Source organism: Reichenbachiella sp. (assembly GCF_965223055.1).
Lineage (GTDB): Bacteria > Bacteroidota > Bacteroidia > Cytophagales > Cyclobacteriaceae > Reichenbachiella.
The window spans coordinates 1-57,671 of the sequence record NZ_CBDCVM010000003.1; the positions used below are offsets into that span (position 1 = coordinate 1).

39 protein-coding genes and 1 tRNA gene (1 of these 40 running past the window's edge) are annotated in these 57,671 nt (G+C 39.7%); 13 read left to right on the forward strand and 27 right to left on the reverse strand.

Annotation, left to right across the window (positions count from 1 at the left end):
- Window positions 1–552: DUF1573 domain-containing protein (locus ACOQO5_RS00545; RefSeq protein WP_420579721.1), on the reverse strand; the 552-nt coding region annotated here is incomplete at its 3' end.
- Between the two features lie 90 nt (window positions 553–642).
- Here ACOQO5_RS00545 and trpS point away from each other — a divergent pair.
- The 6 genes from trpS (at window position 643) to ACOQO5_RS00575 (ending at window position 6,176) form a co-directional block, all read left to right on the forward strand.
- Window positions 643–1,611, forward strand: coding sequence for a tryptophan--tRNA ligase (gene trpS / locus ACOQO5_RS00550; RefSeq protein WP_420579722.1), 969 nt, complete (start codon window positions 643–645; stop codon window positions 1,609–1,611).
- Between the two features lie 5 nt (window positions 1,612–1,616).
- Complete coding sequence (locus ACOQO5_RS00555; RefSeq protein ID WP_420579723.1) at window positions 1,617–3,344, forward strand: phospho-sugar mutase; 1,728 nt, start codon at window positions 1,617–1,619, stop codon at window positions 3,342–3,344.
- A 243-nt stretch (window positions 3,345–3,587) separates the two neighbouring features.
- Complete coding sequence (locus tag ACOQO5_RS00560; RefSeq protein WP_420579724.1) at window positions 3,588–3,953, forward strand: sodium:calcium antiporter; 366 nt, start codon at window positions 3,588–3,590, stop codon at window positions 3,951–3,953.
- Window positions 3,886–4,563 (forward strand): sodium:calcium antiporter, encoded by a 678-nt coding sequence (locus tag ACOQO5_RS00565; protein WP_420579725.1) that lies wholly within the window; start codon window positions 3,886–3,888, stop codon window positions 4,561–4,563. Before ACOQO5_RS00560 ends, ACOQO5_RS00565 begins: the two co-directional genes overlap by 68 nt.
- Window positions 4,564–4,701: 138 nt before the next feature.
- Window positions 4,702–5,274 carry an RNA polymerase sigma factor gene (locus ACOQO5_RS00570; RefSeq protein WP_420579726.1) on the forward strand — a complete coding sequence of 191 codons (573 nt, stop codon included), beginning with the start codon at window positions 4,702–4,704 and terminating at the stop codon, window positions 5,272–5,274.
- Window positions 5,271–6,176, forward strand: a complete 906-nt coding sequence (locus ACOQO5_RS00575; RefSeq protein ID WP_420579727.1) for a hypothetical protein — start codon at window positions 5,271–5,273, stop codon at window positions 6,174–6,176. Before ACOQO5_RS00570 ends, ACOQO5_RS00575 begins: the two co-directional genes overlap by 4 nt.
- On the opposite strand, the gene trmB is transcribed toward ACOQO5_RS00575, so the two are convergent.
- From trmB to ACOQO5_RS00605, 6 genes are all read right to left on the reverse strand, one after another.
- Window positions 6,177–6,839, reverse strand: coding sequence for a tRNA (guanosine(46)-N7)-methyltransferase TrmB (gene trmB, locus ACOQO5_RS00580; protein ID WP_420579728.1), 663 nt, complete (start codon window positions 6,837–6,839; stop codon window positions 6,177–6,179).
- Window positions 6,840–6,842: 3 nt separating this feature from the next.
- Window positions 6,843–8,072 (reverse strand): bifunctional folylpolyglutamate synthase/dihydrofolate synthase, encoded by a 1,230-nt coding sequence (locus tag ACOQO5_RS00585; RefSeq protein WP_420579729.1) that lies wholly within the window; start codon window positions 8,070–8,072, stop codon window positions 6,843–6,845.
- Between the two features lies 1 nt (window position 8,073).
- Entirely contained in the window at window positions 8,074–8,910 is an 837-nt protein-coding gene (locus tag ACOQO5_RS00590) for a hypothetical protein (RefSeq protein ID WP_420579730.1), read from the reverse strand.
- A 2-nt stretch (window positions 8,911–8,912) separates the two neighbouring features.
- Window positions 8,913–9,302, reverse strand: coding sequence for an ExbD/TolR family protein (locus ACOQO5_RS00595; protein WP_420579731.1), 390 nt, complete (start codon window positions 9,300–9,302; stop codon window positions 8,913–8,915).
- Window positions 9,299–9,988: a MotA/TolQ/ExbB proton channel family protein gene (locus ACOQO5_RS00600; RefSeq protein WP_420579732.1), complete on the reverse strand. Its 690-nt coding sequence runs from the start codon at window positions 9,986–9,988 to the stop codon at window positions 9,299–9,301. Before ACOQO5_RS00600 ends, ACOQO5_RS00595 begins: the two co-directional genes overlap by 4 nt.
- Before the next feature lie 80 nt (window positions 9,989–10,068).
- Window positions 10,069–11,400 (reverse strand): SPOR domain-containing protein, encoded by a 1,332-nt coding sequence (locus tag ACOQO5_RS00605; protein ID WP_420579733.1) that lies wholly within the window; start codon window positions 11,398–11,400, stop codon window positions 10,069–10,071.
- A gap of 157 nt (window positions 11,401–11,557) precedes the next feature.
- Between ACOQO5_RS00605 and ACOQO5_RS00610 the strand changes: the two genes are divergently transcribed.
- Window positions 11,558–11,998, forward strand: a complete 441-nt coding sequence (locus tag ACOQO5_RS00610) for a hypothetical protein (RefSeq protein WP_420579734.1) — start codon at window positions 11,558–11,560, stop codon at window positions 11,996–11,998.
- 1 nt (window position 11,999) lies between these two features.
- Here ACOQO5_RS00610 and ACOQO5_RS00615 read toward each other — a convergent pair whose 3' ends face one another.
- From ACOQO5_RS00615 to rpsA, 10 genes are all read right to left on the reverse strand, one after another.
- Window positions 12,000–12,848 carry a DUF4249 domain-containing protein gene (locus ACOQO5_RS00615; RefSeq protein WP_420579735.1) on the reverse strand — a complete coding sequence of 283 codons (849 nt, stop codon included), beginning with the start codon at window positions 12,846–12,848 and terminating at the stop codon, window positions 12,000–12,002.
- Complete coding sequence (locus ACOQO5_RS00620) at window positions 12,845–15,544, reverse strand: TonB-dependent receptor (protein ID WP_420579736.1); 2,700 nt, start codon at window positions 15,542–15,544, stop codon at window positions 12,845–12,847. The genes ACOQO5_RS00615 and ACOQO5_RS00620 overlap by 4 nt, the downstream gene beginning before the upstream one ends.
- Before the next feature lie 85 nt (window positions 15,545–15,629).
- On the reverse strand, window positions 15,630–16,574 hold the full coding sequence (locus ACOQO5_RS00625; protein WP_420579737.1) for a FecR family protein: 945 nt from the start codon (window positions 16,572–16,574) through the stop codon (window positions 15,630–15,632).
- Between the two features lie 64 nt (window positions 16,575–16,638).
- Complete coding sequence (locus ACOQO5_RS00630) at window positions 16,639–17,220, reverse strand: RNA polymerase sigma-70 factor (protein ID WP_420579738.1); 582 nt, start codon at window positions 17,218–17,220, stop codon at window positions 16,639–16,641.
- A gap of 62 nt (window positions 17,221–17,282) precedes the next feature.
- Entirely contained in the window at window positions 17,283–18,374 is a 1,092-nt protein-coding gene (locus ACOQO5_RS00635) for a serine hydrolase domain-containing protein (protein WP_420579739.1), read from the reverse strand.
- Window positions 18,371–18,976, reverse strand: coding sequence for a hypothetical protein (locus ACOQO5_RS00640; protein ID WP_420579740.1), 606 nt, complete (start codon window positions 18,974–18,976; stop codon window positions 18,371–18,373). The genes ACOQO5_RS00635 and ACOQO5_RS00640 overlap by 4 nt, the downstream gene beginning before the upstream one ends.
- A gap of 133 nt (window positions 18,977–19,109) precedes the next feature.
- Window positions 19,110–20,933 (reverse strand): DUF885 domain-containing protein, encoded by a 1,824-nt coding sequence (locus ACOQO5_RS00645; protein WP_420579741.1) that lies wholly within the window; start codon window positions 20,931–20,933, stop codon window positions 19,110–19,112.
- Window positions 20,934–21,238: 305 nt separating this feature from the next.
- On the reverse strand, window positions 21,239–21,775 hold the full coding sequence (locus tag ACOQO5_RS00650) for a hypothetical protein (protein ID WP_420579742.1): 537 nt from the start codon (window positions 21,773–21,775) through the stop codon (window positions 21,239–21,241).
- Between the two features lie 367 nt (window positions 21,776–22,142).
- Window positions 22,143–22,213, reverse strand: a tRNA-Cys gene (locus ACOQO5_RS00655).
- A gap of 146 nt (window positions 22,214–22,359) precedes the next feature.
- Window positions 22,360–24,381, reverse strand: a complete 2,022-nt coding sequence (gene rpsA / locus ACOQO5_RS00660; protein ID WP_420579743.1) for a 30S ribosomal protein S1 — start codon at window positions 24,379–24,381, stop codon at window positions 22,360–22,362.
- A gap of 230 nt (window positions 24,382–24,611) precedes the next feature.
- Here rpsA and ACOQO5_RS00665 point away from each other — a divergent pair, with 230 nt between their 5' ends.
- Window positions 24,612–25,463, forward strand: coding sequence for a hydroxymethylglutaryl-CoA lyase (locus ACOQO5_RS00665; protein WP_420579744.1), 852 nt, complete (start codon window positions 24,612–24,614; stop codon window positions 25,461–25,463).
- A 54-nt stretch (window positions 25,464–25,517) separates the two neighbouring features.
- On the opposite strand, the gene dprA is transcribed toward ACOQO5_RS00665, so the two are convergent.
- The 4 genes from dprA to ACOQO5_RS00685 all read right to left on the reverse strand — a co-directional run bounded on the left by dprA (window position 25,518) and on the right by ACOQO5_RS00685 (window position 29,312).
- On the reverse strand, window positions 25,518–26,624 hold the full coding sequence (gene dprA / locus ACOQO5_RS00670; protein WP_420579745.1) for a DNA-processing protein DprA: 1,107 nt from the start codon (window positions 26,622–26,624) through the stop codon (window positions 25,518–25,520).
- 38 nt (window positions 26,625–26,662) lie between these two features.
- A complete protein-coding gene (locus tag ACOQO5_RS00675) occupies window positions 26,663–27,007 on the reverse strand; it encodes a MerR family transcriptional regulator (protein WP_420579746.1) in 345 nt (114 codons plus the stop codon).
- Between the two features lie 4 nt (window positions 27,008–27,011).
- Window positions 27,012–28,199, reverse strand: a complete 1,188-nt coding sequence (locus ACOQO5_RS00680; RefSeq protein ID WP_420579747.1) for a CapA family protein — start codon at window positions 28,197–28,199, stop codon at window positions 27,012–27,014.
- 129 nt (window positions 28,200–28,328) lie between these two features.
- Window positions 28,329–29,312 carry a M23 family metallopeptidase gene (locus tag ACOQO5_RS00685; protein ID WP_420579748.1) on the reverse strand — a complete coding sequence of 328 codons (984 nt, stop codon included), beginning with the start codon at window positions 29,310–29,312 and terminating at the stop codon, window positions 28,329–28,331.
- A 160-nt stretch (window positions 29,313–29,472) separates the two neighbouring features.
- On the opposite strand from ACOQO5_RS00685, the gene alaS reads away from it, so the two are divergent.
- The 3 genes from alaS to ACOQO5_RS00700 are packed head-to-tail and all read left to right on the forward strand — an operon-like array spanning window position 29,473 to window position 34,724.
- Complete coding sequence (alaS, locus tag ACOQO5_RS00690) at window positions 29,473–32,109, forward strand: alanine--tRNA ligase (RefSeq protein WP_420579749.1); 2,637 nt, start codon at window positions 29,473–29,475, stop codon at window positions 32,107–32,109.
- Window positions 32,110–32,116: 7 nt separating this feature from the next.
- Entirely contained in the window at window positions 32,117–33,568 is a 1,452-nt protein-coding gene (gatB, locus tag ACOQO5_RS00695; RefSeq protein WP_420579750.1) for an Asp-tRNA(Asn)/Glu-tRNA(Gln) amidotransferase subunit GatB, read from the forward strand.
- A 52-nt stretch (window positions 33,569–33,620) separates the two neighbouring features.
- Window positions 33,621–34,724, forward strand: coding sequence for a peroxiredoxin family protein (locus ACOQO5_RS00700; RefSeq protein WP_420579751.1), 1,104 nt, complete (start codon window positions 33,621–33,623; stop codon window positions 34,722–34,724).
- 197 nt (window positions 34,725–34,921) lie between these two features.
- Here the strand turns inward: ACOQO5_RS00700 and ACOQO5_RS00705 are convergent, their stop codons facing one another.
- The 3 genes from ACOQO5_RS00705 to ACOQO5_RS00715 are packed head-to-tail and all read right to left on the reverse strand — an operon-like array spanning window position 34,922 to window position 36,586.
- Window positions 34,922–35,440 carry a hypothetical protein gene (locus tag ACOQO5_RS00705; protein WP_420579752.1) on the reverse strand — a complete coding sequence of 173 codons (519 nt, stop codon included), beginning with the start codon at window positions 35,438–35,440 and terminating at the stop codon, window positions 34,922–34,924.
- Window positions 35,433–35,957, reverse strand: a complete 525-nt coding sequence (locus ACOQO5_RS00710; RefSeq protein WP_420579753.1) for an acyl-CoA thioesterase — start codon at window positions 35,955–35,957, stop codon at window positions 35,433–35,435. The genes ACOQO5_RS00705 and ACOQO5_RS00710 overlap by 8 nt, the downstream gene beginning before the upstream one ends.
- A gap of 5 nt (window positions 35,958–35,962) precedes the next feature.
- Window positions 35,963–36,586, reverse strand: a complete 624-nt coding sequence (locus ACOQO5_RS00715) for a protein-L-isoaspartate(D-aspartate) O-methyltransferase (protein WP_420579754.1) — start codon at window positions 36,584–36,586, stop codon at window positions 35,963–35,965.
- Window positions 36,587–36,718: 132 nt separating this feature from the next.
- On the opposite strand from ACOQO5_RS00715, the gene ACOQO5_RS00720 reads away from it, so the two are divergent.
- Together ACOQO5_RS00720 and ACOQO5_RS00725 are read left to right on the forward strand one after the other, a co-directional pair.
- Window positions 36,719–37,306 carry a riboflavin synthase gene (locus ACOQO5_RS00720; RefSeq protein ID WP_420579755.1) on the forward strand — a complete coding sequence of 196 codons (588 nt, stop codon included), beginning with the start codon at window positions 36,719–36,721 and terminating at the stop codon, window positions 37,304–37,306.
- A gap of 35 nt (window positions 37,307–37,341) precedes the next feature.
- Entirely contained in the window at window positions 37,342–38,043 is a 702-nt protein-coding gene (locus tag ACOQO5_RS00725; protein ID WP_420579756.1) for a LytR/AlgR family response regulator transcription factor, read from the forward strand.
- Window positions 38,044–38,121: 78 nt separating this feature from the next.
- On the opposite strand, the gene ACOQO5_RS00730 is transcribed toward ACOQO5_RS00725, so the two are convergent.
- The 3 genes from ACOQO5_RS00730 to ACOQO5_RS00740 form a co-directional block, all read right to left on the reverse strand.
- Window positions 38,122–39,501 carry a T9SS type A sorting domain-containing protein gene (locus ACOQO5_RS00730; protein ID WP_420579757.1) on the reverse strand — a complete coding sequence of 460 codons (1,380 nt, stop codon included), beginning with the start codon at window positions 39,499–39,501 and terminating at the stop codon, window positions 38,122–38,124.
- On the reverse strand, window positions 39,485–50,875 hold the full coding sequence (locus tag ACOQO5_RS00735; protein ID WP_420579758.1) for a beta strand repeat-containing protein: 11,391 nt from the start codon (window positions 50,873–50,875) through the stop codon (window positions 39,485–39,487). The genes ACOQO5_RS00730 and ACOQO5_RS00735 overlap by 17 nt, the downstream gene beginning before the upstream one ends.
- Window positions 50,876–51,033: 158 nt before the next feature.
- On the reverse strand, window positions 51,034–57,671 hold the end of the coding sequence (locus ACOQO5_RS00740; RefSeq protein ID WP_420579759.1) for a LamG-like jellyroll fold domain-containing protein. It continues 8,968 nt past the right edge of the window; the window shows 6,638 of its 15,606 coding nt (coding positions 8,969–15,606); its start codon lies beyond the right edge, outside the window; its stop codon occupies window positions 51,034–51,036.

A 57,671-nucleotide genomic window follows, 5' to 3' on the forward strand; every position in this document is an offset into this window, starting at 1 on the left:
TCCGTCATACTTCTCTAGTAAAGTAAGTGTATCCGCACTATCATTATAGATATCAAAAGATTTTTGTACAGTTTTTTCTGTAGTCAGGCTCCCCATATTCACAGACCGTCCTTTGAATCTTGTTTTACCTATCTTCAAACTCATCTGTTCTTCGAGAGACTTTACTTTCGGCAGCACTTTCCCTTTGATGTAAGCATGTACAACCGCAGGATCCCCATTAGTCGTAATTGTCAATGACTTTCTAAAACTCCCAGGACGATTTCTAGGGTTGTATTGTGCTTTTACATAACCTGTTTCTCCTGGCAGGACAGGTTCTTTAGACCAACCTGGTGTAGTACAACCACAAGATGCTCGAACATGGCTTATAATTAGAGGAGCAGTTCCCGTATTTTTGAATTCAAATTCATAAATCGCAGGCCCTCCATCTTCCTTAATCTCACCAAAATCATGATCATTGTTAATGAATTCGAGTTTACCCTTTTCTTGAGAAAAAAGCTGAGTCGACATAAAAACAAATACTAGAAGAAAAGCTGATTTACTAATTTTTGACATGATTTATAATGAAATATTCAATGCAAATAAACAATAATGTCTTAACGTAACAAAGGGAAATAATTTTATTAATTTGCGCAAAAATTAACTATGGCAAGAGTATTAACAGGAATTCAGAGTTCGGGAAGGCCACATTTAGGCAACCTACTTGGCGCTATTATGCCAGCCATCGGACTGACTGAAAAGGAGGGACAGGAATCACTACTTTTCATTGCAGATTTGCATTCTTTCACTACGATTAAAGACCCTGAAATAAGACAAGAAAATGTAAAATCTATTGCAGCTGCCTGGCTGGCCTGCGGATTGGACACTTCAAAATCAATATTTTACAGACAATCTAAAATTCCAGAGGTTTGTGAGTTAACCTGGTTTCTCAATTGCGTGACTCCCTACCCTATGCTGGCTAATGCGCATTCATTCAAAGATAAAGCAGGACGCCTCTCGGATGTGAATGCCGGTTTATTCGACTACCCAGTTCTCATGGCTGCTGATATCATTATGTATGATGCGGAAGTCGTGCCTGTTGGTAAAGACCAAAGACAGCACATCGAAATGACCCGTGATATCGCAAAAGCTTTTAACCATCAATTTGGAGAAGTTTTTGTAATTCCAGAAGCCAAAATTGACGATGAAGTTATGACAATCCCTGGCACGGATGGCCAGAAAATGAGCAAGTCATATGGAAACATCATCGATATATTTTTGCCAGAGAAAAAACTAAAAAAGAATGTGATGTCTATCCTCACTGACAGCACGCCCATGGAAGAACCTAAAAACCCAGACACTTGCAATGTTTATAACATTTTTAAAACCATTGCTTCTGAGGAGCAAAAAGCAGAGATGCGAAGCAATTATGAAGGAGGCAACTATGGGTATGGACATGCTAAAACTGCATTGTTTGAGTTGATGCTTGAAAAATTCTCTGAAGAGAGAAAACAATTCGATGAGTTCATGAACAATGAGCAAGCCATCGAACAACATTTACAAGAAGGAGAAGAAAAAGCAAGAGCCATTGCACATGACGTACTTGGCCGAGTGAAAAACACGATTGGATTTTAAATATCATGGAAGAGAATATCAAAACCACCATTGATTCCTGGCTAAATAGCAATATTGATGAAGCAGACAAGACCGCGCTAAAAAAACTAGTTGCGAGTGGCGATGAAACAGAATTGGTTGACTCCTTTTATAAAGATCTAGAGTTCGGTACTGGAGGCCTAAGGGGCATCATGGGCCTTGGAAGCAACCGAATGAATAAATACACAGTTGGCAGTGCAACGCAAGGGCTAGCCAATTATATAAACATTCAGTTTCCAAACGAGGTGGCTTCTGTAGCTATTGCACATGACAGCAGAAACAATAGCGACTATTTTGCTCGAATTGTTGCGGACATTTTATCTGCCAATGGCATCAAGGTGTACTTATTTGATGAACTCAGACCTACTCCTGAGCTATCATTTGCAATAAGGGAGCTGGGTTGTAAAAGTGGTATTGTAGTAACAGCTTCTCATAACCCAAAGGAATACAATGGCTATAAGGTATATTGGGAAGACGGTGCTCAAATCATAGCACCGCATGACACTAAAATCATTGAGGAAGTCAGAAAAATTACAGATTTTGACCAAATCAAATTTGAGGCAAATAGTGAGTTAATTGAGTCAATAGGTCATGATATAGACGAGCGATACCTGACCGAGATGGCCAAACTAAGCTTATCTCCTGAGGCCATTAAAAATCAATCCGATTTATCTATTGTATTCTCACCCATTCATGGCACAGGAATTACGTTGGTCCCAAAAGCTCTTGAGCAATTTGGATTTAGTAATGTAACTATCATAGAGGAGCAAGCTACACCAGATGGCAATTTTCCGACAGTGGTCTATCCAAACCCAGAAGAAAAAGAGGCATTGACTTTAGCTTTGGAGAAAGCCAAACAAATTGGTGCTGAGTTGGTAATGGCTACCGATCCTGATGCTGATCGTGTGGGTATTGCTATAAGAACTGAAACTGGTGATTTTGAATTATTGAATGGAAATCAAACTGGCGCACTATTGATCTACTATCTCTGTCTAAAATGGAAAGAGAATGGCAAACTGGATGGCAATCAGTATGTAGTAAAAACTGTAGTCACTACAGAACTAATCAAAGACATAGCAACACACTTCAATATTGATTGTTATGACACGCTGACGGGTTTCAAGCACATTGCCGGGCTTATCAAAGAACTAGAAGGAAAGAAAACCTTTATCGGAGGAGGTGAAGAAAGCTATGGTTATCTAATTGGTGATTTTGTTCGAGACAAAGATGCCATCGCCTCATGTGCGATGATAGCAGAGATGGCTGCCTGGGCCAAAGACAACGGAAAGTCTTTGGGCGATCTACTAGAAGAAGTATATTCTCAATTTGGTATGTACCAGGAAGATTTAGTTTCTCTTACCAAAAAAGGAAAATCAGGAGCCGAAGAAATTCAAGAGATGATGCATAAATTCAGAAACAATCCCCCTGGTACATTAGCGGGCTCTGAAATTGAATGGCTCATTGATTATCAAAATTCAACATCAAAGAATTTAATTTCCGGTCAAGTAGATGACATCAATTTTCCATCCTCCAATGTACTGCAATTTATTACTCGGGATGGCTCAAAAATTTCGATGCGTCCATCAGGGACAGAACCAAAAATCAAGTTCTATATGAGTGTGAGATCAGAATCTGATTCTGACAGGAGTTTTGACAATGAAAAAAGTGGACTAAAAGATAAAATATCAAAAATTAAAGAAGAGCTTGATTTATAATGATCAACCAGCTCATTTTCTGATATTTATGATAAATATTCATTTTACTACCTGCTATTATTCATGAAAAAAATGTTTTCAATATATTGCAGAGAAATAATGAGTTTTTGACTTGAAATACGGATATAAATAAGAATGTCAATTCAGCCCTGTTTATTCATCGAAAAATTGAAGAAAATATTCTGAATATATTTATATTTCATTTCTAAACAATTTACCACCTGAACATAAATTACTTCAAATATGGTAGTGCCCTTTTTGCTCATCATTGTCGGTTTCGTTATGCTTATCAAAGGAGCCGATTTTTTAGTGAATGGAGCTTCCTCTCTTGCCAAAAGATATAATGTATCTGACATTGCCATTGGACTTACTGTAGTGGCTATGGGTACTTCTGCTCCTGAGTTGGTAGTGAATATTATTTCAGGGTCTTCAGGAGAAAACGATGATATCGTGTTCGGGAATATCATCGGATCGAACATATTCAATATGTTTTTGATACTCGGTATAGCCGCAGTAATATATCCGCTTACTGTTCAAAAAAATGCACTCTGGAAAGAGGTTCCATATTCTCTATTGGCAACCCATTGTTCTTTTCGTATTAGTAAATGATGAATTATTATTTGGTGCTGAAGAGAATGCCATGAGCTTAGTTGATGGAATCATTTTATTAGTGATGTTCATAGCTTTCTTAGTTTACGTATTCCAAAACATGAAACGTACAGGAGACCTAGGCGGAGATATAGATGAGATAGAAATGTATGGTAGTTTAAAAACCACACTCATGATCATCTTCGGTATTGCAGGATTAGCGCTTGGAGGTCAGGTGATCGTAGACAATGCTATTATCGTGGCGGAACACTTCCAGATCAGCCAGAAAGTAATTGGTCTAACCATCTTAGCAGCTGGAACTTCACTTCCAGAATTAGCAACTACTGCAGTTGCTGCTTTCCATAAAAAATCAGACTTGGCAGTAGGCAATATTGTCGGCTCAAATATCTTCAACTTATTGTTAGTATTAGGAGCTACTGCTACCCTTAATGCTCCAATCGCATTTGACACGGATCTTAACCTGGATCTTTACATTGTAATGATTGGAACATTCATGCTTTTCATTTTCATGTTTACACTTCAGAAGTACAAATTAGACAGAGCCGAAGGTGCACTTTACCTGGTAGGATTTGTAGCATACTGTGTCTTCTTATACATGAACCGTCTTTAAAAAGACACTCCCCTTTCTTTCATTTGAGTGTTAACAGATCTTAACACCTTTTAACTCTTTATTAACGGCGCGATGTTTGTATAAAGCATAGTTTGCAGTTGCATTCGTGCAAAAGCAACCTTTATTAAAATACAAGCATTGAATAACAAAGAGTACATCTCAAACCACAATCAAATTTTGGACGACAGTCAATTAACAGACTTGTGTAAAGCCAAAGACGAATTGGCTCAGAAGGCATTGTATGACAAGTATGCCAATAAAATGATGCGTACATGTCTAAGATATTTGATAGATGAGATGGAAGCTGAAGACGCCATGATTGACGGGTTTATGAAAGTTTTTTCTAAAATAGACACATTTGAATACCGTGGAAAAGGAAGCCTGGAAGGATGGATAAAAAGGATCATGGTGAATGAATCTCTTATGCTTCTGAGAAAAAGAAAAATGGATCAGGTAGAAATAGAAAAAGTCCATAATCTCTCTACAGGCAATGAAACAGCGGAGTCTCAATTGATGGAAGAGACTATAGTAAATGTCATTCAGCAATTACCAAATGGATACAGAACTGTATTCAATATGTATGTGATAGAAGGTTACTCTCATAGGGAAATTGGTGAAAAGCTCAATATCAGTGAGAATACATCCAAATCTCAATTGAGCAAAGCCAGAGCCTCACTATCCAAATCACTAACACAAATAGGTGCGCTATGAAAGTCAATGGAAATCACAAAAACGGCAAATCAATTGATTCACAAGAATCAAAAACAGATCAAATCAGCAAAAAAGCGGTCGCCGTTGTAGATGAAGTCCCCTTACGATTCTTTGATCCTACGAGAACATGGGAAAAGCTTTCTGAAAAATTGGGCAGAATGGACAAAGGGTTGGTGACTTGGGGAATCGCTATGGCAGCTTCATTCTCTCTCCTAGTGGCTGCCAATATTGAGGTCTTCGATTTGAATCCACTGGATATTAACATTGAAGATCACATCATTTCCAAGGCTCCTAAAAAGCAGCATCGCGCTACAGAAATAATTCCTAAACCTGCGATTCATATCACCCAGCTTAAAACAACAAAACCCCTTGAACAAACTCTAGAAATAAAGAAACCAGTTATTACTCCCAAAGTCAATCAAGAACAGTCGAAAACAATACTCTTTCTTGATAAGAATGATCAAGAGTCCATCGAAGTTTCTCGCTTATCGAATCCATTTATATCTGTGTTTGGGAAGGCTAATTTTCAATCAGGAAGTGTAGTTCCTGAAATTGGAATTGATTTGAAAATCGCCGAAAAATATACAGCCAAACGAAGAGAAATTTATAAAATCGGAATGTCTTCTCAATTTAATTTTAAAACCAATGAATCAGGAGACAAACGAGTGCACCCCCATACATTTGTGAATTTAGAATTCACTTCTCTTAATAAGAAAACAAATAAAGGTTGGACGTCTAGAGCTGGTTATTTACTTAATCCTGATGGGCAACTTTATCAAGATACCACAATTAAAGTTTCATTATTTAGGAATATTAGCAAACATGTAAAACTGGGACCAGAAGTAATCTTCACAAACAATATGAAGCAGGCTTATCCGAGTATCTCCTTAATATTAGGCTAATCAGGCAAACTGGAATTTCATATATTTTATACTCTCCCCCTTGTTGTAGAACAATTCCTCATACTTAGTTTTAACCCCAAAATGCTCATCCATAAATTCTGATTGATACAAATCGTGTGTATGGACCAGATTTTTTACTTTGAGCTGACCAAATTCGATAAGCTCCAACGTATAATCAAATAAGAACGTATTATCGGTTTTGAACTTTACCCATCCATCATTCTTCAATAGTTTTTTGTAGACTTCCATAAAACGAGGGGCCGTCAATCGTTTCTTTTCATCTTTATCTTTGGGCCTAGGATCAGGAAAGGTCACCCATATTTCATCAATCTCATTTTCTCCAAAGTGCTTATCTAACAACTCGATCTGAGTTCTTAAAAAAGCCACATTTTCAAGATTATTTTTAATAGCATAAGAGCTGCCTACCCATATTCTTGAACCTTTGATGTCGACTCCGATAAAGTTGCATTCAGGTTGTTTCTCACCGAGGCCTACGGTGTATTCCCCTCTCCCACAGCCCAGTTCAACTACCAAATTTTGTTCATTCTTAAAATGTTCTTCTTTCCATTTTCCTATTAAATGTCCAAAATTAGGTTTACCATCTTGTACAACATTGTAACGCTCCGCATTATCTTGAAATCGCTCTAACTTTTTTCTACCCACTTCTTATAAATCTTTAATTTCAGCCACTACAAAGGTACTTCCACCTATAAAAATTAAGTCCCCGGCTCCTGCTCGCTCAAGTGCTATTGAGTAAGCCTCTTCTACTGATTTGTAAGAATCGCCTTTCAACCCATATTCGTTTCCTAATTCAAACAACTCATCAGCAGGTAGCGCCCTGGGAACTTTAGCAGCGCAAAAGTAATACGTGCAATCCTTAATAAGTAATGGAAATATCTTTTCGACTGATTTATCCGAAACCACACCCCAAACGATATGTAGTTTACCATAGTCAACCTTTTCTATTCGATCCATCAACCACACTACTGCTTCTTCATTGTGCCCCACATCACAAATAACTAATGGATTGTGCCGAATAGTTTGCCATCTGCCTTTCAGTCCAGTTCGTGCTACTACATGTCCAATCCCATGTTTAAACTGTTCTTGGCTTATTGTTATATGTTGATTGCGTAATTGATCAATTGTCCTTCTTACCGTATCTATATTCAATTCTACTACTTCTGGAGAAAGATCAGATTTATAATTTACGCGTTCTGAACTTTCAATAGGTGTTGACAAGCTCGCATTTCTATCCCTGGCAAAATTTCGAATTTCCGACTCTGCTTCCTCAGGCAATTTACCTATTACAACCGGAATACCTTCCTTGATAATACCCGCCTTTTCTCGTGCGATTTCAGCTAATGTATCCCCGAGCATATCCTGATGATCTAGACTGATCGAAGTAATTACTGATACTTCTGGGGTAATAATATTCGTAGAGTCTAATCGCCCACCTAGCCCAGTCTCAATTACAGCAAAATCCACCTGCTCTTGAGCAAAGTATTCAAATGCCATTACGACAGTGATCTCAAAAAAAGAAGGAGAAATTTCTTCGATAGATTCCTTATTATCATTAACGAAGTGGGTGATGAAAGACGCTGACACTTCTTCGCCATTCACTCTTATGCGTTCTTTAAATGAGCGCAAATGTGGAGAAGTATATAGCCCAACTTTATAGCCAGCAGACTGCAACACGGAAGCAATCATGTGAGAAGTAGATCCTTTGCCATTGGTTCCAGCTACATGAATACTTTTAAATTTTTTCTGGGGATTTTCCAGTCGTTTTGCCAACTCTAAAGTATTCGTAAGGTCTTTTTTGAAAGCTACTTTACCCACACGTTGATACATGGGCAGTTGAGTATATAAGAAGTCTAAGACTTCTTGATAATTCATCATGTTAATTCGATTGGATAATAAAGATAATTTTTCCTGTAGAAGTGGCAGCAGCTGATCGGTTATCAGATGTCTTACTAAACGTTAATTCCATTACCGCATCTCTATACATCTTTTCAACAACAGGAGAAACTGTTTTTTCTAATGTCTTAATCCCTATAATTTCACCTTCCTCGTCAATGATAATTTGAAAAACGATTAAACCATTCTCAGAAGATTTATCATTCGGCTGTGGCTTAAAATCCCAATCCCATCCAGCCAAATCTAAACTAGAACCTTTATTCCCAGACCCCGATCCATTGTCCACTTTCTTGAAAATCGCGCGATCATCGATTTTAGGCTCTTCTACTTTTTTCTTATCTTCCTTTTCCTCAGTCTTTTCTACCGCCTCGACAGTCTTCGCATCACTACCCGTATCTGATTCCTTTACCTCTTGAGTTTTTGATTCTTCTGTAACTGTAGTTTCTTCTATCACATCAGGACTATTAATATCCTCTGTGGTAGGCTCTACCTCCTCAGCTTCCGCTTCTAATACTTCAGTGTCTTCTCCTTGAGATTCTACTACTGCAGTTTGTTCAGACTGTTCAGTATCATCAGCATCTTCGGTACTTTCTTCTGACACCTCCTCAATTTCATCAATCACTTCTTCCTGTACAGACTCTTCGCTCTGATTTTCACTGACGATACTGTTGCCAAGATTGAATTCAATGCCATATTCTGGAATTGGGGGATCGGGTTCAGTCCACGCCAACAGCACAAAGAAGATCACAAACAGAATAGCATGAATCCCTAAAGACACATAAATACTGATGTTTCGATTTCTTTTTTCTTGGCTATTCAAACTCAATCAGGTTTTGTGGCGAGAGATATTTTGGCTTCTAGTTTGGTAGCAATACTTGCTACATTGACCAAATGTTCTACCGGAACCGACTTATCACAATGCAGTACGACAACGCCTTCTTTGTCTTTCAACTCTGCTTGGAGCGTGTGTTCTAAACGACTTAAAGAAACCTCCTTATCATTTACAAAGTATTTCAAATCAGGAGTAATAGTTACACTGATCTTTTGCATTACAATATTGGAGCTTTTGCTTGTAGGCAGGTTCACAGGCAAGCCTGATGGTGTAATAAATGAGGACGTCAACATGAAAAATATCAATAATAGGAAGATTACATCCGTCATTGAAGACATGGAAAATGACGTCTCAATTTTATGTTTTGATCCTAGATTCATTTTTTCTGAGGTTCTTGTAACAGGTCAATAAAATCAATGGATGTGTACTCCATGCCATGGATCAACTTGCCTACTCGTGTGACCAAATAATTATAGGCTAAATACGTAAGTATCCCAACGAACAGTCCTGCCGCTGTTGTAATCATCGCTTCATATATTCCACTAGAAAGTAATTTTGGGCTTACAGCCCCTTCTTCTTGGGCAATAGAAATAAACGCCTGAATCATACCCGTAACAGTTCCCAAAAACCCGATCATCGGAGCAGCTCCCGAAATGGTAGCTAATAGACTCAGATTCTTTTCCAACTTATATATTTCAATCTTACCTACATTTTCAATAGATGCTTCTATACTTTTCAAGGGGCTTCCAATTCGAGCCACTCCTTTTTCTATCATTCTAGCAATTGGTGTTGCGGTAGAGCGACACAGCGTAAGTGCCTCTGAAATATTTCCATCCAACACCATTTGTTTAATACTAGACATAAAAACATCTGGTGTTTTGGCTGCGTCTTTTATAGTAAGTAGTCGCTCTACAAAAACATAAATCCCTATAAGAGACAAGAGTAAAATAGGCACCATCATATAGCCGCCTTTCAACAATAAATCTAATACGGAAACTTGCTCTATGACTTCATCTACTGGAACCTCCTGGGGCAATGAAGCCAAAATTATATTTAGTATTTGCATAACTTCTTTTAAACAAAAAAAAGGCCAAAATGACCTTTTTATATTTTTAACACGATTTTAGTACAATATCGTTTTTCTGATTAGTACTGTAAAGCCCAAACTTCGTCTCCATATTGACCTTTGAAACCACTCAATTGGCTGGCAGCATCTCCATAACTAGAAAAGTCTGCAATTGAAACTCTATATCTTTTAGACTTTCCGTAAGGATGAATAATCTTCACTCCACTTCCTTCACCACTTAGTTTGGTAGCATAATCCATAGCCAAATCTTCATCAATAAAACTACCGATAATTACGTATGACCTAGAGCTTCTTTCTGTCACTCTAACAATTTCACCAGGCGCAGCAGTTGCTACTTTTGGTTTTGGCTTAGCTGTAGCAGGTTTAGTAGCCGCAGGTTTTGGCTTTGGCTCTGCTGCTTTTTCAGTAGATTCAGTACCTACTGCAGCCGCCTTTGGAGCTGGCTTTTTCGCTGCTGGTTTCTTCACTCTTTTCTTAGGTACTTCTTTTTTAGCGACCTCTTTTGGCCCATCATCCAAAGAGAAATAATAAAACGCACCACCAATAATTGATATGATTAAAACACCGATTATAATCACTTTAGCAAATCCTCCAGACGACTCCTCATAAGAGTAAGGCTTATAATTCGGAGGTAGTGAAGGTGTATCCGCTTCTTCAAATTCAGGTTTTTCATCCTCAAAGGACATGCTATCAGTAGCAAAGATTGACCCTTCTTCCTCTGCAGAATCTGCAGCAAAAAGTGATGACCCTGCGCTTTCAGTGCTGAAATCTTCCTCAGATGTTTCACTCGCCGGTGATTCAGCTTCATCAGATGACTCTTCTTCATCCAAAATACCCAAAGCCGCTAATTGGTCTGGACTATCTATGTTCGCCAACAAATCATCAGAATCCTGTGAATCATCGCCACCTAAGTCTAATCCAATATCCTCAATAGAGGCTGCTTCCTCTTCTTTAGGAGCTTCGGCACTATCGTCTCCTCCCATAAGGTCATCATAGTTGATATCAGCACTAAAATCCGGAGATAAAGGATCCTCTTCATCATCACCAAGGCGATCAGAGATCAACTGTGCGCTATCAAGAACATCTTCCACTTCTTCGATTCCTTCATCCAATACTGAACCTTCAGGTGGATCTAAATCGCCAGGCTGCAGCCCAGAAGAATCTTCAGATGATTCTGGAACGTCAATATCGTCAAGGACACTCATATCAATTCCCTCTGGTTCGGGAAGTGTAGTTTCTTCACTTTCGGTCTCCTCCTCAGCAGAGTCATCCAAATTAAAATCTAATTCTTGTAGTTCATCAAACTCTAAATCTGGTAAACCAAAATCCTCGTCTGACTGATTTGATTTGTTTTCTTCTTCCGAACCTTCGTTGAGTTTATCGTCGGCCATATCTAAGCAATTACCTTATTATTAATATAAACTTATTAAATCACACCTTAAATGTATAGAATTATTTTGAAATAACAACTTTATGGTGTCCTTTGTATTTTCCTATAAAATTATCAATAAATCATTCAAAATATTACTTTAATCCAATATATCTGACATGAAAATCACAACAAAATCAAATTTCACAGGTCAATGGGAACGGCAGTTTTGGAGCTTGCATAAGATGATGACAAAAAATCAGAATAGTGTTCATTTTGGATTTCTTTTGCTCACATTGAGTATCATAAGCTGCCAACCCAATACAATTTCATTCAATTCCTTTGAACCAGAACTTTGGAAAGCAGATGCACAATCTTGCAAGGGATACAGAAATGAAGTAATAATGGACATGGAAGCCGAGTTTGATCAATTTATAGGAATGAGTGAAACAGAATTGATCACCTATTTAGGAAGTCCAGACAAAACTTTGCTCTACACCAGAGGACAGAAATTTTTTAGCTACAACATCAACTGCACTAAAGAAGCATCTGCAAAAAGTCAGCTAAGAGTGAGATTTAGCGCGTTAGATTATGTCAATGAGGTATTGATATTAGATTAGGCTAGTTATTGACACTTATATTGGAGATCTCTGAGGCTCCAAAATACCCCAGAACTAGTTCATCCGGATCATCCTGATTGGTCATATTCCCCTCTATAATACCGGGAATTACTCTGGGACTTAGCGTAGAATTACTAATCTGATCTCTAATGTTTTTGTAATAGCCGTATGCTCCAATCGATAATGACATGTGCTGAAAAAAAACTTCATCACCTTGAGTAAACAGCACATTTCCTGCATCATATTTAAAACTATTACCATTCGTAAATTGATCATCAAAAAGCACTAATTCTTCTGGACTATTTCGTAATTCATTATTGACAAACACTTTCCATCGGTAATAGTTTGCTACCGAAGCGTCATCATCTACAAAGGCCGAAACAAAGAAATTTTCATCCTCAGGTTTAATTTCAAAATCTGCTGGATCAGCAATGAAATTGATAAATGCATCTTCAGCGGCACTCAATTTTGGCATTTCTTCTGGAATTGAATGATAACTATTTTGATTGTGCAATACTGTCAATTGGTATATCGAACCTGGCGAACCCACAAATTCACTAGGGTCAGACAGGTATCTACCGGTACCAGTCACCTCCGTAAAATCAAAACGATTGCCCAGTTGGTCCGTAACATACACCTCAGCTCCTGAAACCACCGGATAGCCCGACTGATCTGAATATCCGTTACTTACTGAAAGTTTAATTTCATAAGGAACTGGCTCATTAGTCACCCAACCAAAAACCACTAAATGAGATTCGCCTGTATCCAAATTCAGAACAATTGGATCAATGCAAGAAATGCATACAAGTGTTATTAAAGCAAAAACAATATGGTTTCTAACAAATTTCAAAATCTAAAGTTGTAGGTCACTGATGGAATCATTGTACCAAGCACAGATAATTTTTCAACTACTGACACTCCTTTTTGTTCTTCATTTTCACGAAAATAGTAGGTTTGAGCATTTCTCCGTGCATACACATTGTATACGGAAAATACCCAACTGCTTTCCGCTCGACGTTCCTTACCGTTCTTTCTTGTTTGTTTAAGCTTGAGTGTAGCGGCTATATCTAAGCGGTGATAATCAGTTAATCGATCCAAATTACGATTTGGATGATGAGGTACTTGAATGCCATCTACTTCATATTTAGAAGTAGGGAACGAAAATGGTTTCCCTGTATAATAAACAAAAGTAGAGGACAATGAAAAATGTGGAGATAGCTGGTAAATCCCTGTGACCGCTACGTCATGGGTTCTATCATAATTGGTAGGGAAAAAATTTCCATTATTAATTTTCTCCGATTTCAATTCTCCATCTACCTGTCTCTCCGACCTAGACAAAGTATACCCAATCCACCCTGTCAATTTGCCAAACTTCTTTTTGAGAAAAACCTCCATCCCAAATGCTCTTTCCTTTCCAATAAGGATTTCTGTTTCAATTGATTCATTAAAAAGTAGATCTGCTCCATTTTTATAATCAACAACATTTTGGATTTTTCTATAATAAAACTCTAAAGAAAGGTCCATGTCAAACCTTTTTACATACTGATAGAGACCCATTGTGGTCTGGTGCATGGTCGTGGGCAGCAGGTACCTCCCACTAATTTGCCACAAATCTGAAGATGCCGGAGATAAGGTATTTGACAGCAAATGCATGTATTGAGCAGATGCAAAGTGACCAACTTTTAAAGACATGTTGGGGTTGAGTTGATACTTCAATGACAATCTGGGTAAAAAATTATGATAAAATGTTTTTGCCCCTTTTTGTCCAGCAAACACAGTATCTATTCGCGATAAAACTGATTTCTCTTCCCCATCTGCATAAATGTAAACATCAGATCTACCTGTATTATAAAAAACAGAATATCGTGCACCAAGGGATAGTGCGAAATCGCCAATATGCCTTTCATTAGACAGGTATACTGATGGTTCTAATCCCAATTCATTATTCAGTTTGACAAAATTCTCGGATGATCCAGGCCCTGGCTCTCTTTCACCTGGATTCATCAAATGGGTAATCATTTCCCCTCCATATTCAAATATATTTTTGGGACTATAATAAGAAGTCATGTCAAACTTTACTGCCAAATCTGACACTCTGGATGTACCAACAAAACCTGACAATTCACTTTCTTCTATTACTCGATATTCATATTGACTAAAATATGAAGTGACATTCATAAAGTGTTTGGAACGATGTATTTTATTCCACCTTAAGGAAAGCACTCTATTTCCCCATTTTTGCAAGGCGTCAATTCCGAATTGATTGGCATCTGCACCAAAGTAACCAGAGAAATATATTTTGTTTTTACTATTTAGGTTGAATTTAACTTTAGTATTGATATCCTGAAAACTTACTCGACTATTTGCTAAAGTCGGACTTTTAGAATTTCTTAGAATCAAATCCCAAAATGTACTGCGTGCAGACAAGAGGTAATTGGCATCGCCTTTCAATATTGGTCCTTCAAACAAGATTCTACTTGTAATTAGTCCCAGTCCTCCAGAAAAATGAAACTCATTCTCATTACCTTCTCTTTGCCTTACATGCATAACCGAAGATGTTCTACCGCCATACTTTGCTGGCAAATCACCCTTTAAAATCTCAACATCTTTGACCGCATCTGGATTAAAAACTGACACCAATCCGAAGAAGTGATTGGAATTATAAATGACAGCTTCATCCAGCATGATAAGATTAGCATCTGCCGCGCTTCCTCTCACATTCACACCAGAAACGCCCTCTCCTACATTCGAAATACCAGGTAACAGCATGGAACTTTGAAAAACATCGACCTCCGCTAAATAGGGTATTTGGCCGGCCATATCCATATCTAGCTTATTAGAACTTAACAAAACATTTTGAGCTTTCACGTCAAATAATTCCTGTTCTTCGATGACTACATTATCTAACTGAACAGAATTCTCGATCAGTTTGAAATTGAATTGAAAATCTTTGTTTAACTCAATCGTATGTCCGATAGGATGATAACCTATGAAGGAAACTATCAATTCATACCTTCCTTTCGGTAAGGTGAAAGCATAAAACCCATAACCATTGGTTGCCAATCCGGATTCAATATTTTTGATATAAACAGTTGCCCCTATCAAAGCTTCGCCAGAGGCCGCATCTTCCACTATACCACTTATTGAATATCTATATTCATTTTCGGGCCGATCATAATACCTGATCATGAGTTGTCCATTCAAATAACCAAAGTCCAAATCCTCATTGTGGCAAATCCTTGTCAATATATCATTTACATCTGTCTCCTTTGTTTTGCCAAACTCAATTTCCTTTTTTAAAGGAATAATGTTGTCATGATAAGCCACATTAATTCCTTGCTCAGGAAGCAATGACTCCAGTATATCCTTAGTTTTATACTTTTTCTTATAAAGGATCACCTTCCTCTCCAAGACGCTATCTTGCGCATACAATTCTGATGTGCTTATCAGAAGAGCCAACAAGGCATAAATAATTTTTCTAACAACGACTAGATCCAAACTATTAAACTCGACAAATGCAATTTTGGTCAAATTTAGCCATTGCATTGAAAGGGAATGAATAGAACGCATAAAAAAACCCGTATCGAAATTTATCGATACGGGTTAGTCCATTGTACTTCGAGTATTTTAATTAGCAGCCCGGGCCAGTCAGTTTTATTGTTTTGCCTTTTCTTTCGTTTTTGATATTGGCAATAGCCTCTAAGGTGCTGAGGATTTCATTTAGTTCTTTGTCTTCAAACGATGAAGTTATCAAACAGTTCTTAATCGATTCATCTACTTTTATTTTTACATCAAAGTGGTCACTAAGTGTCTCTACCACTTCAGATAAAGGAGAACTTTTGAATACAAAATCTTTTGTAACCCAAGATGATGCGTTGTTATTAAAAGATTCATTTCTGACAAGTGTATTTCCTTTGAAGGTTGCTTGATGGCCTTTTTCAAGAACCACTTTTAATTCTTCGTTCATAGAAGAACCGAAAGCCACACGTCCACTAGTCACGTTCACATTCGCGTAGTTAGCTTTGGATACTAAATCAAATGAAGTACCTAATACTTCTACAGTCACTTCTTTTCCTATGATTTTAAATGGTCTTTCTGTATCTCTGGCTACATCAAAATAAGCTTGTCCATTGAGGCTAACCAAACGATTTTCCTCATCCATTTTCTTTGAATAAGTGAAAGTTGAGTTTTCATTTAGCCAAACGATAGATCCATCAGCAAGCTCCAATTTTCTAATTTCGCCTTCAGTCGTTTGAGCCACAACTTGATCTGTGTGATTTTGATATTGAAAAACAATAAATCCCAAACCTACGATCAAGGCAAGTACAGCTGCTACTCGATACATTATAGCTTGACCTGATGATTTTGTTTTTTGAATAGCATGAGCCACAGATTCCCAAGCGCGATCTACGTCTGGATTAAACTCTGAAAAGCTGATTTCGGATGAGAGATAGATCTTCTCAATCTCATCGAAAGCCTTTTGGTTCGCATCAGACAAAGCAACCCATTGCTCTACCTGTTGTCGCCCGTTTGCATCGAGCTCACCCTTTAAATAGGCCAGTAATTTAAATTCCAATTCTTGCATTTTAGTCGTCGTTCAATGGTATGTCAAACAAACCATTTGAATCCCCTATAAAAATTCAAAAAATATTCACCAAAAGCAGTAACATTATTTTATCCCAAATAGGATTCAGATTTTCCCTTAATTTTTTTAATGCCAGCCCTATCTGATTTTCTACTGTTTTCACTGAAATATCGAGCTCCTCAGCGATTTCCTTGTAAGTCATACCAGCGTTTCGACTAAGGTTAAAAATGATTCTGCATTTGTTAGGAAGGGATTCTATAGCGTTATGCACATATTCTTTCAATTCGTCCATAATCATCTCTTTCTCTCTACTATCCTCTTCCATAAACCCTACACCTTCCAAATCCACTTTCTTTTGCTCTTTAGGCAATTGAAGCTTTAAATAGTTAAAAGATCGGTTTCTAATAGCCGTAAATAAATAAGACTTAATCGAAGTGGTAATTGTAAGACTGGCTCTTCTCTCCCAGATGTTGATAAAAACTTCCTGAACTACTTCTTCAGCTACCTGTTCGTCCCTCACATACTTCATACAAAACTTGCACAGATCCGAGTAGTAGGTTCTGAAAATCTGTTCAAATGCACCTCTATCATGATTAGATAGGCGTTGGATCAATTCGTCTTCGTCGGATATGTGCACTTCTAATGTTTAGGTAATTGCGGCAAATGTACACGAATTAGAAGTTCAAGCAAACCGAAAAACTACTGAATAGATCTGAGAATGTAATTTCTAAAAATCAAAGGAGAAGACAGGTCAAAATCTGCACGTTCATTTTTGCCAGTAATGGCCACTACTAACTCAAGGTGCGGCACAACATACAACCGCTGCTCACCAATACCTCCGGCAAAGAAAACATCATTTACTTCTAGAAATGGAAGAAAACCGCTGGTATCTGCATATCTCCACCACATCCAGCCAAAATTGTTAAAATAATCTAAGTTAGTCTGAATACTGACAGAAGATGTCATATATTCTGCATCAACAATTTGTTCATTAAACCAATTTCCTTTTTCCAAATACAGATAGCCTAATTTTGCTAAATCCAGCGTTGTCAATGAAATTCCCCAAGCCATATTTGCATTATCTCCTACCCTAGCCACATCAAAGCTGTTCACATTCATAGATCCGAAGACTTCATTCAACAAAAAACTATGAATGCCATCGCCATATTGAACTTCTATAGCTTCTGCCAATAAAACAGGAATCGCACTATTGTATGCATACCTGGAACCTGGAACTGCATCCAAAGGTTTGGTAATCAAAAATTCCGCCCAATCTTCACTTTCGACCATGCGATCTATATCACTAAGTTGACCATCAAACGCCCCCCTTAATTCATTCCAACTCAACCCACTTTTCATGGTCATCAGATGTTCGAATGTCATATTCTTTTTTAAAGGAAAGTCTTCAAACTCCTCCGAGAAGGCTGGTAAATATTTGTATATAGAATCACTAACAGAATTGATCAGTCCCATATCTATGGCTCGTCCAATGGCCAAATTGGATATAAAACTGCTTACACCTCCAAGTTCAAATTGAGTAATACGGTTATTCCCAAAGTAGTACTTCTCATACACCAGACTTCCTGATTTAATAATTACGACCGATTCGATCCCCTGACCCGGTTGCGCAATTATGGATGAATCCATCTGAAGCAACCTAACTTCATCCATTCCAACATCAGTTGGTTGCACGACAGGCCAAACATTTTGATCTTCCGGAATGGATTCATCATAATAGCAACCCGATGTTACAAACCCAATAAATAATGATATGGTTAGCCACTTACTCATTTGAATTTTCCAATTTTAATCGCCAAACCAACATAGAAACCATTGAAACTATCGTTCGTCAATCCTGTAATATCCAATCCACCCATCCATCGATAACCTGTGAATGCATTGAGAGCGACAAACTTGGCTAATACATAATCCACACTCATTTGCAACTGTAACAGCCTCATTTTATCTGTTAGAAATGGCTCACCAGTTTCCACAAGCGTCCACTTGACTTCGCCAAATCCTATTTTTGATTCTATATTAAATTCATAATCTCTATCCAGATTTGTTCGATATCCAAGAACAAACCCTCCATGCTTGTAATTCATTTGAAAGCTATTTGGAAAAATGAGTTGCTCGCGATATTCATTGTTGTTATTGATCACATTATAAAAACCTATCTGAATATGATTCTTCAATATCACTGCTGCTTGAAGCCCAAAACTATTGGTATAACTTGGCGCTACAGTTGCATATTCGTAAACTCCAGCGATATAACCTTTAATACCTAATGGCTTTTTTTGTTCTTCGATTTCTAAGGAATCAGATTGAGCAAGCGTTGTAATGCTTAATCCCAATAGGACAGTCAATAAGAGAAAATGTAAAAGTATTTTCATTTTGTAATTTATGATCTTGTAACAATCAACAGTGGCCAATTGCTTATCGAAATATAAAGGAATTTAAAAGAAAAAAGGACTTGCCTTTCGACAAGTCCCTCTAAATGTAAAACTCTTAATGTAAAGTATAACACTACTTCGAAGCTTCAATCCAACGATCAATCTTAGCTTCCAGTACAACGAGCGGCAAGCTACCGGAACCGAGCACTTGATTGTGAAATTCTTTGATGTCAAACTGATCTCCCAAAGTTTCTTCCGCCCTATTGCGCAATTCACGGATTTTTAACTGGCCAATTTTATATGATAATGCCTGACCCGGCGCCACCATATACCGTTCAATTTCAGAAATGATAGAAGCTTCGGACTGCGCTTCGTTTTCCAATGAATACTGAATCGCCTGTTCTCTAGTCCAGCCTTTGGCATGCATGCCGGCATCCACGACCAATCTGATGGCCCTGTGAATCTCCATACTCAACATACCAAAGTATTGATAGGGATCAGTATACAATCCCAGCTCCTTACCCAATGATTCGGTATATAGAGCCCAACCTTCTACATAAACACCCATTCCTTCCGTGTGCAAAAATCCCGGTAGGTCGTCATTCTCTTGTTGTAAGGACAATTGATAATGATGACCAGGAATAGCCTCATGCAAAAACAAAGCTTCGTCTGAATACTTATTATACTTGGTCACATCTGGTATCGGTACATAAAAAATTCCCGGACGCGATCCGTCTTTGGATCCAGCATTGTACTCCGCACTGGCTGACGCCTCTCTGAACGCTTGGGTACGTCTCACCTCAAATGGTGACTTTGGTGTCAAATCAAACAATCTGTTCAAGTTTGGTTTCATTCGTTCGTGGATGGCATTGAAGTTATCAATCACCTGCTGCGGTTCGGTAAATGGCATTTGATCCTTGCTTGTTCGTACATGATCAAAGAAAGCCTTCAAGTCTCCTTCAAATCCAATTTGTCTTTTCACCTCTTCCATTTCTGCCTGGATACGAGCCACCTCGCTTTTCCCTAATTCAAAGATTTCATCAGGTGTCATATTAGTGGTCGTGTGGTATTTCACCAAATACTGATAGGTTTCAGGACCATTTGGCAATGCACCAATACCGGCTGTTTCCGTACCTACCTGGAAGTATTCTTCATTCAAGAAAGTATCAAGAGACTGATAGACAGGAATCAATTCGTTGGCAATTAAATCCTGAAAGGACGATTTGATTCTTTCACGATCTTCAGCCGAAATATTTTCCGGCATGTTTTTCACCGCTGCATAAAACACATGATCTTCAATATTTGGATTGGTGAATTGATCCATCTGGCCGATCACTTTTGTGATAATAGATTTGGGTAACACTACACCCTTTGTCATTCCTTCTCTCATATTAGCCTGAGCCGTTTCCAACCATGGGATAAACGCTTTGACTCTTTTATACCAGTTGTCGTAATCTTCGGCAGTCTCGAATGGCTGCGCGCCTCCCACATCAGCAAACGTGGTGAAATAGAGGTGAAAAGCAAAAATCTGATTGATAGGCAAGTAATTGATGTTCGGCAAATCAAAAACTGGAGAAGCAACAGAGGCCATCGGATTTTCAAGCCCCTCCTTTTTAATCTTACAATCCCATTCCATCACCTGGATGCTCATTTGATCGGCTGCAGATAAGGTATTAATATCTACGGCAGTAATTGCCTTCAAGAAAGCATTATAACTCGCAATCATATCATCCTGCACCGCTGCATCAATGTAATTGACCAATTTATCGTCATACCCTTCCAAACCGGCATTGGTGCCTTCTATGGGGTTGATCTTTAGCTTGAACTGATGGTAGGCATCGAATAGACTGTCTACTGATACTAACTGAGTAGGTGTTTCCGAAGCTGTTTCTCTGGTTTGGCAACCTGAAACAAACAGTACAAAAAAGGCTAAGGCGGCTAATACTAATTTTCTCATGGCAATCATTTTGGCTTGTGATTTTGTGAAGTGCCAAGTTAAATATTATGAATCGAGATTCCATAACTAGGTCAATTTCGTATGGGGTTGGGTATGAATAGGTTTGTTTTTTGGATTATTACGATTGTGCATTCTCGGCATTTTAAATACCTCGGAAGATTTCAGTCGCATTCGGAAATGCGACCGAGCAGAATGAGAATAAGGAATTCAGCTTAAGAGCCATTATGATTCAGTCACGGATTACAAATCCGCGCCAGTAGTGTCTCAGCGAGACGCTGAGACACGAAATGGAAAGTTGAATAATGTTATGACTTTGAGAAATACTCCTGCCTGGAGAACTTCTTCCAGGTTTTGCCCTGGTCATTCGTGTATTCTACCAGCATTTCGTGGTGACAAGTCTGGCTTGGTGTTATAGTAAGTCTGAAGAAAATTTTACCCGCATTTTCTGTTTCAAAAGCCTCATCGGTATCCAAATTGCTCAGAACTAGTTGCTGACCATCAGCCTTTCCGGCATAGACGTCCATCGAACTATATTCTTTGTCCAAGGCAACCAGACGTAGTTCCTTAGTTCTGCCATCTACACCTAGGGTGCTTCTCATGGTTAAAGTCGCATTCGTCATGTTAAGCACAAACATTTCATCGATATAGGTGCTATCAAACAAAGTAGAATAGGTCGATACTCCCGTGCCGTCAGGTTGCCACTGCCCAGTACTGTCAGGACTGAAGACTTTAATGTCATATTCGCCCAAGAGGTAATAAAATGGAGCTAATTTGTCTTCTGGTTTTTGTGCTTTAGAAGTGAGGCTCGTTAAAAACAGAGCGATCAAAATAAGGTATTTCATTTTCGGATTTTATGGTTAAAGTCAATAAACAAATGGATCATTTGATACCCTAAACCTAAAAATCAGAAATCCTCACCTGAAGAATTGGAACTAATATCTCAAAAGCCCCATTATCTGTCAGGCTGAGGTACTCGAAGCCTTGCTGCTAGCGACAGACAACATTTCGACGTGGCTCAATGTGACAGCTCCTAGAAAGTTTAGGCTTTTGAGACGGCCTTTTTCGAAGAGGTCCCGAGCGGATTACTCATACGCACCGGTATGCGCTAAACCCCTCGTGATTTAAAAATTCGAACCGCTGCCTCCCCAGGTTCGAATCACACCAAATCATTTAAACAAAAAAGACTACTCTATGAGTAGTCTTTAAGTGAGGTCCCGAGCGGATTCGAACCGCTGTACGAGCTTTTGCAGAGCTCTGCCTAGCCACTCGGCCACAGGACCATTTTTTGGAGACACAAAATTAGAATTTATTCCATCTCCTGCAAACTATTTAGTGTTTCTATTCGCTAAAAAATTGCTTTTTTCTTAACGCAAAGCACAAAAAAAAGGTACACCGAAGTGTACCTTTTCTATAAATATATTTCTGATTAAGATTTAGCTTCTTCTGAAGCTTCCCCTTTATCTTCTTCTTTCTTAGCAGCAGCCTTTTTAGGCGCAGCTTTTTTAGCCGCTGGCTTAGCACCTGCTTCCATTTGCTCTTTCAATGCAGAAAGTGCAGCGATATCTCCCATAGTAGATTTCTCGGAATCAGCATTCACTTTATCAACGCCTTTGCTCTTAGAAGCTGACTTTTTCTTTGGTGCTGGAGCTTTCTCCACTACCTCGTCAGAGTAAGTCGCTACGTGTGACAAAGTGATCTTCTTGTCATCCTTAGAGAAGTCAACCACAACACAATCAAGGCTCTCACCTACTGCAGGCTTAGAACCGTCTTCCTTCTTCATGTTCTTAGTAGAAGCAAAACCTTCCAGACCGTAAGGCAACTCAAGAATTGATCCTTTGTCGATGATGTTAGTCACTGTACACTTGTGAGAAGTTCCTCTAGCGAATACTGTTTCGAAAGTGTCCCAAGGATTTTCTTCCAATTGCTTATGACCTAGAGCCAATCTTCTGTTGTCTACGTCAAGCTCAAGTACTCTTACTTCCAGTTCTTCGTTTACGTTGATGAATTCAGAAGGGTGTTTCACTTTCTTAGTCCAAGACAAATCAGATACGTGAACCAAACCATCGATTCCTTCTTCTAGTTCGATGAACAATCCGAAGTTTGTCAAGTTTCTCACGATTCCTTTGTGATCTGTACCTACAGCGTATTTCGTCAATACATCCTGCTTAGTCCAAGGATCTTCAGTCAATTGCTTGATACCTAGAGACATTTTTCTTTCATCTCTGTCGATCGTCAATACCACAGCTTCTAGCTCATCACCAATATTGATGAAGTCCTGAGGATTTCTCAAGTGCTGAGACCATGACATTTCTGATACGTGAATCAAACCTTCAACGCCAGGCTGGATTTCTAAGAACGCACCATAATCAGCCACATTCACAATCTTACCTTTCACTTTAGATCCGATCTCAACAGTTTTGTCTAAAGAATCCCATGGGTGCTCAGACAACTGCTTCATACCCAATGATATTCTTTTCTTATCGTCGTCGAAATCAAGAACAACAACATTTACTTTATCATCCAGATTCAACACTTCTTCTGGGTGATTTACTCTACCCCATGAGATATCAGTAATGTGAAGTAGACCATCTACACCTCCAAGATCGATGAATACACCGAAGTTGGTCATGTTTTTGATCACACCTTCTAGTACCTGACCTTTTTCAAGGTTCTCAAGGATTTGAGCTTTTTGTTTTTCGAGATCTTTCTCAATCAAGATTTTGTGAGAAACAACCACGTTATCGTTAGTGTAGTTGATTTTCACAACTTTCACTTCCATTTTCTTATCTACAAATACATCGAAGTCTCTGATAGGCTTCACATCGATTTGCGAACCTGGCAAGAATGCCTCGATTCCGAAGATATCTACGATCAAACCACCTTTGGTTCTTCTCTTCACCATACCATCGATAACCAAATCTTCGTCTGCAGACTTTTGGATTTTTTCCCAAGCGCCAACGATCTTTGCTTTCTTTCTAGAAAGAACCAACTGACCATTGTTGTCTTCTTGCTCTTCGATGTAAACTTCTACAGAATCACCAGGCTTAAGGTCCGGTGTATCTCTGAATTCTGACGCTGATACCAACCCATCAGATTTGAATCCGATGTTTAAGATCACGTCTCTTGAAGTCATACTCACAACAGTACCTTCCACTACCTGCTTTTCTTCAATGGTGTTTAAACTATCACCATACAGTGCTTCTAGCTCTTCTTTCTCCTTTTGGTTGTATCCGTCTCCGAATCCTTTTGGCTGAACATTGTCCCAGTCAAATTCTTCTTCCTCTTCTACAACAGCTACTTCTTTCTTAGGAGCTTTCTTTGTTGCTTTTTTCTCAGCCTTAGGTGCTTCTTCTTTCACCTCTTCCACAGGAGCAGCAGCAGTTTCTTCTACTACAGCTTCTTTAGCTGCTTCAGTTGACTGATTTTCTAATTCTTCTTTGTTTTCCATTATATTGTGAGCCCTGATTTACAGCGTCATCCCGGACTCGGAAAATGCGCCATTTTGTTTGTGTTTTCCCAGACTATTTGGGACCCATTCACTCGAATGGAGCGCAAAGATAGGTATTTATATAATTCAATGCATAATTAATCCTTAAAATCGAGCAGATTACATTATAATATCAGGAAAGCAGTTTTCACGATTCAGGTTTTGGTATTAATTTGCTGAAAATTCCACTTATGAAAATTATCGAGTGCCCTAGAGATGCCATGCAGGGATTGCATGAATTTGTACCAACAGAACTTAAAATAAAGTACATTAATGAACTACTAAAAGTGGGATTCGATACCATTGATTTTGGAAGTTTTGTTTCCCCTAAAGCAATCCCTCAACTCAAAGATACTGCTCAGGTTTTAGCTCATTTAGATTTGGCACATACTCAATCTAAATTACTCGCTATCATTGCCAATACTCGTGGCGCCCATGAGGCTTGCGAACATGAACAAATCAACTACCTAGGCTTTCCATTGTCGTTATCAGAAACTTTTCAGCAAAGAAACACCAATAAAAGTATTGCAGAAGCTCTCGAACAAGTGAACATAATTCAAGATCTCTGCCATGATCATAACAAAACTTTGGTCACCTATTTGTCGATGGGTTTTGGCAATCCTTATGGGGATCCTTATGAAATGTCCTATGTAGCAGAATTTATAGACAAATTAAAAGCTATGGACGTGAGCATTATATCACTGGCAGATACGATTGGAGTTTCCAACTCACAAAATATCACAACATTATTCAAGAGCATTACTGAAGAGTTTGGAGGAATTGAATTTGGCGTTCATCTACACTCTGACTTAGATACAGCTACAGAAAAAATTGATGCCGCTTATAAAGCTGGATGTCGCAGATTTGATGGTGCGATTAATGGATTCGGTGGTTGCCCAATGGCCGAAGACACGTTAGTAGGCAATATAGCCACCGAAACGATGCTCAACTACTTCGAACAGCATAGTATTGAAGTGAAATATGACAAGAAGGTATTTGAGCATGTTTTAAATCTTGCCCCAGAGGTGTTTTTGGGAAGATGATTAGCACCTATTGGTTTAGGTGAGAAGAAATTACAATTCTGAATTCATCTATTCCTAAATTCTTACATACCTCTTGCCGGGCAGTGATTTTATAAGACCGTCAAACTCTAAAGTAAGTAAGTGACTCACAGCTTCATTAACACTAATTTGTGTTTTCCAACTCAGTTCGTCCAGATGCAAGCCTGATTTAAACTCTTCTAGCACCACCATGATCTTGCGCTCAGATTCGCCGTAAGCACTTAGGTCAACTATTTGTTTTGAAGGTTTTGTTTCCCCTTTTTCCCAACCCAATAAGTATTCCAAATCTTTTAGACTGGTGTATATATTTGCTTTTTGCGCACGAATTAGTCCATTACACCCTTTTGAAAATTTATTATCCAAATCTCCTGGAACCGCAAAAACTTCTCGATTGTAAGAATATGCAATATTAGCTGTAATCAATGCACCCCCTTTGTCCGCTGCTTCCACTACAATGAGAGCTTCTGCTACACCAGCTATGATTCTGTTTCTTGAAGGAAAATTATGAGCTTCTGGTTTCGTGCCAGGTGGATATTCGCTGATCCACCCTCCCTCAGAATCCAACATTTCTAAAGCGCTCTTTTTATGTACTGAAGGATAAATTTTATCTAATCCTCCAGCCAACACAGCAACTGTTGGCAAGCCCTGTTTTAGTGCGGCACGATGAGCTGCTATATCTATACCGTAAGCCAAACCGCTTATCACCACAGCATCATGAGCCACCAATTCTTCGACTATTTTATCGGTCATATGCTTACCATAATTGGTCGCCTTTCGTGTACCGACAATCCCTATTGTTTTTGAATTCGGAAAATTCGTTTTTCCCTTTGTGTAGATTAATAGTGGCGCATCATTTACGGATTTTAATCTTACTGGAAAATCCGCATGAAAATATGGCACTACAGCCACCTGATGCTTTTCACAATTCTGAATAATTCTTTCAGCTTCTTTTAAATAACTAGAAGAGATTAGTGCTTTAATTGTCTTATCGCCAATATTTGGAATCTTCAGCAAAGCACCTTTTTTCTCAGAAAAAATAGCTGCTGCCGAACCGCAATAGCTGATCAATTGCTTAGCTAATACATCACCAATGCCAGATGTCAATTTTAACGCCAAGACATAGCAATTTTCGTTTTCATTCATGGAATGAAAAAATTAAATGTTCAACAAAATTTTGCTAATTAACTTTTCTGAATGCTGTCGCGAAGTTCCGTAAGAAACCCACGAATGTTTTTAAGTGATTGAATCATGTCAATCTTCTCCATAGCTGCGTTGGCATCGTTTTTAATGAAATCCCTAGCTCCATGCAACGTATACCCTTTCTCTTTTACCAGATGATAAATCATCTTTATTTTCTTGATATCTTCTGGAGTAAACTGCCTATTGCCCTTTCGGTTTTTCTTTGGATTAATGATATCAAATTCCGTTTCCCAAAATCGAATGAGTGAAGTAGCAACACCTAGATCATCGGCAACCTCGCCAATGGTGTAATATCGTTTCGTTATTTCCTTTTCTTTGTACGGCACTGTTCTAACGGTTAAGATAGGTAATAAAACCTGAATCGTCAATCAATAAATTACTTTCGGGAAAATCTTTTTTAGTCAGCTCCCTGATCCTTGAAATCGCTCTCTTTTTGGAGTCAATTTTTGGTCCACCAGCCCCTGGCTGATAGATCGGAATCAGTCGACCCTGAAGGAATTTTCCTTCTGAGCTTGTTTCTATTTTTACGATAGGCGCGATTCCATTTACACCTCTCAAATTAAACCTTCCATAGGTACAAAAGTTACCCAAACTGTAGGTTATAAATCGTTCATTATATATTTCTATTGCTCGGGACACATGAGGCCCATGTCCGAATATCACGTCTGCACCATGATCAATCATCATATGGGCAAATTCATAGACATTACCTCTATTCTCCCCGTAAAACATCTCTGTTTTACGAGTCACATGTTCATGCTTCGACCCTTCTGCTCCAGCATGAAATGAAACAATAACCACATCTACTAAAGAATCTAAATGTTCAACTAACTCTTTAGCTTTTTCCTCATTGTGTATACTGATAGTTCCAATGTTTGGAGAGAATGCCACCATACCATATCGCATACCATCTACCATGAAAATAGTAGTAGGTACAGACAATAATCCAGCATATTTAATACCTAGTGAATCCAAAGATTTCATAGTGTTTTCTCGACCAGGCTGCCCAAAATCGCCAGCATGATTATTAGCCAAACTCACCACGTCAAAACCTGCTTCTACCAGATTATCCAAATAAGATTCAGGTGATCTGAACAAATAACATACCTTAGGGTTTCTGCATTTTTTTTGATCGCCACCTTCATTTAAGATCACTCCCTCAAGATTGCCAAAAGTGACATCGGCTTGGCGTAAAGTATCAGATACTTCCAACCATAAATCCTTTCCATTATTCCCTGGAAGATATCTCTCTGAAGGAAAATTAGTACCCATCATGATATCTCCTACTCCTATTAGAGTTAACGTATCTTTAATCACACGTTTCAATCCAATTTCAACTTCTTCATCCAAAGAATACAAAGTATCGAGACTTTCAGTGATCCAATACTTCGGAACAAGTAGTGTCGAATCGACAGATTCAGACTCTTTCTCTACTGGCAGTGTAGATACTACTTTCTGAGACTTACATGCCAACATAAGAAATGTTACAAGAAATACGTAGAGAAGATTTCTAAGCATCTTCCAAAATTAGAATTGACTTAGGACTTCGTTGTTATAGGAATGGCAGAAGTTTTCCACATTAGACCCACAGATATAAAAAAAGGTCCTGACTGATTAGCCAGGACCTTCAAAGTATTTTTTAATTAGCTAGTATGATCCAAGTGCTTGGTTTTCTATAGAGGCCAATCTCAAAATCTCTTCATATTCCGAAGAATTCAAGTCCTGATAGAAATAATGAACTGGATTAATTTTTTTATTGTCTTTGTGAACTTCATAATGCAAATGAGGAGCCGTTGATTTCCCTGAATTGCCTACATAACCAATACACTCCCCTCTCTTTACCTTTTGCCCTTTTTTTACATTGTACATTTCCATATGAGCATATTTGGTAACATAACCATAACCATGATCTATTTCCACCTGACGGCCATATCCACCTAAGCTAGATCTAACCTTTTTCACAACACCATCGCCAGTTGCATAAATTGGAGTTCCTTTTGGTGCTGAAAAATCAACACCAGTATGCATTTTCTTAGTTTTTAAAATAGGGTCTATCCTAATACCAAAGCCGGAAGACAATCTCTTCAACTCTGTATTGGATACTGGCTGAATAGCTGGCATAGCTGCGAAGAATTTCTCTTTATTAGCAGCCATATCCAAAAGTTCATCGTAAGATTTGGTTTGGATATACATTTGTTTCTTCAGCTTATCCAATGTTTGGTGAAGATCTATGACCAAGTCCCCTCTTTCCAAATTCTTATTCGTGATATCACGATATCGATTAGTTCCTCCTACACCAGCATCTCTGATTGAAGAAGGGATAGGTTCGGCTTCAAAGATCACTCTATATACGTCATCATCACGTTCTTGAAGAGATGAAAGCATATTTGAAGCTTCAACCATTTCATTTTGAAGTAATTCATAATAATACTTTAATTCCTCATTTTCTTTTTCAAGTCTAGCTTCAACAGGAGATTGAAAATACTGGTTATAGGTATAAAATATGCCTACAGCCAAAATCAATGAAAATGAAAGAAATCCTAATGAATTGAGGACAATATCCCAAGTGGAGACTTTTACTCGCTCGTACTTGCAAGATTCGGTATCGTAATAGTATTTTATTCTAGCCATATTAAATCAGAATATCCTAACTTTGTGCTTCGTTTTTCGGGTGGTCGCTAATATTTCTATTTTTACGGCTTGTTAGCAATACAATTCTGCTCGCAATTTAACACAAATTTTTAAATAACAAATCAATTCAATTTTAAGTAATTGAATATCAATAGATTAGATGGAATCGAAAGAAATAAGAAAACGGTTTTTAGAGTTCTTTGAGAAAAAGCAGCATGAAATCGTGGCTTCAGCTCCAATGGTCGTACAAAACGACCCTACATTGATGTTTACCAATGCAGGTATGAACCAATTCAAAGACTTCTTCTTAGGTAACTCTGAACCTCCATCCAATCGAATCACAGATACTCAAAAATGCCTGAGAGTCTCTGGAAAACACAACGACCTGGAGGAAGTGGGCATGGATACATACCATCACACCATGTTCGAGATGCTGGGCAACTGGTCGTTTGGTGATTATTTCAAGAAGGAAGCCATAGCATGGGCTTGGGAATTACTTACTAAAGAATTTAATCTTCCTGAAGATAGAATGTACGCTTCAGTATTTGGTGGAGACAAAGGAGACGGGTTAGAATTAGACCAAGAAGCATATGACTATTGGAAAGCCATTATTCCTGAAGATAGAATCATTAATGGATCTAAAAAAGACAACTTCTGGGAAATGGGTGATACTGGGCCATGTGGGCCTTGCTCCGAAATTCACATTGACTTAAGGTCAGAAGAAGAGGTGACTAAAATTCCTGGTAAGGATTTAGTCAACATGGACCATCCACAAGTTGTAGAGATTTGGAACCTGGTTTTCATGCAATTCAACCGTTTAGCTGACGGCTCCTTGAAACCCCTCCCCGCTCAACATGTAGATACTGGCATGGGTTTCGAGCGTTTGGCCATGGCTATCCAGGGCAAAAAATCGAATTACGATACGGATGTGTTTACTCCTTTGATCAATTTCATCGCAGATCAAGCCCATGTAAAGTATGGAGAAGATGAGAAAACTGACATTGCGCTTCGTGTGATCTCTGATCATGTGAGAGCGATCTCTTTTGCTATTGCAGATGGGCAGTTGCCATCCAATAACAAAGCAGGCTATGTGATCCGTCGTATTCTAAGAAGAGCCGTACGGTATGGCTATACATTTCTCAACTTCAAAGAGCCATTCATTCACTCGTTGGTTCCTTTATTATCAGAGCAGTTTGACGGCGTATTCCCTGAGCTCATTGCTCAAAAAGATTTCATCGGTAAAGTGATCAAAGAAGAAGAATCTTCTTTCTTGAGAACCTTAGATAAAGGGCTTTCTAAATTGGATGTGATTACTAATGAAGTAAAAACCACCAGCAAGATAATCGACGGAAAAACTGCTTTTGAATTATACGACACTTATGGCTTTCCTTTTGATTTAACTTCGCTCATCGCTCGTGAAAACGGTCTAAGTGTGGACGAAGAAGGGTTCAATAAAGAGATGGCAGTTCAGAAAAACCGATCTAAGAAAGATGCTGAAACATCAGCTGGTGATTGGGTAGAATTGAAGCCTATTGAGGAAGTTCAATTTTTAGGTTATGAAGTCCTCACATCCAAAGCTAGTATTGTAAAATACCAGGCGGTAGAGGAAAAAGGAAAGAAGTTATTCAAAATCGTACTCAACCAGACACCATTTTATGCAGAGAGTGGAGGACAAGTAGGCGATACGGGATATATCGCCGATGGCGACAAAAAGATCAGCATCATTAACACAAAAAAGGAGAACAATCTTATTGTTCACTTTTCAACAGAATTACCATCCAATCTGGAAGCTGAATTCGATGCAGTGGTCAATAGCAAAAAACGTAAACTTACAGAAAATAATCACTCTGCCACTCACTTACTTCACGCGGCCTTACGCCAAGTGCTGGGAACACATGTACAACAGAAAGGCTCTTTGGTAAATGAGAAAGTATTAAGATTTGATTTTTCACATTTCTCTAAAATGACCGATGAAGAAATTTTACAAGTAGAGAAAATAGTGAATCAGAAGATTCGTGAAAACATTTCGCTTGACGAAAAAAGAAACGTGCCTATCGGAGAAGCCCAAGAAATGGGTGCAATGGCACTCTTTGGTGAAAAGTATGGCGACTTTGTACGGGTGATCACTTTCGACAAAGATTACTCCGTAGAATTATGCGGTGGTACACATGTACCTGCTACAGGCACTATTGGTATGCTCAAGATCGTATCTGAAGGTTCAGTAGCTGCAGGCGTTCGCAGAATAGAAGCCATCACTGCCGATAAAGCAGAAGAATATTACAACAAACAAAATGAGTTGGTAGCTCAAATCAACGAGTTACTGAATAATCCAAAAGACACATTGAAAGCCATTGAATCTTTGGTAAAAGAAAAGCACAAGCTTTCTAAAAGCATCGAGTCAATCAATGCTGAAAAAGCTGGTGCTCAAAAAGAACTGCTTCGAAAAGCCATTCAATCTGTCAATGGATACAATGTTTTGATTTCTGAGGCTCAATTACCTGATGCCGAGGGATTGAAAAAGCTGTCTTTCGAGCTCAAAAACGAAGTAGATAACCTGATAATGATAGTGGCGGCGGATATTGCTGGCAAACCACAAATTTCAATTATGATTTCTGAAGGCTTGGTAAAATCACTGGATCTTCACGCTGGAAATTTAATTAAAGAACTGGCTCGCGAAATCAAAGGCGGCGGCGGTGGTCAACCGTTTTACGCAACTGCTGGCGGCAAAGACGTCAGTGGCTTGCCGAATGTAGTGACCAAGGCCAAAGCACTAATCGATGAAAAAACGAATCATTAAATAGGTTTTGAAAAACATATTAGAAAAATACGATCTAGTTGTAGGACTAGAGATTCACGTACAATTGAATACGGAAAGTAAGCTATTCGCATCAGACAAAAACAGTTTTGGAGATGCGCCCAATAGCAACGTGAGTCCCATTACACTGGCTCACCCAGGCACTTTACCTAAACCAAACAAATCCGTCATAAGCCATGCTATAAAAATGGGACTGGCAATCAATTGTGATATAGCCTCTTACACCACCTTCGACCGTAAGAATTATTTCTACCCTGATTTGCCTAAAGGCTACCAAACCACACAAGATCAACATCCAATCTGTAGAGGCGGCTATGTTGATGTGAAAAGTGGAGACAGCATCAAGCGCATCGAATTCAATAGAATTCACATCGAAGAAGACGCTGGCAAATCATCCCACGATGCGGAGCACGAGGGGTCGCTTTTGGATTATAATCGTGCGGGTACGCCACTGATCGAAATGGTGACCGAACCAGTGATCAGCTCGGCCGAAGAAGCTGGAAACCTCCTTACAGAAATTAGAAAGATCGTTAGATACATCAACGTGGGCGATGGCAATATGGAGCAAGGGTCGCTACGATGCGATGCCAATATTTCGCTCAAACTCAAAGGGTCAGAACAACTTGGCAAACGGGTAGAGATCAAAAACATGAACTCCATCCGAAATGTCCAGCGAGCCATCAATCATGAAATCGAAAGACAGTCAGCCTTGCTAGATGAGGGTAAAACTGTCCTTCAGGAAACTCGCGGTTTCAATGACGAAACAGGCGAAACCACGGGTCAACGGACCAAAGAAGAAGCCAATGACTACCGCTACTTCCCCTGCCCTGACTTGTTACCTATACAAGTTAGTGACGAATGGATTGCAGAAGTGAAATCTGCTTTGCCCAAGCTACCAAATGAGGTTTTGGCAGACCTGCAAAAAAACTTCGAATTGAGCGCTTATGATGCAGAAATCATAGCGGATCAAAAGGAATTATCGGATTATTTCTATGCAACCGCTCAGCAAACCAAGCAATACAAAAGAATTGCCAATTGGATGATTGGACCAATAAAAAGCGCATTGAATGAATCTAATACTGAAATTCAGGATTTTGTGGTCAAACCAAATTTACTGGCCGAATTAATTGAACTAGTAGCTTCCGATAAAGTGAGTTTTTCGATGGCCTCTACCCGTTTATTGCCTGCGTTGATTCAATCTCCAAATCAGACTGCTTTTGAAACAGCTCAAAAAATGGAGCTGCTACAAAGCGATGATCAGGAGGAACTCATACAATCGATTAAGGAAGTAATCGAGAGCATGCCAGACAAAGCAGCTGCGTACAAAAATGGAAAAAAAGGATTGCTTGGTTTGTTTGTAGGGGAAGTAATGAAAAAATCTCGAGGCAAAGCCAACCCAAAAACAGCGAATAAACTGATTGCTGAATTTTTAGAAAAATAAACTACAGGAGAACTATTTCGTTGACACCGATTGTTGAGAACATTAAAATAAAATGATGAGAAAAAATTTAGGTTTTGTATTTGTATTAGCCCTTTTGGTGGTTGCATGCACCGAAAAAGATGGCGTGACCATATCAGGGACTTATGAAAATCCTTTAGAAGATCAGTTGGTTAAAATTGAACTGATAATGAATAATGAATTGACGGTAGTTGATTCATTTCAGTTAGATCCAAGCGGAGCATACAATAGAACCATTAAAGTAACTGAACCTGGCTTCTATCGTCTAAATTTTTATAATCGGCATGTCACAAACATGATCCTTGACCAATCAGACATACAATTAGTTAAAGACGAAAAAGACCCAAGAGGTGGATATAAGGTAAGCGGATCTAAGGATATGGACTATATCTATCAACTGACAGCATTGAAACAAGACTTCGAAAAACAATCACAGGCTTTGAATAGCGAATTCATGAATGCAAGAAATAGTGGAGACATGAACTTAATTGAAGATATTAGAAGTCGATTTATAACAATGAAAGCCGCCAACGACAGCAAAATAAAATCGGCAATTTTGCAAATGGATGGTTCCATTGCTGGAATTCTGTCTACCTCATTCATTGATGAAGAGAATGAATTTGCTTTCTTGGATAGTCTAGCTCAGAAGTATAAAAATGAATTGCCCAATTCCAACTATACCAAAGAATTGATAGAAAAAGTTGAGGCTTATAGAAAATTGGCTATTGGCTCCCCTGCCCCTGAATTATCTCTTCCTAATCCAAACGGAGAGATTGTCTCACTAAGTTCGTTTAAAGGCAAATATGTCATGATTGATTTTTGGGCAGCCTGGTGCAGACCTTGTAGAATGGAAAATCCTAATGTCGTTAAAGTCTATAATACATATCACGATCAAGGGTTTGAAGTTTTGGGGGTGTCTTTAGATCGTACTAAGGAAGCTTGGGTTAAGGCGATTGCTGAAGATCAGCTCGTTTGGACTCAGGTGTCTGACCTGAAATACTTCGAATCTGAAGCAGCACAGCTCTATCAAATCAATTCTATTCCAGCCACCTACTTGATTGGCCCTGATGGAACTATAATAGCCAAGAATCTCAGAGGTGCTGAACTAGAGGCTAAGTTGAAAGAAATATTTGGGTAGAAACCCTGGATATCTTTTCCAAAGTATATATTTCCCAATGCTAGGGTAATTCTAAGAAATTCTGCTTTCTGCAAACAGAACTTCGGAAAAATTGAAAAGCGCAGCACTTTTCCCAACCGATCACCTGAATAAATCAGGTGATGACGTAACGATAGAATCAGTTGATGACAAGGTGAAGGAACCGGGTGATAACAGTGTCACTTAAAAACCTGCTGCAGAACACCCCATAGTTTTTTACGCAAGTCGGTTGATGTAGATATATTGTTCAACGCGTCTGCCACGATCAACTGAGCATCACCTAGCTTCGTAGAAACGTACTGCTGAGTACTTGCCGCAACGGGCAGCTGATGGTTCGGAGTAAAGGTAATGACGTATCGATACCCCACAGGTTTTGGTGTAGTAGCTGCTACATTCTGAAAGTCGACTTTTTCAACTGACTTCCCAATGGCTCCGAGTATTTTGGCTAAATATTCTAATTCGCCAGCAGGTAAATTCTTGGCTGTAGGGTTATCAAAAATGACTAGAATTTCATTATCCGGCTTTTGAGTAGATGCCAACGAGACCCTTGGCTCGGCTACTACCGTAGATACAGGTTCATGCTTGGGTGGGGTCTCTTTTACGACTTCCTTTACCTCCTCTTGGGGAGCAGGTAAGTTATCTATCAAATAGATATCCTCATTAATCAAAAACTTTAAATACTCAGCTGACTCACTCATTAATGAAAATGGATTTAAGTTCTGTAGCTTCTTCCGGCTTCATTTTTTTAGCTAATACCAAGCGAAGTTGCCTACGACGCAAAGCACCCGCAAACATTTCTTTTTCTTCGTCAGTCTCTGGTAAAACCTCTGGCACATCAATGGGACTTCCCCCTTGATCTACCGCCACAAAAGTGTAGAAGGCTTGATTACTACTCACCTTCTTTCCTCCTGGAATATCTTCGGCGGACACATCTATGAACACCTCCATCGAGGAATTAAACGATCGGGTGACTTTGGCGGTCAACGTGATCACATTCCCTAACCGGATCGGTGCAGAAAACGATACGTTATCGACGGAAGCAGTCACTACTATCCTGTTAGAATGTTTCTGAGCTGCAATCGCCGCTGCAATATCCATCCAGTGCAACAACCTGCCTCCCATCAAATTGTTTAATGTGTTGGTATCGTTTGGTAACACCAATTCCGTCATTATGGCAACTGACTCTGATGGAGTCTTTTGTTTTTTTCTTCGCATTTCTTCTATTTTTTCCAGCCATCGTCTCCCAATAAAGGAACGAAACTGAAATTGCTATATTCTTCTTTTGTTACTCTTCCGTCTGCTTGTTTCGTCAGGCGCAACATCCGCTGTGTATTTCTATCTCCCACAGGAATCACCAAATGCCCACCTGACTTCAGCTGATCTATCAAGGCCTGAGGCACGGTTGGAGCTCCAGCTGTCACAATGATCCCATCGTATGGTGCAAATTTATCATATCCTAACGAACCATCACCTATAACAAACCTTGGAGCATACCCCATGAACTTCAACATTTTTTGAGCCAGTCTTGAAAGTTTCTCCTTGTACTCTATAGTCACAAGGTCTACACCGTTCTCTACGAGTACACAGGCTTGGTAACCTGAACCGGTGCCTATTTCGAGTATCTTTTTCCCGGGAGATGCCTCCAACAGGTCCGTTTGAAATGCCACGGTATAGGGTTGAGAAATAGTCTGTCCCTCTGCTATAGGAAATGCTTTATCTTGATAGGCGTGTTCTACGAATATATCGTCAAAAAACCAATGCCTTGGAATCTTGCCAATGGCATCCAATACCCTTTCATTCTTTATTCCCTTCTCCCGCAGTTTTCTTATGAGGGATTTTCGCATTCCCTTATGTTTATAGCTATCCTTCAATTCCATGAGCGATCAAAAATAGAAGATAAATTAATTATTGATCATTCCATCACCCGTATATTTTAGCTAATCTTACATTAAATTCTTACACGATACTTATATCATATGTTTACAGGAATTATCGAAACCATTGGTATTGTTCAATCCATCGAAAAATCAGGAACAAATGTTGATTTTATTATTCAGAGTAAAATCAGCCATGAGTTAAAAGTAGATCAAAGCGTAGCTCATAATGGAGTATGCTTAACTGTCACAGAATTATCCAATGATTGGCACAAAGTTACGGCCGTCGAAGAAACGCTTCTTAAAACTAATTTGGGGGATTTAAAAGAAGGTGACATTGTAAACCTGGAACGGTGTATGGTCGCTAATGGCCGCTTTGATGGACATATTGTACAAGGGCATGTTGATCAAATAGGAAAATGTACAGGTAAAGAAGAAAGAGACGGAAGTTGGCTATTCGACTTCGAATTTGATCAATCAATAGGGAATGTAACGGTTGAAAAGGGGTCTATTTGTATCAATGGCATCAGTTTGACCTGTTTCAATTCTGAGGACAGTAAGTTTTCAGTCACTATTATCCCTTACACCATGGAACATACAAGTTTCAAAACGCTTCAAGTCGGAGAGGTTGTCAACCTGGAATTTGATATTATTGGGAAATATGTTTCTAAACTTTTAAATAAAAAGTAAATTAACAAAACGAACAATTTAATCTTACTTAGACTATGGCGCTGAATTGCATGGTGGTGGATGATGATGAGCTCGCTAGGCTGATGATCCGAAAATATGTGGAAAAGACCGATTTCCTTGAAATGACACATGAAATGTCCAATGGAATTGAAGCTTCAAACATCCTTCTTCAAAAAGACAATCCTGATGTAGATATTATATTTCTTGATATAGAAATGCCTGAAATGTCAGGTATTGAATTGATGGAATCATTGACAGCTGACTATCAAGTTATTATGATTACTTCTGCAGAAAAGTACGCCGTGCGTGCTTTTGAGAAGAATGTTACGGATTATTTAGTCAAGCCATTTAGCTATGGCAGATTCCTCAAGGCTGCTGTAAAAGCCAATGAAACGTTAGAAAACCTTCGTAAAAAAGCAGAAAGTTTTCATGAACTATACGTCAAGTCAGATTCTAGAATTTACAAAATTATCTTGGACAACATACTCTTTATCGAAGCGATGGCTGATTATGTTATATTCAATACAGTAAAAGGCAAGCACATCGTTCATCATACGATGAAAGGGATCGAAAAGAAATTACCTGCCAGCACTTTTGGCAGAGTTCACCGATCTTATATTATCAACTACGATAAGATCGAATATTTCGAAGACATGAATGTGGTGATCAATGAAAAATATATTCCAGTAGGAGTGTCTTATAGAGAAAAAGTTTTCGAACGACTGAACATGCTTTAAGCAATTTCACTTATTCACAAAAAAATAGCTCGGGGCATATTCCTCGAGCTATTTTTTTGTTACTTCTTTGATCTTTTATCAGTGAGTGATCATTAGCTTCTTGAATTCGAATTCTTTCTTCTCACCTTTGATGGACATGTAATACAATCCACTTGGGAACCTATCGGTCTGAAGACTAAACCCTTCTTTTCCAGCATGAATTTCACCTTGACCAAATACGCGTCCAGTCTGATCGAAAATTCTCCATTGCATATCCTCTTGGATAACCTGATCAAAGATGATGAACACTTCATGATCTGTCGGGTTTGGATACATATTGAAATCCCGAACATCAATAAGGTCTGCAACATCAGTAATCGTTCCGCTAGATTTCGTTGAAACAATACTTGTTGTTTTCTGCACTTTTACGGATTGATAAATTTCCTTCGTCGTGCTATTTTGAATGAAAACTATTGCTGATAAATTACTGTTATCCGAAATGTTTGCCAAGTCCCATGAAACATTCATTACTGTTTCTTCACCAAAAGACAATGACTCCCCTGCCATCAACTCTTCCGTCAACTTAACGTATTCTCCTGAGCCAGATGGGAGTAGTTTTCTCATCACATGTCCAAATCCATTGATTCCACCCACAGATTGGTGTACGGTATCTTCCATTATGACTACGTAAGCTCTAAGTTCAGTTCCAACCGCATAATCTTGATTAGCCACAAACTCTACAGAGCCTTTTACTTCATGAGTACTTGCTGTAGGATCCGGAGTTACAATTATCTCAAATCCAGGGTCTTTCAGTGAGCTCAAATTCAGATCATTTTCACTCCAAGTTAGATCTCCAGACTTCGCGGATGAATTTTTCCCTCCAATTTGACCATCCAAGATAGAAGTCACTTGGTCTACGTTGTAGTATATAGACCTTGAACTAGGGCCTGAAGGGCTCACCAAATTAAATGGATCTGTAAATCCAAAATCAGAATGATAAGCCAGAACTACTTCATCTCTACTAGTTACAGTCGTAGGTGGCAGTAAGGCATCAATCGCAGATTTCAACGCAACAGTAGGATCATTTACAACCTCTCCTCCATCATCATTTGTAACACTTACAAATTGTTCAATCATCACATTTTTAGATCTCTCCTGAATAGTGAAATCATCTAAAGCAAACCCAAAATAACCATCTTTTGGCTGCTCTGTTCCTGCTATTGCAAATCTAAATCGAACATGTCCTCTGTCAGCTTCTGCAATTTCGTCTAATTGGTGTCTAGCACTTACCCATTTTGGTTTAGTTACTTCACCAGACCAGCCTAATGCAGTCAGAGCATTATATGTTGCAGACTGTTGTCCTGGATCAGCCTGAACGTTATCAAAGTTATACCACTCCAATCCAGTTGAAATATCTGTATCTGTACTATAAGCTCCTAATGGTGCCCATGTATCACCTTGATCAACAGAATACTGCATGACAACCCCCATCCTGATTCACTGCAAAATCATAAATCATATTGAATTGAACCATTGGCCTATTCAACCCACTGATATCAAATGCAGGTGTATATAACCAAGAATCTTCATTTGATAGATAATGATTGTTATCCAACGTTGTAGACCAAGCTCCAGTCAATGCCGAAGCAAGATCTCCAGGAGATTCTCCATCTGTCATACCCAAAGCTTCTAGATCCAGCGCTCCATAATTCCAACTGTGCTCTCTTACTGTAAGTGTACCTTCTTCTTCAAATTCAACAATAGATAAAGCATCATCTTTGAGTCTTTCCACATACCATCCATCTACATCAGGGTCAAAACTTCCTACATCAAATGTTTCCACGAATCTCGATTCTGGAAGTGAGCCAACATCAATTAAAGGAATGATATTCACATTATGAAGTAAGGTATCATAACATGTATTGGTCGATTCTAATACTAATGCTACATCATACTTACCTGGGTTTGTAAATGTATGATAGAATGGATCATATACATCTACACCGTCTACTTCTAATCCACCTTGAACAACAGGAGTCAATGGCTCAAATGTTCCGTCAACACCGCCATCGTAAGACACTGCGTATCGTGATACTTGCGCCAAGTTGAGCAAGGTCTCTCTGTAAATAAACTCCGTCTCTTCACCGGCAGTTACTCCATTCCATTTGAACGAAATACTTGGATCAATTAAGATATTCACCGCTTTCTGCGTATACAATTCATCAACCACTGATTGACACCCCAATTCCGTAGTGGCTGTCAAAATTGCAGCAAATGTACCTGTTTCTTCTCCTTGCAAGTCAAACGTCTCGTCCACATTTATTCCAATATCTGTGGTGGAGCCATATGGATCTGAAAGGTTCGGTAATCCAGCAGCATTTGCATAATAATAATTCCAATTCAATACCAGATTATTACCAGTAGCCACAGCATCATTACTAAGTGCATATGGCGATGTACCAGGGAACCTCAGCTCTGCATGGAAATTAACATCAGGATCGATACATCCTCCATCGACTTCAAACTCAACTTCTGGAAGCACATTTACTGTAACTGTTTTAGAAATAGATCCTGCACAACCTCCAGTGGTTGTTACAAAGTCAAATCTAATCCCAAAATCATGTTCCAGTAAAGTATTATTTGCTAGTTCGATCTCATTACCCAATTCAGACGGGAAAATAGTAGTAGAACCACCTGTGCCAATCTGGCCATCGTTTATTCCTCCAGTGATCGTATAAGTAGCAGTACCACCTTTTGCTTGATTCTCAATACCTGTAATCGTGAAACTTCCTTCATTTTCACAAATTTCGATTGCACCATCGTCAGTCAAATTGTTTCCATTTGGATCTACCAAAGAATTATTCAAAATATCCAAGTCAGGGATACCATGGACTGTAATGGACTTAGTTATTTCACTTGTACATGATATTGGTGCATCACCTGTGTAATCTTTAGTGTATGCATACGTGATTTGGTGATCCGTAGAAGTTCCAAATGGTCCTTGACCAGCTGCCGTAGCCGCCGCGTTTGGATCAAAGTCTCCTGTTCCATTATCAGTCAAACCACCTGTATTAACACTCCATACACCATTCGCTCCACTGTAATCAACACCTTCACCTTTACCTTGTAGTGTAACTACTCCATTATCATTACAATATGCAGTTGTAAATGTATTAACAGTTCCAAAATCAACTATATCCACTGTAGGTAATGCATTCACTTCGACATCCACTTGATAGCTATCACTTTCACACAGATCATTGGTCAACTGCGTAACATAAATCGTGGTACTAACTGGACTATTAATATCTACATCTGAGTTGTTCTCAATTTGAGTAAAATCAAATGAGGCCGTGTACCCTCCTCCTGAAGTCGTATTTGCCGACTCTAAGAATGGCGTCAACGATGCTAAATCTGGATCAGAAGAATACCATCTAAACTTGGCTACATCACCGGTATTCTGTGTAGCTCCAGTAATATTCCAAGATTCCATACTTACATCCTCACCTTCACAATAAGCGAAAATATCTCTACCAGTCGCTCCTACTCCATCTGTAGTCGGAGAAGCTGGTTTAGGATAAATCGTAATGACAGCAGGTATTTCAGCAGTATTCGCACAACCCGCAAAACCTAATCCATCTATATTATTATTTTCTACTCTATATAGATAGAATGTTTTCATCCAATTATCTCCTGTTGTCGGGGCGTTCATACCTGTAGCAAACCCATCTGTATTGAATGATGGATCAGCAAAATCACTCTCATGAATTGGTACATCTGTTGCTGGATCCAAAGGATCTTCTCCTGAGGCATCGTACCATCTCATGATATCACCTGGGTTTGTATTTGTAATCGTCAATACTGGAGCTGCAACATCGTCACAAGTAGGACTGATAGGACTAATCGCAGGAGCGGTAGGTGTCTCCAGAATATGAATGGTCACTTCTGTCGGTAAACTTTCACATCCTACAAATCCCATCGGTACGATATCTGAAGCCTGTGTAAACCAGAAACTATAATCTCCAGCCGTCGGCGTACCACCCAGATTAGCAACAGCCATTCCATGAAAATCCATTTCATCAGGTTGGAGCTCTGAAGACTGAATAGTTGCTCCAGTAGGATCCGTAGTAGTGAGTCTGTTGGTTCCCGCCAGTGCATCTGCCTCAGTTTGGTACCAATAGAAAGTAACAGAAGCTTCACCTTCCACTTGAACAGCAGCCACTGCATCATTCTCACAATAGTAGAAATCGCTCAACGATCCATCTGTTGCCAATTCAGTTGGAGCAGATGGGATATCATACGTATTCACCTGAATCAAAATCCCATCACTGATACTTTCACAACCAGCATCAATACTACCATCATTCAGTATATCTGTGGTTTGAGTGACTAAGAAATAATTTGTATCATCAGAAGGCTTTCCAACTAAGAATAATTCTTGCGCTGTAATTACTGAACCTTCACCAGTTGCACCATCATCACTATCTCCTGTTGTAGAATTAGATAAAGGTGCTAAAGCATCTCCGGATGCATTTGAAGTATACCAAGTGAACTTTTTCTTCGCCGTATAGGTAGGATGCATGGCTATAGCCAATGAACTAAATGTACCGTCTGTATAGGTACTCGTAGCATTGAACACATCAGTTGCACTCAATTCATCATTACAGAAATTTAATACAATCGGTGAGCCCACTTTACCTACACCTGGCCCATTTCCTTCAAAATTGACTTGATCGGCTACATCCGTATAATTTTCATTAACAGTAGCTGCCAACAACACAGGTGAACTTTCACAACCGTCAAATGTAGTAGCAGCATTTCTATCCGTTTTACGAGTTACCCAGAAGTAACTTGTACCTGGAGTGGCATTGTCATATCCATTGATCATCGAACCATTTAATTCAGAGTCATCGATGGATATACCTTCTTTTATGGCCATACCATCTGCTGCGCCAATTTCATCCACACCGTCACCATCATCTCCATACCAGGTATATATCACACCACCTTCATTGACTGTAGTAATATTAGCCAAAGGTGAACCTTCGCAGGTAAAGTACTCTGTAGTAAACCCATCTGCTATAACAATATCACTAGGAGTAGTTTTGATTTCAATATCGATGGTTCTCATGTCGGATTCACAACCATTATGAATAAAGCTACCGGAGCCAGCTCCTGTGTCAAAATCTGTTTGTGTGAAACCAAAAGTATACGAACCAGGTGTTAATGCATTCTCACTAACATCTGCAATGTTTGCCAATACTGCATCCATTTCTGCTACACTCAAGAATTCATCTGTACTGTTTATATATGTTTCAGGAATACCATCACCCGTATTATCATAATACCAATTGAAATTCGCATGCGCTGGCATTGCATTATCTGCAGAGAAACTACTTACATCAGCCTGAAGTACAGTTAGAGGATCTCCAACACAAAACTCTAGAAGAATAGATCCATCACTTTGTGCCTGTGCACTAGGCATAGCATCTTGAATCGATGTATAAGTTACCAATTCTGGTGTCTCTTGTGTTTGATATACTGTCGCAGTTACTGTCAATGCATCACTAATACAACCAGTAAATGGTGAGTTTTCAAATCCAATTCTTCTTACATACAATGTAGTGGTCTCAAAATCATTTCCACCTGGAGTAGCATTAATTCCTACATCGGCTAACTCTGCTGTTGACCCAATACCTGCCAAAGAGATTGGTGATCCAAACATATTGTCATCATCCCATTCAAATCTTTCAGTAGCTGCAATTGTACCACCTTGCAAGTCCAGATTGAAATCTAGTGGAATGGCATCCTCGCAGAATTCAAACGAAACCTGAGCCAATGGATCTGTCCCTCCAACCAAAGCAATTGTTGGAGTATTTGGTTTGGCAAAAAGATTGAACTGAGCTGTTGCTGTATTGGTACATCCTGGAGGGTTTCCGTAAGCATCATCTCCAGCATCAGAAGTAACTCGGATTTCATACAACCCTTCTCCTGCTGTAGTAGCAGAAATACCGGCATAAATACCTGTATGAGTCAACAACTCATCGAAATCTATATGTGTCGCTGCAATGGATTCAAATGTCGTAGCTACAGGTGTAACCTGTCTGATCTCATATGCAGAGATTGTCAATGCTGGCGACCCTGCATCGTTCGTCACTGTACCTGCAATAGTCACATCAATATTAGACGAACAGAAATTGTCACTAACGTCTGCTACACCTACTGTCGTTATATCAATGGTCGGCTGAGGATGTACAGTGAAGGTAAATGAACCATCAACAAAGTCTGTCATACCATCATTCACTACACGATCCACTCGGATAAGTTTCGTGTCATTTACATCAATAACATCAACTCCATTATCTGCCAATCCAAAAGCTGTCACTGGATCAAATGTCCAAGCATCAGCTGTCAAATCTCCAAAAGCACCAGTGATCACACCTCCAGTAACATTAGACCCATCATCAGTACTACTGGAATGAATAAACCTAACAAAAGTGTTTCCATCTAGATTAGTACCATTTACTGTTAGATCAAATGAAGCATCGGCACCACAAATGTCTGATTCCGGAGACCCTGCAAAAGGTGCGGTTACATTTGTTGCCACAGATATAGTGATACTAGCTGTATCTGCACAAAGTGTGCTATTATCTGTCAAGACATATTCAATGGTATGTAAACCTGCTGTAGCCGCAAAAGGTGTAAATTCTGCAGAATGCTGATCGTCGCTTGAAGTAGCAATGTTCGCCAATCCTGGGATACCAATAAAGAACCCAGTATATCCACTCAAGTTGTTATCATTCGCATCGTCGAGAACTGTTCTATCTCCTAAAATTTCCTGTGGATCATTCAAGGTTTCCGAGAATGTCAAACCATTAGTTGATGAAACAAGAACTTCAACTCTAGGATCAATAGTTACTGTCATTTCTGCAGTAATTCCAGGATCACTTACACAACCCGTGGCATCTTCCGTCAATACTAAGCTATAAGTATGTACATCTGTATTCGAGTAAGGATCACCGGCATCCGTATTTTGAGGTGCATCAAACACAGGATTAGCTTCTCCTGTTTGAGTTCCCATATTATCGCCAGTCCAAGCAAATGTATATCCAGCGGCTAATAAGTCATTGTCCGCATCACCTATTTCGATTTCTTCATAACTACAAATACCAGTCAGGTCATCTCCAGCAGCAGCTTCCGCATCCGGAAGCGCATGAATAACTACCGTTCTTTCTAGCGCTGGACTTTCACATCCATTGGCATTCACTTCAGATACATATACATTATACGTATCCGCAACACCATTTTCACCTCCTAAGAATAATTGTGCAAATGTTGGAGTTGTAGTATCATCAATCACTGACCCTGAAACATAATCCGCTGCACCTGTGGTACCAAGTTCTCTATACCATCTGGTATTAGGAAGGGTAGTATTCACGACCATATTAAACTCGTCTCCATTCATGGCCATCCCATCTGGATCATCTGGATCTAAATCCTGACAAAAAGCACTATTGGTATATCCAGCATTTACCGTAGGCGAACCTACAGATTCAACCCCAATATCAGTAACCGATATTCCATGACTCACATCGAAACCATAAATGGTAGCATCTCCTCCAGATCTAGTAATTGTTCCTGTACTGCCACCAGTAGTTTTTATTCTAAGACCTGTAATCGAGAGTACATCTGTGGCCACTCCATTACCATCATTATCATAAGTAATAGTAATGGTAGATGCCGTTACATTAATCCTATTTGACTGTGTACCATCTAAAGTCAAGTCACCTGCAGTGCTCAAGACTACATCTCCCTGACCTGGTTCGAATTCAAACCCAGCACTGATTGATAATTCTAAGGTATAAGTACCATTTGCATCTGCAAAGGCATCTGTTACCAATTCACCAATCATAATGTCCTGTTGCTGATCGATATAATCACCAAACGTACATGAGGTCATTACTGGAACATCGTAAGGTGCAGCAAATGCCATCGTACTATTATCATCTATAGCAATACCGTCATTTGTAGTAAACGTCCAAGTATTGATCTCAGCATTTAAGTTAACTCCCGAAATATCAGAGAATGCACCAGCGTCCACGGTTACTGAATAAGTAGTTGAAGACTGTAATGGATTTGTAGGATCGATAGTGATAATATCTGTTCCATTACCTGAAACCTGCGAGATATCTACCGTAGAGATTACAATATTAGGGTATACACCATCACTTATCGTTATGAATGTTCCTGATTGAGTGAAAACAGGCTCGTTGAATTTCAAAATCAAATCATCGAGAATTGTAATTTCAGGAACATTCAAAGTTCCCGAAGTAGCCGAAGCTGATGGACTTGAAATAGCAGCAATATCTCCAACTGTTCCAGCAGATTCGTTTTCAACATAAAGTATATCATTGACTTCATCATTAAATACGATATCAGCTGTTTCACCCGAGCCAGAGACAGTTTCGCCTACTCCGAATCTTCCTTGCAATCCTGTATATGGAATCGCTCTTACTACATTGTCATTAGGAAGGAAGGCTGCTATAGGATCATCAGATTCTCCTGCTGTTCTAAAGTTCCAGGTTCCATCATTGCCGATAGCAATGCTTGAATTTCCAGCAACATCTTGAAAAGCATCAGCATCCAAAGTCACATAATAATTTGTACTACCAGATAATTCAACAGCAAAAGTTGCTTGAGAGCCACTTTGTGCAATTGAAAGGTCTCCAGCTACATCATCATCCAGTATAGCAGATGAAGCAGGAAGTGTAGCAATTTCATAGTCATTAGAAGCTAAGAATAATCTTAAACTTCCAGCACCTGGTACAACCCTTTCTTTGAAATCAATAACTATAGAAGAGGTTGAAGCATTGATGCTAAACTGATCATCTCCTGGTGTAAAGGAATCAATAGCCGGTGCAGTGCCATCATTATTGGTGATAATATTCCAATCAGCCGAACTACCGAATGCAACATTTGCATAAGTTGGCCCGGAATCGTTATCTAAGAATTCATCTCCTTCTAGCACAAAATAATACTCAGTACTCCCTGATAATTGATTTCCAGTAATCAATTCAATATCATACGTGAAAGTAGTTTCTCCAGCTATCACCGCAGGAGTCACGGCATTGGCCATAATGCTAAATGCCAATTTATCATCAGCCAAATAGTAGGCATTGATAGGTTCGGCTTGCGCTGTTACCAATTCATCAAATGTCAGAACTATTTGTGCAGTGGTCGCATCTATTGGGGTAACAGGCGTAGCCGCATCATCAGCTGGCAAGTATGCTGTTAGCACCGGAGCTTTACCATCATTACTTGTTTCAAATTTCCATCTATTTGCTTCCGGAGTACTAGAATATCCGGCAAAAGCATTATCAACAGTAGTCGTAACATCAGTAATAGCAGTAGGATCGACTGTAATATAATAATCTGTTCCACCAGAAGGTAAATCAAACTCGAAGCTTAACTGAGAAGTTGAAGTGTAAACGAAATCGTCTACCAAAACATTTGCAGTACCCAATCCATCGCTGCGTATAATAATATATCCATCTACAGAAGACCCTCCTGTTGACATATTGAAGTTAGCTGGAGTAGCACTGTTGTACAATACTGGTGCTCCAATGAGTGTAGTAAGTGAAGTACCATCTACTGAGTAGTACACCTCAAATCCTGCATCTGTTCCACCCAATGCGGAACTATAGTCAAAGCTAATATTCGTTAGATCTTCGATATATGGAGATACCAAATAATCCCCATCTGCTGCTCCTATTGAAACTGCAGTTCCAGTGCTTACTGCATTATTGAATGTCCAAGTTCCCGTAGCATAAACAGGTCCTCCCACATTAAAGTCTTCTGGCACCTCATTGACTGGATTTACATCGGAAGTTACATCTAAAGAAGCAACGGCCATACCATCCGCATCCTTATAATAGAGGTTAACATTACCCGTATTCCATTGTACATCCTCATTAAACTTCATTACAAAAGTTCTACTCACTTGTGTAGCGATTACATCGTCTACATCAGCCAACAATTCTGTAACAAATGGCGCCTCAACATCAGTTAAAGTCGTAAATGTCCAATCTGATCCATTGCCTGTTGAGCCAATATCTACAGTAGTCGCATTCCCTGAGTTATCTTCTATCGACCCTGCAGGGATTAGGATGTAATAATCCTTATTGTACTCGAGCATCACATTATTTATTTCGACCTTGTTGCCCACATAAGCCACTGTGAAATCCTGAGTATCTATAAACTGATCTGTATTGTCAGTAATATTATGAATCTGGAAGAATTGGCCAGAGACCCCGTTTACTGGCTCAGACATGGTAAAACTAATATCTGGTGATAAGGACATAGTTGTTGATCCATCTAATGGCTCAAAGTCAGCCAATCCTGGATCGATCACCGGACTTGTTGCATCGAAATTACCTGTAGTAAAATTCCATCCATTAGCAGTCGGAATTCCAGCAAACGCATTACCTGAATAATCTTCAAATGCATTATTGGAAATTCTAACATTATATCCTGTCAAACCTGATAGTTCATTCGAAGGGTAAATTCTTAATTCATTACCTTCCAATGAAAGTGATCCAGGCGCATCGGTATTTAATATATCCGAGGTTACATCAAACTGTTCAAGCGCATCTCCAGAAGAAGAAACATAAAGTGTAACTGTACCCGATGAACTTGCAACCACCGGTTCATTAAACTTAAGAATGAATGGGTCAGAAGTTGAAATACCTGTTCCGTTATCCTCAGGTGTAAGTACACTGATTTCCGGTGGTATCACTTCAGGTACCGTAGTGAAATTCCAGGTATATTTATTGTCGATACCTGCAAATGGATTTCCTGCCAAATCTTCAATGGCCCCTTCACTAATTCCTACATAGAAGGTTACACCTCCGGGTAAATTTCCTAATGAAGAGATATCGATGGTTAGCTCATTACTATTGTAAGTCAGCAATCCGCTATTAGATCCATATTGAAGCACGGCAATATCCGGGTCAGTTTTCGCAAACAATCTTATAACTCCTGTACCTGCCTGAATATCTTCATCGAAAGCAATGGTTAAAGAACCTGTTTCTAGTGCTACATCGCCATTACCGTCATATGGTAATACACCACGATCTATAGAAAACTCATCGATGATAATATTTGCTCCAGATCCAGCATCTACTTCTAACTGAATGTTACCAGAGTAAGGCCCAACAAATTCGTAATAAAATTCTTCAAACCCTGAGGTAGCCATAGCCACATTCAAAGTCGTTAGTGTAGTCGGTCCTGAAGGATCTACAACATTGATAATAGCTCCAGCTCCGGCTGAATAAACAAAAGTCATCGAGCTGGCATTAGTGACAGCTGGTGACTGAATATAACTTCCTGGTGTAGCAGGCAATTCAGCCGCATTACCGATTGAACCTACGGAGTTAACGGCTGTCGCTCCTCCACTAACATCTCCAGAACTAGTCCAGCCATCACCTGAAAGTGTGGCATCTCCTCCGACGGTTGTACCTGAGATAGAATTAAAATCAGTATAAACTTGGGACGCAATAAGCGGTGCCGTGTTGTCAAGTGTAACAATAGCTGTAAATTCAATAGTTTCAGTGGCATCTGGCACACCATCTGCACCAGATTCTACAGATGGAGCAGAATCATCCACGGCAATGAAACTACCATCTGGAATTGAGACGGTTATTACTTCTCCAGAAGTAAAATTGACACTAGGATTAATCGTGATCTCATTAGATCCCATTCCAGTGATTTCACCATCCACTCCAACAACATATGACTGATTATATGAAATGTCTCCTACTAAGGTAATCGTACCTCCGTTTGATTCCACTGGTTCGTCAAATGTTAAGGTAATATTTGAGCTTCTACTTATATCAGTAACTCCATCAGCAGGTGCTGAGAAAGCCATACTTGGATTGGTTGCATCTGCCGTAGTGAATGACCAAGCACCCGCTCCAATAAGTCCAGCCCAAGAGTTAGTTCCGTAATCTTCGAAGGATCCAGCAGGTACTGTAACAAAGTAGGTAGTACCTTTATCTAAGATTGTAGAAAGAGAGAATGTAACCACATTACCAGCCACAGTCGTTCTTGAAAGATTAGTCACACTGATTGTTTCAACCACATCCAGTGTATTGAAATCTCTCATGATCAAGTTTCCACCTACGGCTCTCACATTTTCTGAGAAGGTAATCTGTAATTCAGTGACTGCTACCGCCGCTGCTTCTGTATGGCCAGGGCTCAGGTCTACTGTAGGATCATTTACTACCGGATCTGTGGTATCTTGTATAGTCACTGTTGTAATATCCAATGGAGTAATATCCGGATCATAGAAATCAACTATACCATCCACGTCAGTGTCTAAACCTCCTATCTCATCAAAATCATATCGATTAGGTATATCGTCTCCATCATCATCCAGTCCACCTACTATATCATGATCGATTAAGTCAGGCACTCCATCCAAATCGGCATCGTTCGGAATATTGTTCAACGATACGGTACCTGACACGAACACATTGTCGATGATACCATTAGTAATATTTAAGGTGCCTGCCGTAAAGTCCGATGGAATTCCTGATAAGGCTTCACCTGCCGGAAAGGTCATTTCTACTGCACCAGCAACATCTAGGTCCACATTTCCATTGGCATCTAGAGCCGAAACATCCAGACTAAAACCAGGATCTCTTTCTATAGTAGCACCGTTGTCAAGTGTTCCACTATTACGAGTCAAAGTGGTTGCTTTCACTTCAATCTGCATGTCATTCAGAGCAGAAGAGGTAATTGCTCCTCCTCCATTGGCTTGGATAAAAGCGGAATGGCCCTCCACCGCCACCACGAGTCACACTTGTCACCTCTATAATAACCCGTTCGTTATCATCAACTACTCCTGCAGTTTGATCAAATGTTGCGTATAGGTAGAAGGGCTCTGATCCTCCATCAGCAGCCGTCTCTATCTTTCTACCACCAGCGGTTGAGAAAGAAGCACTATTTACGTTAGCAGCTGCAATTTCCCATATGTTCTTCCCCAGCGGAGGTATATAGAGCTAATCGGTCTAAATTTTCAAAGTTGGTGATTGTAAATTCAATGTCTGCTAAGCGCATTTTTCCTCCATCACCACCTTCATCGACAAGTAAATAAGATCCTACCAGCAATTCATCATCTCCTGTATTATCCAAGTCTGTGGCATCATACTGTACGTAATCAATATCATACGGTGCGGTAAACCCTGGATCCATATCGACACGTCCTTCTGCATCTATGGCATTCCAACTTACTGTCTGCTGTGTGTAGCTTCCAGGTGATTCTGTAACCAAAAGTTCATAGGTCCCTACAGCATCTACTTGCAGGCTCGTCCATGATACCACCCCATCAGAAAAGACTTTAGTCAATGGGTCTGCCCCTCCATTGGTTGTAATGAAGTTACCAGCATTCACTGGCATGGTCAACGTAGCATTCGTAGCACCATCGTAGCCCAAATCAATATTTTCATAAGCATCTCTGGCCTCCACCGTCATAGCAAAATCTGTATCGATAGATACCAGAATATTATTGGTTAGCGGATCTGCATCTGTAGCATCTCCACCTGCGAAGTCTGTAATGACCACCTTACTTCCCTGGACATCGATATCTATGTTTCCACTATTGTTTGTAGCAGTAGCTATGGTACTACTTCCCGCAGCGAACGTAAAGTCGTTTTCATCTACTTCAAATTCTAGCGCTTCTTCATCTACTGAGTACCCATTGGCAGCCAGGTCAGTTCTATACCATACAAATAATTCATACGTTTTGGAATTATTTTCTGTCACTGTACCCAACGCTGCTGGGATATCCGCAAATGTGATATTACCAGCGTTTATGGTAATGGTAGAACCATTCAAGGTAGAAGATGTAATGGTATTCGTTCCATCAGTCAATCCAGCTCCAGCCAAAATAAGGTTGAGATCTTCTAATCCAGCTGGAACACCTGCTCCTTCTCTGAAAACAAGATCGGTGATCACTGTATTGAAAGCGTCACCTCCTGCGCCATCATTTATTGATATATCAAAAATCTTTAACGCTGTACCTGTAGTCTCATCAATCTGAATGCCAGGTACAGATACTACCGTACTCTCTAAAAGTGGACCACTACCAAGAATTGTTAAGTTATCAGGCGCCACCACCGATATCGTTCCAGCCTGATCCACGGAATATGTCGCGTCAGTTAAATTATCGGGTGCATCCGTGGCTGTTAAATCTAAAGCTTGAGTCTGGTTATAGGTAAGATCATTGAAATCTCTTGTTCCCGCTGATAGTAGCTGATTCACCGTACCTCCCAGTGTGCCAGGGTGAGCTTCAGACAAAGTAACGTCAGCTGTGTTATTTGTATCGAGATTTCCATTCGCATCATGAGCCTGTACTGTCACACTAAAAGCAACATTAGTTGGAACATCTGCCCCAGGACCATTTGTAAACACCAGTCTATCTGCAGTCACATCCAACGTATTATTAGCTGTCTCACTTGCATCCGCTGCTCCAGTATTCATACCAGAACCACCTGCTCCTGCAGCTGTACTTGCCCCTAATATTGTCACATCAATATCAGTTGTGTTATCTACTACACCCGTGGTGTTGGCAAACGTTACTACTACACTGAAAGTAATCGACTGATTTCCAGCTGCACCCGTAATGATTTGTTGTGCACCTGGCAAAGCAGCCAATCCTGAGAATACAGCATCAGTTCCGGCAATAGCCACTTCAGCCACTTCTACAGGTGTACCTGCTAAATCTTTATAAAGTGCTACTTTTTGAATAGTGGCTTCATTAGTAAACCGGACAGTAACTGCATCAAGCAATGTAGCCAGGCCGTCACCATCGTCACTTCCACCACCATCTCTTAGTGAGAATTGCGCAACCTCGACTCCATCAGTACCTGCACCCTCTCGATCTATGTTAGCTGCCATTTGACCGTTATAATCCAATCCTGTCGCTGGGGTAAAACCACCATTGACAACAATGTCAGAACTAGAAGCCGAACCGATACCAGTTACATTAAAATTATAAGTACCGTCTGCTATTCCATCGGTAGCAAAGGAAATAGATGAACCTCTTACCCCACTTACGCTAGGGTCAAAAGTAATCGTCACATCGTCCGATGCATCAACAGCTAGCGGTCCAGTGATATCAGCATCTCTGCTATAGTCAGCGCCTCCGAACACAACATCTCCTCCAATATTAGCCGGTACAAATCCTACATTTTGAATAGTGTAAGTAAAAGCTGATGTATTTGCTCCAGTGGTTACCACAGTACCAAAGTCTGTGTTATTGGTCGTAGAAGGCGAATCCGTGGCATTATCAGAAATAATATCACCATCAGCATCATACACTCGGATACTTGGTGTGGTGGCCGGTGTATTAGGTCCAGTATAATCTGAAAGTACCCAATTCGAAGCAGTGCCAGTTTCAGCAAAACCGTTAAGTGTTCCATGGTAAGTTCCTTTGGCATCTATCAACTGCGGAGCTGCAATAGCTGAATTATCTTGACCTAACGATCCGATATTAAAATCATACCCTGCTAACAATGTTCCTTCAGCCCCAAAATTGGCCGCCGTAGTTGGCGTTAAAGCCGTAGTTCTAATCTGAGTCGCTGTTCTTGCCACATTCCAGATTCGGACTTCATCAATGCGTCCATTAAAAAACGTTAAGCCATCAGTACCATACTCACCAATAGCCACTACTTCGTTTACATACTGTTCAGTCACTCCAGAAACGTATGCGACTTCTTCTCCATCGATATACAAATACATTTCATCCGATGTATTATCAAAAGTCACGGCTACATGGTGCCAAGCATTTGCTGTAATTGGAGCATTAATAATATTTAAATTTCCACCATGACCAGCTGTCAGCAATGAACCCGCAGCTGCTACATAGAATGGCGCATGACTAGCTCCTCGCGAGGAAATAATATTCCCATTTCCACCTTCCCAATAAATCCATGCTTCTTTCGTGTAATTTCCTGTTCCCGTAGCAATATCAACGGTACCTATGTTCACATAATCATTATCTCCAGCGAAATCCAAGGCTCTATCTACCCCATGTCCAATAGAAACAAATTGACCATTGTCAAAATCAATCCCTTCAAAAGTGATGCTACCTGATGTATAATCGGATGGTCCAACTATTGTTGCGTTTGACCAATCTGCCCCATCATCATCAATCATCAAGACATAATCCCCGGCAGTCACTCCAATCCAATCATTTAGACCTGCCATATCTATGGTTAAATCTACATCTGTGATATCGGTATTTGGTTCATTCACTAACCAGGTTCTTGCCATTCGCTCCGCTACACCAGTAGGCATATTCGCGGTTAATCGACCTGCATAATTAGATGCTGCTCCATTATGTCCTAATGATAGGAAAGCATTGTCTGCCGCGAATTGACTGGTCGCTCCGAGTGCTACATTAGTCGCATTGTCCACCTCGATGGAAGTATGACCAATCTCAAATCGAATATCACTGGATTGACTGGCGACCTGTCGCGTGTCTAAGAAAGAGGCATCGTCTCTACCTATTGTAACCACATCGTTACTATAACCAGATGCAAAATTCCAAACGGTAATTGCACTTCCTGACGAAACTACATCTTGTGAATAGTTGATACCATATTTTGCAGCGAGGTAAGATTCAACTTCTTGAAGTTCTCCTGCAGTAAGTTCTCTATTATAGATAATCACCTCTGCAATTTCGCCATGCATAGAGCCACTACTTTGATTGGCACCAATCTGAATGTTGCCAGGATCAGTGTATGCTGGCAAGGTACCTGCTGTAGATTGTCCATTGACGCGTATTGATCCATTAGTAGACCCATCATATGTACCTGCTATAACACCAGCCTGTAAACCAATATTTGACCCATAATCGATACGAGAACCATCATGATAAAGAGAAGGTTGACTTGGATTGAGGTAAAAAAGTGCATGATTCCCTGTTCCTGCAGAATTTGTACCTAATAGGTTTAATGTGCCAGTAACCGCCAATCTGGCCACGACGATTTTTGTATATCCGTCAGTTCCGAGAATCGAGGAATTATCTGCTTGCAAATACTCTGAATTTGTGTATACTAAACCGGCTTGATAACCTATCGCCGAATTAGCCTTTGAAGGGTCAGCACCAACAGTTCCAAAATTTTGTCCTGTACCACTGAAATCAGCCCAAGAGCTACCATCAGCGGCGGCATCCTCTCCTCTTAACCACGTCACGATCCCGTCAGCAACACCCGCTGGGCCTTGCACGCCAATTCCATTCACCGCAATGCTAACTGTGGGTTCATCTGGATCGTCACTGGTGATGTTAATGTTGTCAGCTTTTGCACCTAGTGTGGATGGAGCAAAGTCTATCGTAAAGGTTGTACTCTGGCCAGCTGTTAAGGTAGTCAAACCATTCTGAGCTGAAACCGTGAAGTCCGTACCTCCAGAAACAGAGATCGCGCTTGCTCCTAAATTGAGCGTCCCATTACCGTGATTGGTAATCGTATAAGTTCTTGATAGTGGAGTAGGGTCGGTGATACCTTGATTACCAAATTCGTGGGTACTGCCATGGTAAAGCGCTACAGACAAGTCATCTTGAACGAAGATATCAGAAGCAATAGCTCCAGAATACACCCAGTTGGAGGTGTTACCAAAATCGTAAGTAAAAGGTGTGCCACCCATATCGAAGTTGCTGGCTGTACCACTGTAGTTTCCTGTTTTGTCAGCAACAACATTTCTATTGCCAACCGCTGAATTATTTGCTAAAGCCGTGACATCAGTGTTGTCAAAAGAATAATAAGCCACTAAGCCAGATTCAGTTCCAACTACGGCCGTATTCATCCCATTCTGGATTTCAAGTTCACTTCTTACTTCGTTCCAAAATCGGATTTCATCTAGCTGACCTTGTAAAAAATTAGTTCCATTGGTAGCTCCAAACATCACATTCGACAATGTGGATAGCATTGTACCGTCTGTTACGGTTGTATTGAAAGCTTCAACACCATTAAAATAACCAACTACTTGATCAGGGTTAGCTCCATCTTGAATCCATGAGAGCGCGATATGGTGCCATTTATTTTTAGGTACCGGTGTATTCCCATTAGCTGCTTCATTATAAAAGTATTGTTGGGCCGATGTTACATCACTCCAGAAATAGACATTTCCTGATACATTTTGTTCAATCCTGAATCCTGTACCACCCGAATTCAATTCAATCATCGTACGCCAATCCAAGTCAGATCCTTCTTTCATACTTACCCAAAACTCAATGGTACCTTCGTTGAATGCTCCGAGATTACCTACACCAATAAAATCATCCACCCCATCAAAATCCAGGGCATAGTCATTGACCAATTCGGCGGAAACGGCGAAGTCATATGGGGTTTCGGTCGCGGCATTGTGAGTAGCGGTAATCGTAGCACTCTGTGTGCCCGGTGTGACGGGAAATGCTCCTGAATGTTGGTAGGTCACATCAAAAGTGACACTATTGCCAACTGAAGCTGATGTAGTTCCGCTAATGGCGAACTCTCCATTATTTGAACCCACTCCAGTTAAGTTAAAAGGAGTTACGCCTTCATTCTCAACCGTAAAGGTCTGTGTTACTGGTCTCGTAGCACTTACTGCTTCAAAGGCCGTTCCATCTGTATCGAGCGGAGTAGCATCTCCGTCAGTGATGTCAGTGCCAGCAAAAACGAAAATGTTTACGTCAGGCGCAGCGGCAGCAAATGCGGTAGAAGCTACCCATGCTGTACCATCCAGAACAAACCCACCCAAAGTTCCATCAAAACTATTTCCAGAGATGTCCACCAAAGTATTGGTTGTTCCACCATCATTAAAATCATAAGACGCTACTAAATTCGTTGCACTTTGTAAAGTAAGACCTGCATTATTAATGATTTCAGATTGGCTACGCACATCATCCCAGATGCGCACTTCGTCCATTAGACCATCAAAGAAAATCAAACCAGCATCTTGACCAAATTCCAAGTTGGAATTTGTATTTTCCATTGCCGTATAAGTAAGATCCGAAGGTGTAGCAGTTTGCAATTTACCATCTAGGTAAATATTAATTCCATTTGCACTTGAAGAACCATCATAGGTAAAGGCCATATGATACCATTCTCCGGTACCCAATGGAATAGCAGGCGTCTGCTTTTCTAAGTACCCACCTGCACTTTCATCAGTCAACAATACTTCGATTTCATTCAAAGTTGTCATTGACAATCGATACTCTCTATCTGACCCACTTCCTCTTTTTGATACTATAGATTGATTAATACCTAAAGTATTAAAATTCACCCAGGCTTCAATAGAAAAAGGCTGATCACTAGCACCATCCCCAAAAGATAAAGCGTCATCATCCAATATAGAAATATTATCATTTGTTCCATCAAATACCAGTGCATTTTCAACCACATTTACCGTGGTCTGAATTTCAAAATCTTGCTCAGGAACATCAGGATCGTTATTTGCAATCGTAATAACTGCTGCATTGCTCGCTCCCAGTCCACTCGGTGACATCACCAAATCGAAAGTCATAGAGTTACCTGAAGTCAACTCATTAGGCAAAGTCTCTGAAACATTAGAAACAATCCAGTCCGCTGAATTGGAGGTAATTGTAG

Coding starts and splice junctions, on each gene's coding strand:
- trpS (WP_420579722.1), top strand. CDS start 643: ATGGCAAGAGTATTAACAGGAATTCAGAGTTCGGGAAGGCCACATTTA.
- ACOQO5_RS00555 (WP_420579723.1), top strand. CDS start 1,617: ATGGAAGAGAATATCAAAACCACCATTGATTCCTGGCTAAATAGCAAT.
- ACOQO5_RS00560 (WP_420579724.1), top strand. CDS start 3,588: ATGGTAGTGCCCTTTTTGCTCATCATTGTCGGTTTCGTTATGCTTATC.
- ACOQO5_RS00565 (WP_420579725.1), top strand. CDS start 3,886: ATGCACTCTGGAAAGAGGTTCCATATTCTCTATTGGCAACCCATTGTT.
- ACOQO5_RS00575 (WP_420579727.1), top strand. CDS start 5,271: ATGAAAGTCAATGGAAATCACAAAAACGGCAAATCAATTGATTCACAA.
- ACOQO5_RS00585 (WP_420579729.1), bottom strand. CDS start 8,072: ATGATGAATTATCAAGAAGTCTTAGACTTCTTATATACTCAACTGCCC.
- ACOQO5_RS00595 (WP_420579731.1), bottom strand. CDS start 9,302: ATGAATCTAGGATCAAAACATAAAATTGAGACGTCATTTTCCATGTCT.
- ACOQO5_RS00600 (WP_420579732.1), bottom strand. CDS start 9,988: ATGCAAATACTAAATATAATTTTGGCTTCATTGCCCCAGGAGGTTCCA.
- ACOQO5_RS00605 (WP_420579733.1), bottom strand. CDS start 11,400: ATGGCCGACGATAAACTCAACGAAGGTTCGGAAGAAGAAAACAAATCA.
- ACOQO5_RS00610 (WP_420579734.1), top strand. CDS start 11,558: ATGAAAATCACAACAAAATCAAATTTCACAGGTCAATGGGAACGGCAG.
- ACOQO5_RS00620 (WP_420579736.1), bottom strand. CDS start 15,544: ATGCAATGGCTAAATTTGACCAAAATTGCATTTGTCGAGTTTAATAGT.
- ACOQO5_RS00635 (WP_420579739.1), bottom strand. CDS start 18,374: ATGAGTAAGTGGCTAACCATATCATTATTTATTGGGTTTGTAACATCG.
- ACOQO5_RS00640 (WP_420579740.1), bottom strand. CDS start 18,976: ATGAAAATACTTTTACATTTTCTCTTATTGACTGTCCTATTGGGATTA.
- ACOQO5_RS00645 (WP_420579741.1), bottom strand. CDS start 20,933: ATGAGAAAATTAGTATTAGCCGCCTTAGCCTTTTTTGTACTGTTTGTT.
- ACOQO5_RS00650 (WP_420579742.1), bottom strand. CDS start 21,775: ATGAAATACCTTATTTTGATCGCTCTGTTTTTAACGAGCCTCACTTCT.
- rpsA (WP_420579743.1), bottom strand. CDS start 24,381: ATGGAAAACAAAGAAGAATTAGAAAATCAGTCAACTGAAGCAGCTAAA.
- ACOQO5_RS00665 (WP_420579744.1), top strand. CDS start 24,612: ATGAAAATTATCGAGTGCCCTAGAGATGCCATGCAGGGATTGCATGAA.
- dprA (WP_420579745.1), bottom strand. CDS start 26,624: ATGAATGAAAACGAAAATTGCTATGTCTTGGCGTTAAAATTGACATCT.
- ACOQO5_RS00680 (WP_420579747.1), bottom strand. CDS start 28,199: ATGCTTAGAAATCTTCTCTACGTATTTCTTGTAACATTTCTTATGTTG.
- ACOQO5_RS00685 (WP_420579748.1), bottom strand. CDS start 29,312: ATGGCTAGAATAAAATACTATTACGATACCGAATCTTGCAAGTACGAG.
- alaS (WP_420579749.1), top strand. CDS start 29,473: ATGGAATCGAAAGAAATAAGAAAACGGTTTTTAGAGTTCTTTGAGAAA.
- ACOQO5_RS00700 (WP_420579751.1), top strand. CDS start 33,621: ATGATGAGAAAAAATTTAGGTTTTGTATTTGTATTAGCCCTTTTGGTG.
- ACOQO5_RS00705 (WP_420579752.1), bottom strand. CDS start 35,440: ATGAGTGAGTCAGCTGAGTATTTAAAGTTTTTGATTAATGAGGATATC.
- ACOQO5_RS00710 (WP_420579753.1), bottom strand. CDS start 35,957: ATGCGAAGAAAAAAACAAAAGACTCCATCAGAGTCAGTTGCCATAATG.
- ACOQO5_RS00715 (WP_420579754.1), bottom strand. CDS start 36,586: ATGCGAAAATCCCTCATAAGAAAACTGCGGGAGAAGGGAATAAAGAAT.
- ACOQO5_RS00720 (WP_420579755.1), top strand. CDS start 36,719: ATGTTTACAGGAATTATCGAAACCATTGGTATTGTTCAATCCATCGAA.
- ACOQO5_RS00725 (WP_420579756.1), top strand. CDS start 37,342: ATGGCGCTGAATTGCATGGTGGTGGATGATGATGAGCTCGCTAGGCTG.
- ACOQO5_RS00730 (WP_420579757.1), bottom strand. CDS start 39,501: ATGCAGTATTCTGTTGATCAAGGTGATACATGGGCACCATTAGGAGCT.